General features: G+C 61.6%; 45 protein-coding genes (1 of these 45 running past the window's edge). 38 read left to right on the forward strand and 7 right to left on the reverse strand.

Annotated features, from left to right (window positions below; genetic code table 11):
• The 8 genes from cydC to KTAU_RS18220 all read left to right on the forward strand — a co-directional run.
• Nucleotides 1–87 carry the end of a thiol reductant ABC exporter subunit CydC gene (cydC, locus tag KTAU_RS18185; RefSeq protein ID WP_151729706.1) on the forward strand. 1680 nt of this gene lie to the left of the window's left edge, so the window shows 87 of its 1767 coding nt (coding positions 1681–1767); its start codon lies off the left edge, out of view; its stop codon occupies nt 85–87.
• Nucleotides 88–170: 83 nt separating this feature from the next.
• Complete coding sequence (locus KTAU_RS18190) at nt 171–1565, forward strand: cytochrome ubiquinol oxidase subunit I (RefSeq protein ID WP_151729707.1); 1395 nt, start codon at nt 171–173, stop codon at nt 1563–1565.
• A 24-nt stretch (nt 1566–1589) separates the two neighbouring features.
• Nucleotides 1590–2636 carry a cytochrome d ubiquinol oxidase subunit II gene (gene cydB / locus KTAU_RS18195; protein ID WP_151729708.1) on the forward strand — a complete coding sequence of 349 codons (1047 nt, stop codon included), beginning with the start codon at nt 1590–1592 and terminating at the stop codon, nt 2634–2636.
• A 252-nt stretch (nt 2637–2888) separates the two neighbouring features.
• Nucleotides 2889–5045 carry a sigma-54-dependent Fis family transcriptional regulator gene (locus KTAU_RS18200; RefSeq protein ID WP_151729709.1) on the forward strand — a complete coding sequence of 719 codons (2157 nt, stop codon included), beginning with the start codon at nt 2889–2891 and terminating at the stop codon, nt 5043–5045.
• A 410-nt stretch (nt 5046–5455) separates the two neighbouring features.
• The gene (dhaK, locus tag KTAU_RS18205) at nt 5456–6457 is read left to right on the forward strand and encodes a dihydroxyacetone kinase subunit DhaK (protein WP_151729710.1); all 1002 of its coding nucleotides are present in this window, start codon (nt 5456–5458) and stop codon (nt 6455–6457) included.
• Between the two features lie 337 nt (nt 6458–6794).
• Nucleotides 6795–7424 (forward strand): dihydroxyacetone kinase subunit DhaL, encoded by a 630-nt coding sequence (gene dhaL, locus KTAU_RS18210; RefSeq protein ID WP_112431473.1) that lies wholly within the window; start codon nt 6795–6797, stop codon nt 7422–7424.
• Nucleotides 7425–7726: 302 nt separating this feature from the next.
• Nucleotides 7727–8188 carry a dihydroxyacetone kinase phosphoryl donor subunit DhaM gene (dhaM, locus tag KTAU_RS18215; RefSeq protein ID WP_151729711.1) on the forward strand — a complete coding sequence of 154 codons (462 nt, stop codon included), beginning with the start codon at nt 7727–7729 and terminating at the stop codon, nt 8186–8188.
• A 153-nt stretch (nt 8189–8341) separates the two neighbouring features.
• Nucleotides 8342–8674 (forward strand): HPr family phosphocarrier protein, encoded by a 333-nt coding sequence (locus KTAU_RS18220; RefSeq protein WP_151729712.1) that lies wholly within the window; start codon nt 8342–8344, stop codon nt 8672–8674.
• On the opposite strand, the gene KTAU_RS18225 is transcribed toward KTAU_RS18220, so the two are convergent.
• Nucleotides 8671–9246, reverse strand: a complete 576-nt coding sequence (locus tag KTAU_RS18225; RefSeq protein WP_151729713.1) for a glycerol-3-phosphate responsive antiterminator — start codon at nt 9244–9246, stop codon at nt 8671–8673. The two genes, KTAU_RS18220 and KTAU_RS18225, sit on opposite strands and share 4 nt — an antisense overlap.
• A 282-nt stretch (nt 9247–9528) precedes the next feature.
• Between KTAU_RS18225 and KTAU_RS18230 the strand changes: the two genes are divergently transcribed.
• From KTAU_RS18230 to KTAU_RS18250, 6 genes are all read left to right on the forward strand, one after another.
• Complete coding sequence (locus KTAU_RS18230) at nt 9529–10143, forward strand: glycerol-3-phosphate responsive antiterminator (protein WP_170293416.1); 615 nt, start codon at nt 9529–9531, stop codon at nt 10141–10143.
• A 322-nt stretch (nt 10144–10465) separates the two neighbouring features.
• A complete protein-coding gene (locus KTAU_RS22205) occupies nt 10466–10600 on the forward strand; it encodes a hypothetical protein (RefSeq protein ID WP_265576353.1) in 135 nt (44 codons plus the stop codon).
• Nucleotides 10601–10733: 133 nt separating this feature from the next.
• Nucleotides 10734–12560: a glycerol-3-phosphate dehydrogenase/oxidase gene (locus tag KTAU_RS18235; protein ID WP_151729714.1), complete on the forward strand. Its 1827-nt coding sequence runs from the start codon at nt 10734–10736 to the stop codon at nt 12558–12560.
• A 407-nt stretch (nt 12561–12967) separates the two neighbouring features.
• The gene (gene menA, locus KTAU_RS18240; protein WP_170293417.1) at nt 12968–13885 is read left to right on the forward strand and encodes a 1,4-dihydroxy-2-naphthoate octaprenyltransferase; all 918 of its coding nucleotides are present in this window, start codon (nt 12968–12970) and stop codon (nt 13883–13885) included.
• A 64-nt stretch (nt 13886–13949) separates the two neighbouring features.
• Nucleotides 13950–14759, forward strand: a complete 810-nt coding sequence (locus KTAU_RS18245) for a class I SAM-dependent methyltransferase (protein ID WP_228026529.1) — start codon at nt 13950–13952, stop codon at nt 14757–14759.
• Between the two features lie 126 nt (nt 14760–14885).
• Entirely contained in the window at nt 14886–16019 is a 1134-nt protein-coding gene (locus KTAU_RS18250; RefSeq protein WP_170293418.1) for a sensor histidine kinase, read from the forward strand.
• A 21-nt stretch (nt 16020–16040) separates the two neighbouring features.
• Here KTAU_RS18250 and KTAU_RS18255 read toward each other — a convergent pair whose 3' ends face one another.
• Nucleotides 16041–16517: a TIGR03668 family PPOX class F420-dependent oxidoreductase gene (locus tag KTAU_RS18255; protein ID WP_151729717.1), complete on the reverse strand. Its 477-nt coding sequence runs from the start codon at nt 16515–16517 to the stop codon at nt 16041–16043.
• A 114-nt stretch (nt 16518–16631) separates the two neighbouring features.
• Entirely contained in the window at nt 16632–17540 is a 909-nt protein-coding gene (locus KTAU_RS18260; RefSeq protein ID WP_151729718.1) for an LLM class F420-dependent oxidoreductase, read from the reverse strand.
• A gap of 326 nt (nt 17541–17866) precedes the next feature.
• Between KTAU_RS18260 and KTAU_RS18265 the strand changes: the two genes are divergently transcribed.
• From KTAU_RS18265 to KTAU_RS18290, 6 genes are all read left to right on the forward strand, one after another.
• Complete coding sequence (locus tag KTAU_RS18265; protein WP_151729719.1) at nt 17867–18571, forward strand: GlcG/HbpS family heme-binding protein; 705 nt, start codon at nt 17867–17869, stop codon at nt 18569–18571.
• Nucleotides 18568–19473 carry a hypothetical protein gene (locus tag KTAU_RS18270; protein ID WP_151729720.1) on the forward strand — a complete coding sequence of 302 codons (906 nt, stop codon included), beginning with the start codon at nt 18568–18570 and terminating at the stop codon, nt 19471–19473. The genes KTAU_RS18265 and KTAU_RS18270 overlap by 4 nt, the downstream gene beginning before the upstream one ends.
• Before the next feature lie 563 nt (nt 19474–20036).
• Nucleotides 20037–21110 (forward strand): 3-deoxy-7-phosphoheptulonate synthase, encoded by a 1074-nt coding sequence (aroF, locus tag KTAU_RS18275; RefSeq protein WP_151729721.1) that lies wholly within the window; start codon nt 20037–20039, stop codon nt 21108–21110.
• 424 nt (nt 21111–21534) lie between these two features.
• The gene (locus KTAU_RS18280) at nt 21535–22116 is read left to right on the forward strand and encodes an ANTAR domain-containing response regulator (protein WP_151729722.1); all 582 of its coding nucleotides are present in this window, start codon (nt 21535–21537) and stop codon (nt 22114–22116) included.
• Nucleotides 22117–22526: 410 nt separating this feature from the next.
• The gene (locus tag KTAU_RS18285; protein WP_151729723.1) at nt 22527–23579 is read left to right on the forward strand and encodes a PSP1 domain-containing protein; all 1053 of its coding nucleotides are present in this window, start codon (nt 22527–22529) and stop codon (nt 23577–23579) included.
• 33 nt (nt 23580–23612) lie between these two features.
• On the forward strand, nt 23613–25133 hold the full coding sequence (locus KTAU_RS18290; protein WP_151729724.1) for an SPFH domain-containing protein: 1521 nt from the start codon (nt 23613–23615) through the stop codon (nt 25131–25133).
• 216 nt (nt 25134–25349) lie between these two features.
• On the opposite strand, the gene KTAU_RS18295 is transcribed toward KTAU_RS18290, so the two are convergent.
• Nucleotides 25350–26351, reverse strand: a complete 1002-nt coding sequence (locus KTAU_RS18295) for a DUF6612 family protein (RefSeq protein ID WP_308789053.1) — start codon at nt 26349–26351, stop codon at nt 25350–25352.
• 220 nt (nt 26352–26571) lie between these two features.
• The gene (locus tag KTAU_RS18300; RefSeq protein ID WP_151729726.1) at nt 26572–27522 is read right to left on the reverse strand and encodes a LolA-like protein; all 951 of its coding nucleotides are present in this window, start codon (nt 27520–27522) and stop codon (nt 26572–26574) included.
• A gap of 469 nt (nt 27523–27991) precedes the next feature.
• On the opposite strand from KTAU_RS18300, the gene KTAU_RS18305 reads away from it, so the two are divergent.
• The 7 genes from KTAU_RS18305 to KTAU_RS18335 all read left to right on the forward strand — a co-directional run bounded on the left by KTAU_RS18305 (nt 27992) and on the right by KTAU_RS18335 (nt 36151).
• Nucleotides 27992–31114, forward strand: coding sequence for an AAA family ATPase (locus KTAU_RS18305; RefSeq protein ID WP_151729727.1), 3123 nt, complete (start codon nt 27992–27994; stop codon nt 31112–31114).
• Nucleotides 31104–32375, forward strand: coding sequence for a DNA double-strand break repair nuclease NurA (locus KTAU_RS18310; RefSeq protein WP_151729728.1), 1272 nt, complete (start codon nt 31104–31106; stop codon nt 32373–32375). Before KTAU_RS18305 ends, KTAU_RS18310 begins: the two co-directional genes overlap by 11 nt.
• 171 nt (nt 32376–32546) lie before the next feature.
• Nucleotides 32547–33251 carry a CpXC domain-containing protein gene (locus KTAU_RS18315; RefSeq protein ID WP_170293419.1) on the forward strand — a complete coding sequence of 235 codons (705 nt, stop codon included), beginning with the start codon at nt 32547–32549 and terminating at the stop codon, nt 33249–33251.
• A gap of 9 nt (nt 33252–33260) precedes the next feature.
• On the forward strand, nt 33261–33746 hold the full coding sequence (gene mog, locus KTAU_RS18320) for a molybdopterin adenylyltransferase (protein WP_151729730.1): 486 nt from the start codon (nt 33261–33263) through the stop codon (nt 33744–33746).
• Between the two features lie 232 nt (nt 33747–33978).
• Nucleotides 33979–34911 carry a WD40 repeat domain-containing protein gene (locus KTAU_RS18325; protein WP_151729731.1) on the forward strand — a complete coding sequence of 311 codons (933 nt, stop codon included), beginning with the start codon at nt 33979–33981 and terminating at the stop codon, nt 34909–34911.
• A gap of 66 nt (nt 34912–34977) precedes the next feature.
• Nucleotides 34978–35289, forward strand: coding sequence for a hypothetical protein (locus KTAU_RS18330; protein ID WP_151729732.1), 312 nt, complete (start codon nt 34978–34980; stop codon nt 35287–35289).
• A 55-nt stretch (nt 35290–35344) separates the two neighbouring features.
• The gene (locus KTAU_RS18335) at nt 35345–36151 is read left to right on the forward strand and encodes a class I SAM-dependent methyltransferase (protein ID WP_151729733.1); all 807 of its coding nucleotides are present in this window, start codon (nt 35345–35347) and stop codon (nt 36149–36151) included.
• 149 nt (nt 36152–36300) lie between these two features.
• On the opposite strand, the gene KTAU_RS18340 is transcribed toward KTAU_RS18335, so the two are convergent.
• Nucleotides 36301–37404: an aminopeptidase gene (locus tag KTAU_RS18340; RefSeq protein ID WP_151729734.1), complete on the reverse strand. Its 1104-nt coding sequence runs from the start codon at nt 37402–37404 to the stop codon at nt 36301–36303.
• 447 nt (nt 37405–37851) lie between these two features.
• Between KTAU_RS18340 and KTAU_RS18345 the strand changes: the two genes are divergently transcribed.
• The 10 genes from KTAU_RS18345 to fusA all read left to right on the forward strand — a co-directional run bounded on the left by KTAU_RS18345 (nt 37852) and on the right by fusA (nt 56635).
• Nucleotides 37852–39522: a cytochrome c biogenesis ResB family protein gene (locus tag KTAU_RS18345; protein ID WP_151729735.1), complete on the forward strand. Its 1671-nt coding sequence runs from the start codon at nt 37852–37854 to the stop codon at nt 39520–39522.
• A 201-nt stretch (nt 39523–39723) separates the two neighbouring features.
• Entirely contained in the window at nt 39724–40164 is a 441-nt protein-coding gene (locus KTAU_RS18350) for an RrF2 family transcriptional regulator (protein ID WP_052890681.1), read from the forward strand.
• Nucleotides 40165–40324: 160 nt separating this feature from the next.
• On the forward strand, nt 40325–40735 hold the full coding sequence (locus KTAU_RS18355; protein ID WP_146747250.1) for a response regulator transcription factor: 411 nt from the start codon (nt 40325–40327) through the stop codon (nt 40733–40735).
• A gap of 35 nt (nt 40736–40770) precedes the next feature.
• Entirely contained in the window at nt 40771–41706 is a 936-nt protein-coding gene (gene cysK / locus KTAU_RS18360) for a cysteine synthase A (protein ID WP_151729752.1), read from the forward strand.
• 383 nt (nt 41707–42089) lie between these two features.
• On the forward strand, nt 42090–42944 hold the full coding sequence (locus tag KTAU_RS18365) for a hypothetical protein (RefSeq protein WP_151729736.1): 855 nt from the start codon (nt 42090–42092) through the stop codon (nt 42942–42944).
• Between the two features lie 711 nt (nt 42945–43655).
• On the forward strand, nt 43656–47153 hold the full coding sequence (gene rpoB, locus KTAU_RS18370; protein ID WP_112431535.1) for a DNA-directed RNA polymerase subunit beta: 3498 nt from the start codon (nt 43656–43658) through the stop codon (nt 47151–47153).
• Nucleotides 47154–47539: 386 nt separating this feature from the next.
• A complete protein-coding gene (gene rpoC, locus KTAU_RS18375; protein ID WP_151729737.1) occupies nt 47540–51886 on the forward strand; it encodes a DNA-directed RNA polymerase subunit beta' in 4347 nt (1448 codons plus the stop codon).
• An 82-nt stretch (nt 51887–51968) separates the two neighbouring features.
• A complete protein-coding gene (rpsL, locus tag KTAU_RS18380) occupies nt 51969–52427 on the forward strand; it encodes a 30S ribosomal protein S12 (protein WP_112431541.1) in 459 nt (152 codons plus the stop codon).
• A 1673-nt stretch (nt 52428–54100) separates the two neighbouring features.
• Nucleotides 54101–54550, forward strand: coding sequence for a 30S ribosomal protein S7 (rpsG, locus tag KTAU_RS18385; RefSeq protein WP_228026530.1), 450 nt, complete (start codon nt 54101–54103; stop codon nt 54548–54550).
• A 9-nt stretch (nt 54551–54559) separates the two neighbouring features.
• Nucleotides 54560–56635 carry an elongation factor G gene (gene fusA / locus KTAU_RS18390; protein ID WP_151729739.1) on the forward strand — a complete coding sequence of 692 codons (2076 nt, stop codon included), beginning with the start codon at nt 54560–54562 and terminating at the stop codon, nt 56633–56635.
• 133 nt (nt 56636–56768) lie between these two features.
• Here fusA and KTAU_RS18395 read toward each other — a convergent pair whose 3' ends face one another.
• Nucleotides 56769–57077: a hypothetical protein gene (locus KTAU_RS18395; protein WP_151729740.1), complete on the reverse strand. Its 309-nt coding sequence runs from the start codon at nt 57075–57077 to the stop codon at nt 56769–56771.
• Between the two features lie 132 nt (nt 57078–57209).
• Here KTAU_RS18395 and KTAU_RS18400 point away from each other — a divergent pair.
• Nucleotides 57210–57332, forward strand: a 123-nt coding sequence (locus KTAU_RS18400) for a GTP-binding protein (RefSeq protein WP_228026531.1), incomplete at its 3' end; no start/stop codon positions are given.

The following is a 57332-nucleotide window of genomic DNA, read 5'->3' on the forward strand; positions in this document are numbered from 1 at the left end:
CGGGGCAGACACGAGCAACTGCTGGCGCAAGGCGGCCTCTATCGACGTTTGTGGGAAGTGCAAAACGCTCTGCTGCCTGTGGCCTGAGTGAGCCGTACGCAATCCTGGCTGTGGGCCCCAGCGTCGCAGCAGTGGCGTTTCGGTTAGTTCGTGGGAGGTTTGGTCTGCATATGGACCTATCGACCATCTTATCGCGCGTACAATTCGCCTTCACCGTAGGCTATCACTATATCTTTCCCCAGATCACAATGGGGTTAGCCTTCTTGATCGTGCTCTTAAAGACGCTCTACCTGATCAAGAAGGACGAGCGCTACAACATCAGCGCCCGTTTCTGGGCCAAAATTTTCGCCACCAGCTTTGTGCTGGGCGTTGTCACCGGCATCCCGATGGAGTTCCAGTTTGGCACCAACTGGGCACGCTTCTCGGCCTACGCCGGAGACATCATCGCCCAGACCCTGGCGATGGAAGGAGCCTTTGCCTTCTTCCTGGAGTCGGCCTTTCTCGGCGTTTTTCTCTTCGGCGAGAAGGTTTTCGGGCAGAAAGTGCACTGGCTGGCAGCCGTCATGGTCTGGCTGGGCACCTGGGCCTCGGGGGCCTTTATTGTGGCCTCCAATGCCTGGATGCAGCACCCGGTTGGCTACACCATCGTTGGCAACCGCTTGCACATCTCCAACTACTGGGAGGTCTTGCTCAACCCCTGGATCTTCCCGCAGTACCTGCACACCATGAGTGGGGCGGTTGTCACAGGGGCCTTCATCATGGCCGGCCTGGGCGCCTACTACCTGCTGGCCAGGAGCCACGTTGACTACGGGCGCATCTTTGTGACCCTGGGCGTCATCGTCGGCCTCATTGCCAGCGTCATCCAGCTCTATCCTAGCGGCGACCTGGAGGGCCAGCAGGTGGCTAAATATCAGCCGGTCAAGCTGGCGGCCTTCGAGGGCCTCTTTCATACTGAGCAGGGAGCTGGAATTGTCATTCTCGGTCAGCCCAATACAGCGACCGGCCAGCTTGACAACCCGCTGATTGTACCCAAAGTGCTCAGCTTCCTGACTTATCGCCGTTGGGAGGCGGTAGTCAAGGGCCTGGACGCTTTCCCGCCGAATCAGCGCCCTGATTCGATCGAGCTACTCTACTATAGCTATCACATCATGGTCGGCCTGGGCACCTTCTTCATCCCGATCATGGGAGTAGCCTGTCTGCTCTGGCTCTGGAAGCGACGTCTCTTCACAACGCGCTGGATGCTGTGGATCTTGATGCTGGCGACGCCGTTCCCGGTCATTGCCAATACCGCGGGATGGTTCACGACCGAGTTGGGCCGCCAGCCGTGGATCATCTACGGGCTGTTACCGACGGCGCAAGGCTCGTCGGCCAACCTTTCGGCGGGCAATGTACTCTTTACCCTGCTCGGCTTTGCCGGCATGTACCTGTTGCTCGGTCTGCTCTATGTGGTGCTCTCGGTCACCGAAGCCCTCAAGGGGCCTGAGAGTGGCGAAGGCGAGGAGGCCGAGGTCGCCGAGGAGGGCGGTCTGCCTGGCCTGGCCACCGGTACGGTGGCGGAAGGTTGAGCTGAGCGAGGGAGGTCAAGGCTGATGGCAACACTCTGGTTTATTCTCGTCGCATTTATGTTGACTATGTATGTCCTGCTGGACGGCTTCGACCTGGGCGCCGGCATCATTCACTTGATGGCCGCCCGCAACGACCAGGAACGGCGCCTGATTCTGCGCGCCATTGGTCCAGTCTGGGACGGCAACGAGGTCTGGATTATCGCCGCTGGCGGTACCCTCTTCTTCACCTTCCCGGTGCTCTATGCCTCCAGCTTCAGCGGCTTCTATCTGCCGCTCTGTATTGTACTCTGGCTGCTGATGTGGCGTGGCGTCTCCATCGAGTTGCGCTCGCGCGTGCCCAGCCCCGTCTGGGCCTCTTTCTGGGACGGGATGTTCTTTCTCGGCAGCACGCTGCTGGCCATCTTCTATGGCGCCGCCCTGGCGAACGTGATCCGAGGCGTGCCCTTGGATGAACATGGCGTCTTCTTTGAGCCACTGTGGACCGATTTCAACCCCTTTAGCAAGACGCCCGGCATCCTGGACTGGTACACTATCCTGATCGGCCTGATGGCCGCCAGTACTCTGACCATGCACGGATCGGCCTACATCGCGCGCAAGACCGATGGCGTCCTCAACGCACGCGCGCGGCGTATCCTGCGTATCAGCTGGCCGATTACCATCCTGCTGACCGTGGTGAGCACGATCGCCACCTTCGTGATACAGCCACAAATCTACGCCAGCTTCAATGCCCGCCCCTGGGGGGCCATCTTCCCCCTGGTTGCCTTCATCGGTCTGCTGGGAGTAGGTCATTTCGCCTTCCGCAATCGAGATCTGGCGGCCTTCTTCTCGTCCTGCGCCTTCATTGCGGGCATGCTGGCCAGCTCTGCTTTCGGTCTCTATCCCGATGTGCTGCCCGCCGTTAATCCAGCTCATAGCCTGACCGTTGACAACGCCTCCGGCAGCCCCTACGGGCTGACGGTTGGCCTGGTCTGGTGGCTCATCGGCATTGTCCTGGCCGTGATTTACTTCGTCTTTACCTACCGGCTCTTCTGGGGGAAAGTGACGGCGAAAGGCGACTACGGCGGCTACTAGCCCCTGGCTGAGTCGAGTCGGTCGGGCGAGGCGAAGAGAGAAGAGCGCTTTGCTATCGCGCGGCTGAGTCTAAGACGCTGGCTCTGCTGGGGCAGAACCCTGGTGGGGCCAGCGCTGTGCTATACTGTACTATCCAGGCCAGCCGAAGTTGCAGACTGCCCTATCTGTCGCTCGCTCTGTTGCCAGCTGATCACGGGCTGGTGAAGGCGAGCAATACAGCGGCAGCGACAACTGCCCGGAGATGGAGGGAACATGCTCAGCAGCGCCCAAGACTACCGCGCGATCTGGGAGCAATTCGTTCTGCAGGGTCGTTTGCCTGAGGAACTCCTGCCGCCGGCTCTGGCGCAATCCTGGCGGCGCTGCGCGGCGTTGGGACTCGATCCCTATGGCCAGCCACCAGCACCCGACCCCGGTTCCACGGCCTCGCAGCCGCTCTCTCGCCGCCTGCTTGCTCTCATTCGGCCAGCGATGGAGGACCTCTATCAATTCATTGAAGGATCGGACTCGCTAGTCATCTTTGCCAACGCCGAAGCGCGCATCATCGAGTTGATTGGCGACCCTGAAGCGCGCACCCGGCTTGAGCCGTTAGGAATGCGTGTCGGGACGCTGTGGGACGAAGAGCAACAGGGAGCCAATGCCCTGGCCCTGGCCCTACAGGAGTCCTTTCCCATTCAGCTAGAGGGCGCCATGCACTACCGCGCCGCCCTGCACGCCCTCTACACCGCTGCTGCACCGGTGCATGATCCCCTTGGGCAAGCGGTTGGTGTTCTGGCGGTGGCTGGTCCCTGTGAGCGCAGCCATGCCCATACCCTCGGGATGGTGGCCGCCGCGGCCCAGGTCATTAGCGGTCAGCTTCAGATGCAGGTCTGGCTCGGCAACGCCAACGAGCTGCTCGCCGAGCTGAAAATTATCCTGCAAAGCCTGCCGGAAGGCATCCTGTTGCTACGGCGCGACGGCGTGATCTCCCAGATGAACGGACCTGCTGGCACCTTGCTGGGACTGGTGCCAGCGCGGGTGATGGGGCGACGCCTGCGCGACGTACTGCCGCTGCCTGCACTGCTCCAGCAAGCGCTTGCCTGTCAGCAGCCTTTGAACGAGGAAGAAATCGTCTTTGAGACAACGCGGGGCCGGGTGACCTGCCTCTGTTCGCTCAAGCCCATCGCGCTCACGGCGGGCGAACCTGAGCCGGCCCTTGGGCGTCTGACGGTAGGTGGCGCGTCTGGTGGGCCGCTGATCTCCGACGGCTTCGTGCTCATCCTGCGCAGCATCGAGCGCGTGCAGAAGCTGGTGAACAGAATGACCGGAGCGCGGGCGCGTCTGACCTTTGCCAACGTCGTAGGGCGCAGTGCCCCGCTGCAAGAAGCCCTGCGTCTGGCGCGCCTGGCCTCGCATAGCAATTCCACGGTTCTCTTGCATGGCGAGACCGGCGTCGGCAAAGAAATCTTCGCTCAGAGCATTCACAACAACAGCCCCCGGGCCGATGGCCCTTTCGTTGCCATCAACTGCGCCGCCATTCCACGCGAGCTGATTAACACCGAACTCTTCGGCTACGAAGGTGGCTCCTTTACCGGCGCCGACCGCCAGGGGCGCTCAGGCAAGTTTGAGCAGGCGCACGGCGGCACGCTCTTCCTCGATGAGATCGGCGACATGCCCCTGGACCTGCAGACCACCCTGCTGCGGGCCATTGAGACGCGGACCATCGTGCGCATCGGGGGACAACGCGTTATTCCCGTCGACGTGCGCATCATCGCAGCGACCCATAAGGACCTGCGTGAAGAAGTCCGGCGCGGAACCTTCCGTTCCGATCTCTACTATCGCCTCAATGTCCTCTCTATTCATATCCCGTCCCTGCGCGAGCGCCTGGAGGATCTGCCCCTGCTGGTTGAGCATTTTCTCCAGCGGCAGAGTCGGACCCTGGGCCGCTCCTTTGGCATCACGCCGGAGGCTTTGGCCCTGATGGAGCGCTATAGCTGGCCAGGCAATGTGCGTGAGCTAGAAAACCTCCTGGAGCGCCTCACCTACCTGGCGCGTTCCGATACTATTACCGTGCAGGATCTGCCGCCAGAGATCCGCCAGGCTGCCGAAACGGAGCCGGCAAGTACGGCCACCTCTTCGGTGGAGGAGCTGTCTCTTATAGAGCAGTCGAACCACGATCAGGCAGGCGGCAATGGCTGGCAAGCGGAGCCAGTCATGCCGGGGCTGCATCCGCTCAGGGAGCGCAATCGCTCGACCGAGGCGAGCGCCATTCTGCAAGCGCTGGAGCACTGTCATGGGCACCCGGGCGCAGCAGCGCGCCTGCTAGGCATTAGCCGTACAACCCTGTGGCGCAAGATGGTGCGCTACGGCCTGCGTCCCACTCCCCGCGCCTCCTCGTTCCTGGCCTCTGGCCCGAGCGAGGCGTTGCCATAATGAAACAAAGTATGTTTCAATAATGAAACCAAGTTGGAGAGATGTTGCAATGATGCAACGCCATCTGGGAAGCGGCGGGGGGAGGTGGGCGTGCGAGGGCCTGTTGGAAGCCCCTCCCGTTGCGCGAGGCGAGGCTGGCACGAATCTTGCATGTCATAGAGAGTAGACAGGCAAAGCCAGAGGCTCTCATCTGTAGCGAGCGGGGGGCAGGCGGGCGCGGGCGCCTGCCGGGCCGAGCGGATATGCTGAACGAGGCCATCGGAGGCGGAGGAAGATCTCCGTGGGCGATGGCGGGCCGGCGGGCGGCTCTGGAGCGAGAGGGAGTGCGAGCGGGGCAAGGGGCAGAGCCGCTGTTTGAGGTCAGAGGAGGGCAACGGAGCGGCCCTCGACTTCTGGGAAAAGGAGGCAGCATGAAGAAGCTCATCAACAGTCCAGAGACGGTCGTCAAAGAAGCGCTAGAAGGCATGGCTGCCATGCATCCCGAGCTGATCCGCGTTGATCTGGAGAATCAGATCATTGTGCGGGCAGACGCACCGGTGCGCGGCAAAGTAGGCGTTGTCTCGGGAGGGGGCAGCGGTCATGAGCCGATGCATGGGGGATTTGTGGGGAGAGGCATGCTTGATGCAGCCTGTCCTGGTGCCATCTTCACTTCGCCGGTTCCCGACCAGATTCTGGCGGCCATGCGGGCCGTCAATGGTGGAGCTGGCGTCTTCCAGATCATCAAGAACTACACTGGTGACGTCCTCAACTTTGAAATGGCGGCGGAGCTGGCCCAGGCTGAAGGCATCGAAGTCGCCAGCGTCATCACCAACGATGACGTTGCCGTCGAGGACAGCCTCTACACCGCTGGTCGGCGTGGCGTCGGAGTCACCGTACTTCTGGAGAAGATCGTGGGGGGGCTGGCCGAGAGCGGTGCCTCGCTGGAGCAGGTGGCGGCCCTGGCCAAGCGTGTCAACGAGCAGGGGCGCAGCATGGGCATGGCCCTGACCTCCTGCACAGTCCCCGCTAAGGGTACGCCCACCTTTGATCTGGGCGAGGATGAGATGGAGATCGGCATTGGCATCCACGGTGAGCCAGGGCGCCGCCGTGTCAAACTGGCCCCAGCTGCCGACATCGTCGAGATGCTGGCCAATCCTATCATTGAAGACCTCGGCCTGAAAGCCGGCGAGCGCGTGCTGGCCTTTGTCAATGGCATGGGGGGCACGCCTTTGATCGAGCTATACATCGTCGCTCGCGAACTGGCGCGTATCCTCAAGGGGCGCAACATCACCATTGCCCGCTCCCTGGTTGGCAGCTATATCACCTCGTTAGAGATGGCTGGCTGCTCCATTACGCTACTGCGCGTCGATGACGAGATGCTGCGCTATTGGGATGCCCCTGTGCTGACTCCAGCCCTGCGCTGGGGGATCTGAGCCGGGCCGAAGCTGACGGTCGCCCTGCCTGCGTGTCTTGACTTGCCTCACTTGTTCGGCCGTCCAGGCTGGCCTGGCGAAGCTGACAGGCAAGAGCAGGGCAAGGGTCACTTACCAGCGCCCACCCCTTGCCTTGCTCTGCGCCTCACTCTGTCGCTGCCACCAGCGGCTTTACCCCGTCGTTGGCCTGGCCAGGAATCTAAGCAGGGCAGGCAGAGGATCAGGCAAGGCAGCGCGTCCGTCACGCTCGTCATTCCATTACCCTATTTAGTGAATGACGCTCGCGCTGTCAGGGCGACCCGCACCCGCACCCCAACACTACGGAGGAGAGCAGGCTATGCCAATCACAACAGAGGATGTCTTACGCTGGATAACGCAAGCGGCCCAGGTTTTTCACGAGCAGCGTGATTATCTCACCCAGCTTGACGCTCCGATCGGCGACGCTGATCATGGCGTCAACATGGATCGCGGTTTCCGCGCCGTTCTCGATAAACTACCCTCACTGAGCGGCATGGATATCGGTTCCATCCTGAAGACCGTTGGGACAACGCTGGTCTCGACGGTCGGTGGCGCCAGTGGTCCGCTCTACGGAACGGCCTTTCTGCGTGCCGGGATGGTGACTGCTGGGAAACATGAGCTAGACGAAGCGGACGTGATCGAGATGCTGCAGGCGGCTCTGGATGGGATCAAAGCCCGTGGCAAGGCTCATACGGGCGAGAAGACGATGGTCGATGCGCTGGAGCCTGCACTGGCAGCGGCCCGCAAGGCTCAGGAGCAACATGAGAGCCTGGCCGTGTTGCTGCGCCGTGCCGCTGAAGCCGCTGAGGAAGGCATGAAGGCGACGATCCCCATGCTGGCTACCAAGGGCAGGGCCAGCTACCTGGGCGAGCGTAGCATCGGGCATCAGGACCCAGGCGCCACCTCTAGCTGGCTGCTACTGAAGACGCTTGCCGAGGTTGCTGACTGAGCCAGAGCCTCCACGTCTGCTTGAGCATCGCTATCTGTCTGTCTGCCTGCCACCTGTCTCTCTGCGCAAGAGGGACTGGAGCGGACTGGCGAGAGACAGGCGGGTGGTGAAGACGCGAGGAGTATGTGAGAGTGAGCCTCACTGGCACAAGGCGAGTGAGGAAGGGTCTTAGTCGGCCTTGAGGGTGGTGCCGACCCGCTCAGTGGCCAGGCCAGGTCAGGCTGGGCTGACGGCGCTTCAGAACTGTGGCAGGCGGCCCAGAGCTGGCCCTCCTCTGTTGCTCATGGCGAGGAGAGTATCCGATGACGGTTGGCTTAGTGATTGTCTCGCATAGTGCACGTCTGGCCGAGGGCGTAGCAGAGCTAGCGGGCCAGATGGCGCAGGGCAGGGTTGTGATTGCGCCAGCAGGAGGCACTACTGAGGGAGGACTCGGCACCTCGGTCGACAAAATCCTCCAGGCCCTGCGGCTGGCGGCCAGCTCCGAGGGGGTCCTGGTCTTGCTGGATCTCGGCAGCGCTGGTATGGCTGCCGAGATGGCTCTGGAACTCTTCAAGCAAGATCATGATTGCCCGGTCATGATTAGTAGCGCTCCACTAGTGGAAGGGGCGGTGGTGGCTGCCGTAGAAGCCTCGATCGGCAGCCCGTTGCAGGCTGTGGCCGAGGCGGCGGCGGCAGCCACCACCCTGCCGAAATTGCCTGCAACGGAAGGCCAGACAGCCGAGGAGACGGCCCCCGAAGATGGGACCACTGAGGACAGGACATGAAGGCCGGCTGATCTGATAGTGGAGAGTTCCACGATCAAAAGAGAAGAAAAGCAGTGTTGCTCTGAAAGAGCTGCGGCGCGGCCTGACGTACCAGGCCGCGCAGAGAAAAGCACTCACTGGGTAGAGGTGAGAGGAAGGGAGAAAGAGACGATTATGCCCGTTGTCGAACGCAATCTTGTCATTACCAACAAAGTTGGTCTGCATGCCCGTCCGGCTCGCTTGCTGGTGCAGACTGCAGCCCTCTTTCACTCGCAAATTGTGCTTCAGTATGGAGCGCAGACGGTCAATGCCAAGAGCATTGTGGGGGTACTCCGACTAGGAGCGCGTTGTGGGAGCACGATTCATTTGCGTGCGGAGGGAGAGGATGCTGAGGAGGCGGTGCGTTCTATCGAGGAGCTGGTCCAGCGCAACTTCGACGAGGAAGAAGAAGGGGACAGGCCCCAGGGCGAGAGCACAACTGGCATCTCGAGCGAGACACCGGCCTAGGCGGCAGCTTGCCAGAGCTGGCGGGCGCTGCTGCTGATTAGTACGCAGCCGGTCGCCAGCAGGCGGGCCACCTCCTGGGGGGTGCGGATGAAGCCGCCGGCGATGAAGGGGCCGGGGAGGAGCGCGCGCAGGGTACGGGCAAAGTCGGGGAAGATGATTCCCGGGAGCACCTCGATCAGGTCGGGCTGAGTCTGCACGATCTGGCGGATGCAGCTAGCCAGAGCCGACTCTTCGGTCAATAACAGGGGCTGGATAGTCAGCAGGCCCTCGGCTCTGGCAGCGCCCACCAGTGAGGCGCGGCTGGTAATCACCGCGTCAAGGCCGATCTGGCGCAAATAAGCGAGGCCGGCGCGATCCTTACCAATACCAGCCAGCAAGTCGAGATGCGCGACAACTCCCTTCCCTCGGGCATGGGCCTGCTCAACCAGCGGCTCCAGTGCGAAGGCATCGCCGTGCTGGGCAAAGAGCAGGCAGGCCCGGCTCTCCAGGGCCGGAGACCAGTCCTCCTCTGCCTTGATGGCCGCGGCCACCGGATGGACGCGGGCCAATCTGAGAAACTCCTCTCTGGTCATTTCGCTCTCATTGTAGCAAAGAAAGCGTGGCGCCTACCAGGGTACGGCTGCCACTTGACAGAAAGTACCTGGGACAGGTATGATTACTTCTGTAAAGGCTGTCCTAACCAGCAGGTACAGCGCAGCGGGGAGGAGGGTCCTTCTCCCCGGTGTGATTGATCATCGCGAATATCGTCCGGACAGAGACTTGAGAAGTCCTGGCGCTGCCACAGATGTGGCAGGCTCAGGACTTTATTGTTTTTCAGGCGTTTGTCTCAGGCACGTGCGAGATGGGTGATGCGTATGCAGTCCGGTGTATCACTGCTCAACCTACCGGCCTCCAGCGTGCTGGTGCCCGTTGTGGAAACCCGCCCGCGCTTTGTGCAAGCGCTGGAGACGCCGGCGGTGCGGGCTATTCTGCTCAGACACTGCAACCTGTTTGAATTCAAGGCACTGGTTGAGCGCGCCCATCGCAACGGCTATGCCCTCTATGTGAATATGGATCACATCGATGGTGTCAATGCCGATTACGCGGGCCTGCGCCACCTTGCGACTCACTTTCACATCCGGGGCGTCATTTCCAGTCACCCCAAAGTGATGGTGCTGGCCCATGAGCTGGGACTGGAGGCAATCCAGCGCATCTTCGCGGTCGATTCGACCGGGCTGGAGATGGCTCTGGAGTCGGTGGACCGTGCTGTGGTAGATATGCTGGACTTCACCCCGGCGCATGTGGTGCCTTACATTATGCCTGCGCTCAGACCAACCCTTGATCTGCCCTACATGGCATCGGGCTTGCTCTATGGGGCGAATCAGTTGCGCGCCGTGCTGGCCAGCGGGGTCCGGGCGGTGGCAGTGACTCGTCTCGATCAATGGTTACCCGTGCTCAGCGCCTGTAGCTCGTCGGCGGAAACGCACTGAGGTGGGTTGGTCGAGCGAGATAGTACGCTTGCTCGGCCCATCTCTTCCTCCTCGCTCGCTCGCTCGCTGATTCGCTTGCGCCACCTGCTGGCTGGATGCCTGACCCAAGACATAGATCGGATCGATCGGCTCGACTCAGCATTGAAGGGTGCTCGCTGCCGTTGCCGGAGCCAGGGAGATAGTACGCTTGCTCCACTCCGCTCCGCCGGCAATATACCGGCCAGAGAGGAGGGCTGCACGGCGTCCGCGATCGAAGGGGCTTCCTGCAAAGCAGGGCAGGGCTGGCGTAGCCTGGCCTGTCAGGTCAGCCCGGAATGGCATCATGATGAGCAGTCTACTCTACATCCTGATGACCCTGACAGCCGCTGGTCGGCTGAGCAAGCGGCTCGCTTGCCTGCTGGATGCGGGAGACAGCGGTCTCTCTCTGGTGGCGGGTGAGGGAGCCGAAGGGGCCTGACTCAGGGCAGTGTACCTGTCTCTTGGCAGCGAAGGCGACGGCAGGAATGGCCTAGAATGGAGTCGCCTGAAGTCGGTCGGCCCATCTTTGACGGCCCCCACTGGCTCGCCTGCAAGCGAGCTGGTGGGGCAATGTGCGTACGCTGGCTGGGCGCTGGGGGCTGATCCTGTTCAGGTGGCATGGTGGCCATCTGGGCAAGCGCCGCCAGCAGCGGACGTGGCTCGGCCCCAGGCCGGCGCTGGCCAGATCTCTACAGATGGGAGCCATGCAATTGCTATCAGCAACCACACGCCGTCAAAACCTCAACGCATTGCAGCAGGAGCGTTTCGACGTCCTGGTCATTGGGGGCGGAGTGACCGGTGCCGGTGTCGCTCTGGAGGCGGCAGTGCGCGGTTACCGCGTTGCCCTGGTCGAGAAGGCCGACTTTGCCGGCGGCACCAGCAGCAAATCGACCAAACTGGTTCACGGTGGAATACGCTATCTGCCCAATTTTGATTTCCCGCTGGTGCACGAAAGCCTGGTTGAGCGTGGCCTGCTGCTGCACAATGCCCCCTTTCTGGTGCAGCCGCTGGCCTTTGTGCTACCGCTCTATCGCGGAGACCGCCATCCGGTAGGGATTCCCTTCACCACACCTGGAGGGGTGGGTCTGAGCGCTGTGCTCGATGTCGGCCTGACGCTCTATGATCTGATGGCGGGTCGTTACGGTATCGCGCGTCATCGGCGCTTGAGCCGTCAGGAGGTGCTGCGCTATGCTCCTGACCTGGTGAGCGCCAGTCTCAAAGGCGGCTTCCTCTACTACGATGCCCAGACCAATGATGCCCGTCTGACCATGACCCTCATTCGTACCGCTGCCCGCTATGGTGCAGTCATTGCCAACTACTGTGAGGTAGTGGGCCTCCAGCTTGCGCAGGGGCGCGTCTGCGGGGCGTGTGTGCGCGATGTCTTGGAGGGGGACGAGATCACGGTTCAGGCGCGCCATGTGGTCAACGCCGCGGGTGTCTTCGCTGAGCGCGTCGAGGCCCTCTGTGGGCTGAGGCCGCAGGTCGGTATCGAGCCAAGCAAGGGCGTCCACCTGATCTTTTCGCGCGAGGATCTCCATGTGGGCGAGGCCGCCATCGTGCTGCCCGAGACTGAAGATCGCCGCATTCTCTTCGTTGTCCCCTGGCAGTCGCGCGTTATCGTCGGGACTACTGATACTGGCTCCGGCGACCTCGATCATCCCTTGCCTGACGCCTCTGATATCTCCTACCTGCTGAGGCATCTCAACCGCTACCTGTCGCTCCGGTTGACGCGAGAGCAGATCATCAGCAGCTATGCTGGCTATCGCCCGCTCTTCAAGCCGCGCGAGCAGGGCGGCAGCGACACGGCTCGCCTCTCACGGACGCATGCCGTGCTGGAAAACGAGGCTGGGCTGGTGACGATTGTGGGCGGGAAGCTGACAACCTATCGTCGTATGGCTCAGGATACGGTGGATCGCCTCGACGAGCGCGATGGGCGCCAGCCCCGCCATCCAACGCTCCATCTGCGCCTGGCTGGCAGCGAGGACTGGTCTCTGGCGCGGCCCGAGCTTAAACGGCAGGCGGCTGCCGCTGGCCTGGCGGACGATATCATCGCTCACCTGTTGCAGGGCTATGGCACCGAGACAGGCAAGATTCTGGAGCTGGTGGCAGATGAGCCGACGTTGGCCCAGCGCCTGGTGGCTGATCTGCCCTATATCCGCGCTGAGGTTGTCTACGCTTGCCGCTATGAGATGGCTATGACGCCTGCCGATGTGCTGGCCCGTCGCACCTCGCTGATCCTGGAGGACCGACAGCGTGGCCTGCAGGCCCTGGAGATGGTTGCCTCGCTGATGGCACGTGAGCATGGCTGGTCCTCTGACCAGGTGCAGCGCCTCAAAGAGGCCTATCGTCAGGAGGTCGAACGCCAGCTTGCCGCTGAAGAGACGCGCCTGAGTGCTTGAGGGGTCGCGGGGTCATGCTGGTGACAGCTCCCCCGCGACCATAATTACTGCCGCTCTTGGCCTTCGCTGTCTGCTCGAACCCGCCGATGCCCCTCTTCCCCTCCTCGCGCCTGGGCTGGGCAGCTCCTCCTGGCTCTCTCCCGCTTCTGCCTGGCTGAAAACTGTTTGACGTTTTCCGGCTGGCGCACTATCCTTAATTATGAGGATGAGGTGAAGAAAGCTGCCTGCCTCTGCCTCGCTCCGTCCGGCGCCTGCGGGTTCGGCTGCCCTGCCCTGCGCTGATCTGGTGACTATCTCTCTTCTTGCTCCGGCTGGGCTGGAACAGGGGAGAGTCAGCGAGAGAGGAGGACCAGGAGAGGGGGGACGGAGGTAACCAGGCAGAGAGCCATACAAGGGGGAAACACGACGTGCCAGCCTCCTGGAAAGACTGGAAGATCTGGGTAAAGAACGCTCGCCCTTTTTCGCTGACGGCTACCGTGAGTCCACTGCTGGTTGGTACTGCGGTGGCCGCCTATGAGGGTACCTTTCGCCCCGGGCCTTTCGTGCTGGCTCTGCTAGCAGGCCTGTTCCTGCAGATCGGCACAAACTACTTTAACGAATATTTTGACTATCGCTATGGCCTCGATAGCCCGCAATCGCTCGGCGCCAGTACCGTCATCTTTCGCGGCGAGATGACTGCAGGCCAGGTCTTGGGTGGTGGCATTGCCTGCTTTGTGCTGGCCGCCTTACTCGGTCTGGTGCTCGTTGTCCTCTGCGGGCCAGCTATCCTGCTCTTTGGCCTCATTGGGATGGTCATCGCCTATTTCTACAGCGCCAGACCATTTCAGCTGGCAGCGCGTGGCCTGGGCGATCCGCTTGTCTACATTGCAATGGGCTTTCTGATGACTTGGGGCGCCTACTACGTGCAAATCCCGCGCTGGTCGTGGGCGGCCTTTGCTGCGAGTGTGCCGGTGGGCTTTCTGGTCACAGCCATTCTCAATATGAACAACATCCGCGATTACGAAGAGGATCGGGCCGTGCGCAAGCTGACCCTACCTGTACGTCTGGGCCAGACCTTCGCTCGCCGCTATCACGCCGTGCTCGTAGTTGGCAGTTATCTGGCTGTGAGCCTCTTCGCTCTGGCTGGCCTGCTGCCGCTGCACACCCTGATCGTCTGGATCAGTTTCCCGCTGGCTTTTATCAATGTACGCTCCGTGCTCAGCGCGCGCGAACGCGCCGCCTTTATTGTCGGTTTCAAGCGCACCGCCGCTTTGCATCTGCAGTTTGGCCTGCTGCTGGCCCTGGGGATCACCGCCGCAGCGTTGCTGCGCCAGCTTGGTCTCTAAGATGAGGTCGGAGCGAAGGAAGACGGGGTAGCTGCTGCCGCCCTGGATTGGAGATGAGGAAGGCATGGAAAAACCTGTGATGGGGGATACCGTTCTGGAAGAGTCCTTTAGGCGCGCTGGCGGAAAACGCACCTATGTCCAGCGTCTCTTTGCGCGCATTGCGCGCGTCTACGATCTCCTCAATCGCCTCATGAGCCTGGGCCTCGACCGCCGCTGGCGAGCCTTTGCCGCTCGCTGTCTGGCGTTGGGGCCGGGCGAGATCGGGCTGGACCTGGGGGCAGGCACGGCGGATTTGGCCATTGCCGTCATCCGTCAGGCCGGGCCAGGGGCGCGCATGATCGGCATGGACATCACACCCGAAATGCTCGATCTGGGGCGGCGCAAGCTGGTGCGCCTGGGGTTGCAGGATCGCATCGAGCTGCGTGTGGGCGATGCCGAGCACATTGATCTGCCGGACAATAGTGTCGATGGCTGCTGCTCCGCCTTCATGATGCGTAACGTCACCGATCTACGCCAGGCCCTGCGTGAGATGCTGCGCGTCGTGCGACCTGGCGGGCGCATGGTCTGTCTGGAAATCAGCCATCCGCCTGGCAAGCTGCTCGGCGCACTCTTTCACTTATACTTTTATCGCATCGCGCCCCTCTTTGGTGCTATCATCGGCAAAGCTGCCGAAGAGTATCGCTATCTGCCCCGCTCGCTGACGCACTTCCCTGATGCGCCGGCCCTCAAGGCCATTATGGAAGAGGTGGGCTGGAGCGAGGTGCGCTTTCATCGCCTGAACGGCGGCATTGTAGCCGTACACGTTGCCACCAAGCCGGGCCCTGGGAGTAAGAGCGGGACGAGTGCGGACGAAGCAGACCAGCCTTTGGCGTAAGGCAGGCCAGAGCGCCAGGGTGCAGACGGGTGGGCAAGACGGCACGGCGCACGGCCAACGAGGCCCATAGCCAACCAGCCCTCGTGGTTGATTGGTTGGGTGATGCTGCGAAGCGAGGGGAGAGCCTTGACAGAGCACACAACAGCCGAGAAAGCAACAGGCGTCAACTATCGTCACTTCTTCCTGCAGCTGCTAGAGGCTGCACCCTGGCCGGTACTCGTCATTGATCGCGCGCTGACTATCCGCTATTACAACCGCCACGTCTGCAGTCTCTTTGGGGTCACGGGGCCGCTGCAGAAGATCAAGCTTGATCAGCTCATCACCAGTGCCGCCATGATCCAGCTGGTGCGTGAGAGCATAGCCAGTCAGCGGCCCCAGAGCGCTGAATTCAACGAAGGTCCCTCCGGCCCCTGCTGGAAAGTCTCGGTCACGCCCTTGGAGCATCACAAGCCTCCAGCAGGTCAGGAGCGGCTGCCTGAGTACCACTACTTTGCCGTGGCGATCGAGGACCTCACCGAGCTACGGCGCCTGGAGCGCGTCCGCCGCGACTTCGTCGCCAACATTTCGCACGAGCTGCGCACGCCGCTCGCCTCGGTGCGTCTGCTGGCTGAGACCCTGGAGGACACCATCGAGACCGACCCTGAGCAGGCCCAGGTCTTCGTCGAACGCATCGAAAAAGAGGTCCAGTATCTCACCTCGCTCGTTTCCGAGCTGCTAGAGTTATCGCGCATCGAGTCGGGCCAGCTGCCGATGGTCATCGAGCCGGTTGAGGCCCAGCAGCTGGTGCGCGAGGGCATGGCGCGTCTGTTACCTCAAGCCCAGCGCCATCGGGTCAGGCTGAGGACCGAGATTCGCGACGGGCAGGTGCTGGTGGCTGCCGACAGCAAGCAGATCGGGCGCGTGCTTGTCAACCTCATTCACAACGCCATCAAATTCACGCCCTCGGGCGGCGAGGTCGTCGTTGGGACCTTTGCCGAGCCGGATGGCTGCAGCCAGCGCTTCTTTGTACGCGATACGGGGGTGGGCATTCGACCCGAGGACCTGCCGCGTATCTTTGAGCGCTTCTACAAGGTCGATCGCTCGCGCTCCAAGTTCGACTATGTTGGCGCAGGCGGTGGCGGTAGCGGTCTGGGCCTGGCCATTGCCCGTCACATTGTCGAGGCTCACGGCGGACGCATCTTTGCCGAAAGCACAGTTGGCCAGGGCAGTACCTTCTTTTTCACCCTGCCGGTGGCTCATGCAGAACGCTCGACTTCCTGAGCGCCGCTAACCTGCCCCTGCTCAGGACTGCGCCGGCTCGGAAGAGCTGGCAGTCGGGGCTAGCCCTGACCCCCAGGAGGTCACCGCGCGCGGCGTCAGCATAATTACCGGCAACTGCTCCAGGGCCATCCGCTGGTACTGGGGATAGCGTGCGCGCAGGAGCGCCACAGCCTGCTGCTGCCGCTCATCGCCTGGCTGCAACAGCTGAGCCTCCCCTTCGACCAGCACATACCCAAGGCGTGACCAGTCCTCCTCATAGTGGTCGATCAGCAGCGCCGCCTCGGGACGTGCCTCGATATTGCGCACGCGACGCAGCGCCGTGGCTGCCACCCGCTTCGGTTTCTCATCGAGCGGCGTATAGAAACAGCGGCCATCGAAGGCGTAGCAGACCGGCACGAGATGAGGATGGCCAGCTGCATCTGCTGTGGCCAGGCGCGCCACTCGCTGCCCGAGCACAAAGCGTCGCTCCTCTTCCGTCAGCACAGCGCGTTTGCTCATAGAGCGCTTTCTCTCTCCTCTCGCCGTTTGCGATCTCCTCTATTATTATTCGCTCAGCATCGACGGCGGGCCCATCTGCCGAGGGCGTGAGCTGGGGCAGAAAGGTAGCCGCCGTCAGCGACCGGCCACCGCAATTTTCTCTACCTGGGGCACAATCTCGGTGGCCAGCAGCTCAAATGGCTCCAGCTCGTGGACATTGGGGAGGCTAAAGATTGCCTGATCGATACCCAGCTCGGCCAAGCCGCCGAAGAAGTCCACGGCAGCGGCGGGTGAGAGCGTGCCATTGCGCCCATCGCGGGACAGGCGCAGACTGCTCAGGGTTGTCTTCTCGATCTGCTCATAAGGGCGCCCAATAGTCTCGCAGTGCTCGCGCAGCACCTCTAGCTTATGCAGCAGCTGCTCTCTGCCGCCATAGGCGAACAGATTGCAGGCATCGGCGTAGCGAGCCACCAGGCGCAGTGTCTTGCGCTCACCGCCGCCGCCGATCAGGATTGGCGGGTGAGGCTGCTGGACTGGACGCGGCGAATTCAGGGGGCGTTCGAGCTGGTAGTGCTTCCCCCGAAATGGCCGCTCATCGCCAGTCCACATCTGTAGCGCGATCTGCAGCGTCTCCTCCAGGCGCTCGAAGCGCTCGGCCAGGGGCGGGAAAGGCACTCCCAGGCCGCGATGCTCCTCCTCATACCAGGCGGCGCCGATCCCGAAATAGCTGCGTCCGTGCGAGAGCACGTCAAGGGTGGTGGCTGTCTTCACCAGGAGACCGGGATGGCGGTAAGTCACTCCAGTGACCAGCGTCCCCAGGCGGATGCGGTTCGTCCGACCGGCGGCGAAAGCCAGGGCCGACCAGCCTTCCAGCATCTCATGCTCGGCTGGCCCTACCACCGGAATCTGGAAGAAATGGTCCATGACCCAGAGGCTATAGAGGCCAGCGCGCTCGGCTCGTTCGGCAATGAGAGCAAAAGTGTCGCCGAGAGCGCCTTCTTCTGTAGGCCAGGTAAAGTTCGGTACCTGGAGACCCAAACGCATATCTGTGTTGCTACCTCCTTAGCATTAGCAAGCGTGTGGGACAGACTTACTTTATTATAGTCAGTCTGGTCCAGACGGAGGGCGGCGTGCCGGGCAGGATGGCGGCGCCGGAGGCAGGGAGGCGGCGCGTCAAAGAAGCTGTAAATTTCTATCTATTGCACCGTCTAAACGAGTGCGATACAATGAGCGCAATGCAATGGAGACTGGGGATGGTCCCGGCTGAAGCAGCAGAATAGGCACCAGAGGATATACTGGGAGCAGAGGAGGCGGCTGGCGGGCGAAGAGGGCCGGCCTGCTGGTGTCAAGGAGGAGCAAACCGCGTGAGCATGTCAGTTGAGATTGCGCGCCGAATTGCAGAAGCGTGCAAGCAGCGCGCCAGAGAATTACGCAGTCCTGTCAGCATAGCAATCGTCGATGCTGGCGGACATTTAGTCCTGTTTGAGCGCATGATGGCGCCGTATGGCTGGGCTACAGCCAACATCAGCATAGCCAAAGCTACTACGGCAGTGATGTTCAATCAGCCGACAGACGCTGTAGCCCAGTGGGGATCGGCCATTCCGGGTTTTGCATCCAGCCTGGCGGCGATGACTCAGGGACGCTTTATCATGGCAGCTGGTGGCTGGCCGATTCGTCTTGGAGGAGCCACCATTGGAGGGATAGGGATCAGTGGGGGCAATGCGCCGGGGCGCGATGACGAAATTGCGCGTGCCGGTTTGGCGGCCCTGGAAGCTCTGGCTCCCGCGCTTGCGCCGCAGCCCCAGCCCCAGCCTCAGTTTCAGCCTGCTGGAGCCCCTCCCCCAGCTCAAGCCTTCCTGCAGCCTTCCCTGGCCTATCCAGCTAGCGCACCCAGCCCGACCAATGCTCTGCAGGAGCTGGCGGGGGTGGCCAACGCTGCCGACTACGCTCTCCAGGAGCAGCCTGCCACCCAGCGGGCAGCCGGCGAGAGCGAGCTGAGTGGGCAGCGCAGCGAGCAGATTCCCCAGAGCGATGATGCGACTTTGCGGAAACACCTTGCGGGAGGTCCCTCATGACCCGTGATGCCGACCAGCGCCCGGCTAATCCGCGGCGGCAGCGCCCGCTGCTGGTAATCTCCAGTAGCTCCAGTACCGCCGCTGACCGACAGTCCGGCCAGCCAGTCGATGGAGCGCCTCAACAGACACCAGCCCGGGCAGAGGAGCAGACTTCTTCTGCCGCGACCAGAACAGCAAGCGCGGCTAAAGCGACCAGCACCCGGCGCCAACCCGGCTTTTTCGCCTCGGTCACGCAAACTGCCAATGAGCAGGAGCAGTCGGAGCGCCAGCCCTCGTCGACTGATGCGGGCAAAATGCGCCTCTGGCGAGCTTTGCGTCTGCGCCAGGGACAGCGCTCTGAAGGCGAGTCTGGCGGCGCAGAGCGTGCCAGCAAGAAGACTGGCGAGACAGCAACCAAGGGGCAGCAGCAGAAGATCGTTCGAAATATGACAAAGACTCAGGCTTCGTCGGCGGCGGCCAGAAGCAGCGAGCAGGCAGCAGGCAGCTCGACTGCTCAGACAAATCGCCCGCTCCTGAAATCGCGTCACTTTCTGGGCCTGTTCATCTACGTCTTTGCTGCCACCTTGCTGCAGATACCGCTGGCTTATCTCTCGCCGGTTTTGCATCTCAATCAGGTGCTGTTCCAATTCTCAATCGGCAGCTTCCCAGTAGTCATTACTCATGCACTTGTAATTTATCTGGTCTTGCTCGTTGGTCTACTGCTTGTTTTGAACCACTTCGATCTCTTCCCCTCCTTTGGCCGGACAGCCGAGGAGCGCCGAAGGGGCGCGTCCCAGGGGAGCAGCAGCCGTAGCAAGGCCAGCGCTGGGAAGAAGGAGGCTGGCAAGGGCGAGCATGATCACCTCTACGAGGACTATCGTGATCTGCGGCGTTACCTGCGGCGACGAGCGCGCAAGCGCTAGTCTTCGACGCGTCGTGAAGAGGGGCCGTTGATCGCTGGCCTGGTCGGACCTTTGGGCGTGGGCCTTGACAGCCGGGCTAATTGTGCCTATACTTCTCCTACAGAAGACTATGCGAGTGGCGGAGGAAATCCGCCCTCGGCCTGATTCTCAGGAAGTGGCGCGAGAGTGCGCCGCAAAGAGCAGTTCTGCACGGCACGTGGGCGTCTCAAGAAGGCGCGCAGCGTGGCAGCAGAGCAAGAAGCAGAAGAAGGATAGATGATCTGATGCTCAGCAAGCCCTGGCAACCACAACTGCAGCTTCAGCAGTCTGCAGAGGCGCGCTTCTGGCAGAGCCAGCGTGCTGTGGTTGCCTGTGCTTTTTATTACTACTTTTACTTTAGCCCTCCAGCATGCTGGTGGGCCGCTTCAGGCTGAGCTGAGCAGAGCCACCTAATCCGTGCAGATCCCCAGCATGCTGGAGTAAGCAGAGGCGAAAAACCTCTGCTTTTTTATTTCCCTGGAATCTTGCCCTGTCTGTCTGGGAGCATGCAGTCAGGAGTTCAGGAGAAAGGAACGGACAGCTGTATGATCATCGTCATTGATGCACAGGCCAACCAGGATGAACGTGCCGCCTTATTGGCGCTTGTAGAGCGGGTAGCCGGTCATCGGCGACCTGTTGCTACCACCTGTATCGGGGAGAGCGAGGTCATTGCTATTGACCAGGCCGCCCTCGATACCCAGGCCCTGGAAGCCATCCGCCACCACCCCGCTGTCGCTCAGGTCCTTACCCCCACCACTCCCTACCAACTCGTCAGCCGTCACTTCAAAGCCAGCTCCAGCCGCATTGTCGTAGGAGATGCCCGCCATTGTGATCCCGTCGTTATCGGTGGGGAGCAAGCCATGCCGGTCATCATGGCCGGGCCCTGCGCCGTCGAGAGCCGCGAGCAGCTGCTGGAGACTGCGCGAGCCGTCAAAGAAGCCGGCGCGACGGTCCTGCGTGGCGGGGCCTTCAAACCGCGCACCTCGCCCTATCAGTTCCAGGGACTCGGCATCGAGGGCTTACGTCTGCTGGCCGAAGCCCGTCAGGAGACAGGTTTGCCAGTGATTACTGAGGTCATGGAGCCGGAGATGGTGGAGGTCGTGGCGGACTATGCCGACATCCTGCAGATCGGGGCCCGCAACATGCAGAACTTCCCCTTGTTGCAGGCCGTGGGCCGGCGAGGGCGAGGCAAGCCGGTGATGCTCAAGCGCGGCCTCTCCGCCACCATTGATGAATGGCTGCTAGCCGCCGAATACATTGTCGCTGCTGGCAATCCCAACGTCATCCTCTGCGAGCGCGGCGTGCGTAGCTTTGACCCGCAGACCCGCAACCTGCTCGATCTCGCCTGTGTCCCGTTGCTGCACGAGCTGACTCACCTGCCAGTGATCGTCGATCCCAGCCATGCCACCGGGAGGCGTGAACTGGTGCCCACAATGGCCAGGGCGGGCATCGCCGCCGGCGCTGAGGGCCTGATCCTGGAGGTCCACCCTGATCCGAACAGTGCCCTCTGCGACGGTCGCCAGTCCATCACGCCGACTGAGCTGCGTACCATCGTCCACGAGGCGCGTCTGATGGTCCAGATCATGCAGGACGCCGACAGGCTATCGCAGGTGGCCTGACAGCCAGCACGGGCTGCCGGGCACACGGCAGCCACCACCTCCAATGGCGACGCTGCCAGCGCGAGCAAGGAGGGCAGAAAGAGCAGGGCCGCCTCGGACGGCGGTCTGTGGCAGGAGCTGCAGAGCACAGGGGTGCGATGAGGCGCCCTTTTTTTATTAGGCGTGAGCCGGCGAGGCAGAGGGGGACAGATGCGGGTGAGCGGGAGAGGAAAAGTTGGCGGAAGACTGGGAGTGCAAAGAACTGGCAGAAAACTCTATCTCGACTCTCATCAAACACCTGTGGTATACTCTTTGTTACAAGCCAGAGAGCACAGAGCAAAGACCGGGGGACGGCTATTGCGTCTGTGCTAGCGGCCAGGTCGAATATGTCGTTTGAGAAGTTGCAAGTCTGGTTTGTTTGAAGTCATACGGACAGGATACGAGCATGCCAACACGTGTGATCATTGCCGATGATGAACCCATTCAACGCATGGACCTGAAGGATGTCCTCACCAAGCAGGGCTACCTGGTCATTGGTGAGGCCGGTGACGGGCAGAGCGCTGTGAACCTGGCTCGCGAATTGCGCCCGGACCTGGTGATCATGGATATTCGCATGCCCGATATGGACGGCATTGCCGCCGCCGAGATTCTAACGCAGGAACGCATCGCGCCGGTGCTGCTGCTGACCGCCTTTGGCGATCAACCGCTGGTCGAGCGTGCGAAGCAGGCTGGTGTCGTGAATTATATAGTCAAGCCGCTCCGCGAGAGCGAGGTGGCCCCGGCCATCGAGGTGGCACTCGCCCGCTACAACGAGTTCCGCGCGATGGAAGGGAAGGCGAAGGAGCTGAGCGAGCAGCTGGAGACACGCAAAGTAGTGGAGCGGGCCAAGGGACTCCTGATGCAGCGTTATGGCCTGTCTGAGCAGGAAGCTTTCCGTAAGATCCAGAAGGCCAGCATGAACAACCGCAAGTCGATGCGCGAGGTTGCGGAGGCCATCCTGCTGACGAACGAGATCAACGAGATGTAGCCTGGCCTGCCGGTCGAGCCACTTGCTGCTGGCTGGCCTGATCTGCAAGCTGACGCCACCCGTGCCGTGCTGGCGGTAGCCTGCGGCTGGCTTTGTGCTGCCTGCAGGGAGAGGGAGCAGCAAGCGAGCGAGCTGGCAGAAGAAGTATGAGAGCAGAGCGAACAGAGAAGGCTCTAGTCGGGGGCGGCACTGCCGCCGTCCCCTTTCCCTCTGGGTTGTCCTCGTTGCGCGTCCCGTGAGGTCGCGTCGGTGTAGGGAGAGCCAGCTGTTTGTCCCGTCCGCCTTCTCCCTCCGGGGCCAGGGCGCCGGGCGAGGCGCGCCGCGTCGGCAAGGCGAGAGCGAGAGGGAGAGAGAGAGAAGCAGAGGCAGCCGAGATAAAGGAAAGAGAAGAAGGGCATCAGACGGGAGCGATGCAGCCGACAGTTTCTGCTACTGAGAACGTTGTGACGGTTGTCGGTATCCGGTTCCGTCCCGCCGGGCGCATTTATTATTTCGATCCCCAGGGACAAACCTATCGCACAGGCCAATATGTGATTGTCGAGACGGTACGTGGGGTGGAGGCGGGCCGCGTAGTGATCCCCGCAAAAAAGGTGGCAGAAAGCGAGCTGAGCGACCCCCTGAAACCTGTGCTCCGCCTGGCAACCGAGGAAGAGCTGCGCATGATGCTCTCCTACAAGAGTAAGGAGAAGGAGGCGCTGGTCCGCTGTGCGCAGCGTATTGCTCAGCACAAGCTTCCTATGAAATTGGTGGAGGCGGAGTATACTTTTGATGGGAGCCGTTTGACGTTCTATTTCACCTCGGATGAGCGCGTCGACTTTCGGGCCCTGGTACGCGATCTGGCAGCTACCTTTCGCACGCGCATCGAGCTGCGTCAGATCGGTGCGCGCGATCAGGCCAAGCTTCAGGGCGGCGTCGGTCCCTGCGGCAAGACGCTCTGCTGCAGCTCCTGGATCAGTGATTTCGGCATCATCTCGATCAAGATGGCCAAGGAGCAGGGGCTGCCCCTTAATCCGGCCAAGATTTCAGGAGTCTGTGGCCGTTTGCTCTGTTGCCTGTCCTACGAGAATGAGAACTATATTCAGGCCAAGAAGCGTATGCCGCAGCTTGGGACAATCCTGGAGACGCCCAGTGGCCCCGGCAAGGTGGTTTCAATCAATGTGCCCAAGGAGACGGTCGAGGTCATGCTGGAAAGCGGGGCGACAATCCAGATTCCTGTCCCCCAGCAGCAAGAGCCAGACCCTGGCCCTGGTTCAGGGCGTGCCTCATCCGTAGGTGGCGGTTGTTGCCAGACCTGCCGACTGAATCCTCACCGTCAGGAGGAGCCTGCGACTTCCAACGCTAGTGCCGGTTGTAGCTGTGGTAGCTCGGGCGCTGGCCCTTGTCCGCGCTGTGGCTCCCAGGGTGGGTGCAGGTCGGGCTGCAGCACCAGCAATGCAACTAGCAATCAGCAACGGGCGGATTAACTTCTTCAGGTGCTGAGAGAGGGAGGCGCGTCTATGTCTTCACAATGGATGGACTCGGGCCAGGCTGATGATCCCGTGGTCAGCGCGATTTGGACAGCCCCGGCCCAGGAACCGCAGGCGCAGGCGGCTTCCGCCGCCCGCCAGGGTCCACTGGCCCCTGATGTCTCAACGTCCGTTTCCGCTCTGTCTGAGACAGAGGCAGACACCGAAGGGCTAGCCGATGATGGCTATCCTTCCTCGCGCTTTGAAAGGCTGTGGCTAGTACTCAAGCAGTTTTCCCCCCTGTTCCTTCCCCTGTTATTTGGCTCTGTGACTTTCTTGCTGCTGACGCCAGCGGCTCTTCATGGAAAAGCCTACCTGTCACATGCTGGCCTGTTACCGGCGGCGCTGATCTTGCTGGCGATTGCCATTCTGCATGGCGTCATGTTGTATTATGCCGCCGATAACGTGGTGCTATGGTCGCTGGCGCTGGCTTGCGGCGTAGGGTTATTCCTCGTGGCTGGCTCCTTTGCGCTCTTCGGTCCCTTGGTCAGTCTGATCCTCTTGGTGCTGATGGTCATGGGCGGGGTCCTCCTGCTGCGCTATCTGCTCCATCCCGTCCCCGAGGGCTATGTCGACCTGGTTTTCGCCTTTGGGCAATATCGGCGCACCCTCTTCCCGGGGCCGAATGTGCTCCTGCCCTGGGAGCGGGTGGCTCAGCGCCTGAATACGCGGCGCACGCAATGGACCTGTCCGTCCCAGGTGGTCCATCTGACCCCCGATGAGGATGTCTATCTCTCGGCGACGATCTGCTACCAGCTGCTGCCAGAAGATGCCTATCTGGCGGTGACCGAGGTCAATGATTGGGAGGCCAGTCTCCAGCAGCTCTTGCTGACGACGATCCAGGCGGTGGTTTCGACCTTCAGTGTGGCTTATTTCCTGGCGCGTCGCTCGCCGGTCTATGGGGCCTCGCCTTATGAGGAGGGGGCTAACAGCTGGGAGGTGATCAACAGCGAGCTGGCTGAGCGTATGCAGGATCAGGTGGCGATCTGGGGGGTGCAGATCCACTGGGTGCATATTCATGATGTGGCGGTGGTGCCGCGTGGCTCGCTGCCGCCCGATACAGACGCGATGGAGACGGTGAAGGCCAGCAAAGCTGAAGCGGCGGACGGCTCGGGTTCATCCCGGGCCGGGGACGACGCTGGTGCGAGCCCGGCAGCTACCGCTCGCGCGGCTGATCCCAGCCCCAGTCTGGGCAAAGCTTCTGAGTCGGGCAATGCTACGGCAGCCCCGCTCTCTCCCAAGACGTTGAAAGAGGAGATCCTGGTCAACACCTATAATGCTGTCCGCGAAGGGCGCATTACCGATCCTGAGACGATTGCCTCGATTGCAGTGCGCTTTGAGACAGTGGCGAACGATCCTGAGCTGAGCCGCCTGGTCAGCTTTGATGCCGCGCGGGCGGCGCGGGCGCTGCGCCAGCGGGCCGAGCTGATTCGCGAGCAGCGGCAGCGAATGCGGGCCTATGCGCCGCAGTATGCCGATCAGACTGAGTTGGAGCGTCCAGGTCGCGAGTAACCGTGTCAGTCGGGGCCTCGCTCTCTCCATGCTGCGGCAGCAAGGAGGGATGATGAAGGGCCAGGCGCGGAAGCGACCGGAAGCGACCGGAAGCGACGGCTGTGCCAGACAGTGCGAGGGCAGAGCTGGTCTTAACCAGCTCTGCCCTCGTTTTCTTCAAGAAGGGCCGCCTCGCTGTCGGTGGCGACTGATGCTGGCTCCCTGGCCTGGCCGTGCCTACTGCTGGAAGATGGTCAAGGGATTGTCAGTAGGCGTGGCGTTGGCTGGCGCGTTAATGGTGACGGGCTGGTTGAACTTGCTGTAGTCCACGGTGGCCGCGGTCTGGGTCGAGAAGACGCCGCTGAGGCTGGGGCTGCTGGTGGTCGGTGTGGTCTGCAGCAGCTTGTTCAGGTCGATGTCCATCTTCAGCGTGATCCCCAGTTCGTGGACGTAGAAGCTCTGTTCATCGATCCAGAGTTCCAGGTCGGCCTGTTGCAAAGTTGTGACCTGCTCAATCTGCTGCAGGTCGCTCTGGCTGAGGCCGCTGGGCAGCTGCTCAAAGGAGTTGAGCAGGTCTTTGAGGGCATCCTTGCCGAAGCTAACGCTGATGTGACGCAGGCTCTGACCGTGGAGAGGCTGATCTCCGTGGTCGGTCAGCTGAGCTTTCTGCGCGAGTGTGAGCAGACGGCTGTACTGATCGCTGTTGGCCGCTTCCAGAAAGCTGCTCGTGCCGGTCAGGCTGCTTTGCTCCAAAACGTACCACTGGCCCTGCTTGTTCTGGATATAGACCTTCCCATCTTTGACGATCTCGTTCAGCTGCAGGTCCGTGCCGAGGCCAGGTATGCTTAGCTTCATCTGGGCCGAAGCCTGACCTGGAAAGATCTCGTCGCCACTGCCTTGCAGTGACAGAGCCAGGTTACTGGGCAGGACACTACTCTGGCTGGTTGGCGTGGCTGTTCCCTGACTCTGCATCTGGAGGTTTTCCGTCACGGAAAAGTCCATATGCGCTGTCTTCAACTTTTGCATGCTTGCAATAGCCTTCTGCAGAACCTGTCCAGCTGTAATTTTACTGCTGTTGCTGCTAACGCTGGCACCTCCGCAGGCACTGAGCAGAAGTGTCAGGCCGAGCAAACCAGCGAGAAGCGAGCTGGTCGATAGCCGGCGGATGAGCATGGCAAGCTCCTTTCGTTGAGGATCAGGTGTTCCGTGGAAAAATAAACGTGCAATAGGGTCTTCCATAAAATTGGAAACTTTTCCCTGCTCTGTTTGCTCATAAGCTTGCAATGCTCTCACGCGCTGACCTGTCCTGGAGCATATTGCGTCTCAAGCAGGCGCAGACGATGAGCGGCACGGACAGGAGCGCAGCAGCGACCTGTCCGTGCCGCTCCGCTCACCATCTACGTATGATGGCTTTGCTGATTCCGCCTTTAGCCGGGGCAAGGCGCTGGCGACCTTGGGGTTAGCTGCTCTGGAAAATGGCGCGGGGGTCGTCGGTTGGCGTGGCGTTCGCCGGGGCCGTGATCGTCACGGGCTGGTTGAACTTACTGAGATCGGCGCTGCTGTTGAAATTTACCACGAGGGTCGGGGGCAGCAGCGCGGTCGCCACGCCGGCGATGGGCGTCTGCAGACCGCTGGTGTCGGCGTTCATAGCGAGTTTGAGCTGCACGCGGTGCAGGTAGAACTGCGTTTCGTCGATCCAGAGATCGAGTGTGGCCTGGAAGCTGCGCGTATGGTCGATCAGGCTGTTGAGGTTTTGGCTGCCCAGCAGATTGCTGAGCTGCGTGTTGCTCGTGAGCAGTTGGCGCAGGCCCTCTCTGTCAAGGACGGCGCTGATATGGCGCAGGCTTTGACCATTGAGGGTCTCGTCGCCGTGATCGGTAATGCTGCTGTGCAGTGCCAGGGCCAGGAGAGCGTTGGTATCTGGCTTCCAGCCGGCGAGAAGGTTGCCTCCGGCTGCCTCCAGTCGGGAGGCGTCGATGACATACCACTGACCGTTTGGGTTCTGCAGGTAGACCTGCTGGCCGATAGTAATCTCCGCCAGGCTGGTGGTCTGGTTGAGCGTTAGATGAAGAGCCTGGCGACCGTCGGTCAACGATTGCTGCCCATTGCCTGCCAGATTGAAGCTCAAGCTGATCAGGGGGGTGGCGCTGGCCGTGGCTGACGGGGTGGCGGTAGCTGGCGCTGGCGTCGTACCGCCGGCAGCGCTGGCCGTGGCCTGAGTGGTACCCTGCAGCGTGCCACTGGCTGTGAGGCTAAAGGCCAGGCTCTTCAGCTTCTGCATGGCCTGGCTGCTCTTCTGCAAGACCTGGCCGACAGGCAGTTGACTGCCCTGCTGCACCGGTGTCAGGCTCACCTGGCAGGCGCTGAGGGCGAAGACCAGACTCATCCCCAGGAGCAGCAGGCTCAACACTGCTCGGTGACCTCGTCTCAATCTGCCCCTATATAGAAAGGATGGAATGTGTCGCATGAAAGACCCCTCCGTCTGTGCTGTCCTGTTCCTCTATTAGGAGAGCGCGGAGCTGGTGCTTCCCGCGAGCGTCCTGGCGAAGCTGCCTGCTGCCTCGTCGGGAGCAGAAGCCCGCTGTGCATCTTCTCTCGCCTTCCTTCCTCTGACACGCTGTGAGGCGATGCTGTGTTTCAGACGCGGGCATGGTATAATGCGCCTGGGAGCTACCGCTTTCGGCCTCGCAAGGGAGAAACAACAACCATAAACTTGTTCCTGAGCAGGGTTTTTATTCCTTCGTTGGACATCCTTCGCCTCTCTCCGCAGTTCTCTAGTGAGGGGAAGGAAGGACGCACCTCGCCGGCAGGAGAGGGAGAGCGGGAGAGAAGACGGCTGCAAACTTGTTGGAAGAAGAGCAGAGCAGAAGGCTAGCGGCATGTTGATTACTCGTCTTGAGCTGGAGAATATCAAGAGCTATCGTCGCCTGGCCGTCGAGTTCCGACGTGGGACGACGGCTATTCAGGGAGCGAATGGGGCTGGTAAGACCACGCTGGTCGAGGCCATTGGCTTTGCCCTCTTTGATGCCTTGCCCTATAAGCATAGCCAGTTTGTGCGCGAGGGCGAAAAATATGGCCTGATTCGCGTCCACCTGCTGGGCAATGACGAACGACGCTATATTGTCGAGCGCCGCTGTGGCGCCAGCGCCTACTGGCAGCTCTACGATTGCGAGGCCGACTATCGCCTGGAGCAACGCACCGATGTGCTCGATAAGCTACATGAGCTGTTCGGCATTGAGCGCGAGCGTCCCCTGCCGACGCTCTTTCAGGATGCCCTCGGCGTGCCGCAGGGCACCTTCACGGCGATCTTTCTGGAGGCGCCGGCCAAGCGCAAGAAGACCTTCGATGAGCTGCTGCAGATCGAGGACTACCGCCTCGCCTCCGATTATTTGCGCGAGGTCCAGAATTACTATAAGGATCAGATGCAGCAGCAGCAGCGGGAGATTCAGCGCCTCAGCTTTGAGACACGCGACCTGGATCAATGGCGGCAGGAGCTGGCCCAGGCCCGCCAGGAGGAGCAGCGCCAGACGGAGCTGATTGCCACTGGCACGCGCCGGTTGGAAGAGGCGGAGAACCACTACGCCCTCTTGCAGCGTCAGCGCGACGAGCTGCTCGACCTGCGCCACCGCTTCGAGCAGGCCCAGCTGAGGCGCGAGGCCGCTCGTCAGCGCTTGCGCCAGTGCGAGCAGGAGCTGGCCCTGGCTCGTCAGGCCCAGGCTCAGGTCGAGGCCAACCGTACGGCCTATCTGACCTATCAGGAAGCGGAGGCCGCCCTCCAGGAGCTGCGCCAGGCCGAGCGCCAGCGTAACACCCTACGCCAGCAGCAGGCGGCCCTGCAGCGTCGCCAGGCTGGCCTGAGCGCCAACAAGGCTCACGTGGAGGCCGCCCTCAAGGAGATCGAGCAGGCGCGCCAGCGTGTAATCGAGCTGTCACCCCTGGCGGACCGGCAGCGCGAGCTGGAGCGCCGACGCGAGGAGCTGCGCCAGCAGGTTCAGCGCTATGATGAGCTGGTGGAGGAGGGGCGCAGCCTGCGCCGTCAACAGGAACAGCAGCTGAAGCGATTGCAAGACGTGCAGCATCAGCTGAGCGAGATTGAGCCGTTGCAAGAGCTGGCTGGCCGGCTCCCTGAACGCATCACTCTCCTGACCCGGCTTCAGGCTCGCCTTTCGGAGCGCAGCCAGAAGCAGCATCTGCTCCAAGAGAAGCTGGAGACCTTGCGTCAGAAGGAAGAGGAGCGCGCCAAAACCGCTGAGCGCCTGCGAAGCCTGGAGGAGACGATCGCCGCGGTCGAAGCCCATCGCGAGGAGGTGGCGACTCTGCCCGCCTTGCGCGAAGAGCAGGCCCAGCTGACGGCCCGGCGCTATCGTCTGGAGGGCAACATCGATGGCTATCGTGAGTCGTACAGCCGTTCGCGCGGTGGCCTCTGTCCTCTGCTCCATGAGCCATGCCTCAATATTCGCCAGAAGGGTCTGGCTAGCCTGGAATCCTATTTCGAGCAGCTTATCGCCGGCGACGAGGCCCAGCTTGTCGACCTGCGCCAGCAACAGCAGGAGCTGGAGGAGCAGATCGCCAGGCTCACTGTCTATGCTCAAGAATATGAGCGCCTGGGCCACTATCGGGCGCAGCAGAGCGAATGTGCGGAGCGCCTGCGCCAACTGGCCGGTGAACTGTTGCGCTTACAGCGCGATGTCGACGATCTCCGACAGGACCTCGCTGAGCTGCAAAACCTGGGCCAGGAGATCGCTCAGGCCGAGCAGGCGCGGCGCGAAAGTGAACTGGCAGATCAGCGCGTGCGGGCTTTGCCGGCCCTACGGACGAAAGTGGAACAGCTTGAGGAGCAGCTAAAGCTGCTTGAGGAGCAGCTGGTGGAGCGCCGGCAGCAGGTGCAGCAGCTGCAGGGTGTCCGCGAGCGCCTCAAAGAAGTTGAGGCCCAACTGACAGAGCTAGATGATCCCGCTGGCCAGATTCGCGGCCTCTTGACCGCCATTGAACGTGAGCCGCACCTGCGCGAGCAGCTTGCTGAGCTAGTCCAGCAGGAGACCAATCTGGAGCGAGAGCTAGAGGCGCTGACTGAGCGCCTGGCGGCATATCAGGACCTCGACGAGCGCCTTGCTGAGCAGGAGAGCCGGCGTCAGCGTGCTCAAACTGGCTATCAAGCCTATCTGGCCCATGAGCAGGGAGCGCGTCAGTTGCCGCAGCGTCAGCAAGCCTACGAGCGAGCCACCGTCGACTATCAGGAGGCCGAACAGGAGTTGCAGCAGGCCGAGCGTGCCTATCGCCAGGCCCAGATCGCCTTTGATGAAGCCGAGTTCCAGCGTACTGACGAAGAGATCAAGAAGCTCAGAGCGGATCTCAAAGGCTATACCACCGCCCTCCAGCATACGCGCAGTCGTATCGCCGAACTGGAAGTGCGCATCCGCCAGGCTGAGGCGCTGCTCACCGCTCTGGAGGCTGCGCAGCAAGAATATCGCACCCTCGAAGAGCTGACCAGCATGACTGACCTCTTCCGCCAGCTGCTCAAAGAGGCCGCTCCGCAGATTCTGCGGGCCCGTCTGGCCGAGATCTCCGCCGAAGCCAATCGCATCTTTGGGGAGATCATGGGCGATCGCAGCGCGCAACTGAGCTGGCAGGACGACTACGAGATTGTCGTCCGCAATCGCAGCGCCACGCGCACCTTTGCTCAGCTCAGCGGTGGTGAGCAGATGAGTGCTGCCCTGGCCGTGCGCCTGGCTCTGCTCAAAAAGCTCTCCAACCTGACCATCGCCTTCTTCGATGAACCGACTCAGAATATGGACAGCACCCGCCGCACCAATCTCGCCGAGCAGATTCGGCGCGTCCGCGGCTTTGACCAGCTCATCGTCATCAGCCATGACGATACTTTTGAGCAGGGTCTGGACAGCCTGATTCGCCTGCGCAAAGAAAACGGCGAGACACGCCTGGTCAGTGACGAAGAGTGGCAGGCAGCCTTTGAGCAGGAGGAGGAACACGCTCATGCTCCATAAGGGCAAGCTCCTGGCCGCTCTGGCCAGCAAACGAGACCAGTTCATGCTCTATGGTGGAACCTACAGCGATCAGTTGGGGGCCTATCGTCATGTACTAGAGACACTTTATCGCCGCTACCGCTCAAGTGCTCATCTAGAGCAGCACCTGCCACCTGATGGGCAAGATCTGCCACCGGCGGGTGCGCGTCCGACGATCGAATTCGATCGCTGGCTGGTCCAGGCCACCCAGGAGGACTATCACGGTCCCGTCTTTCGCTTCGCCGAACGCTTCGCCAACCACGAGCAGGCGCGGCAGTGGGCGGAGTGCATCGAAGGGATTACAACGCTAGCCGTTGACGGCAGTCAGCTTCAGCCCTGGCGCGATGCCTCGATCCCCGTCGCCCTGGTCCAGATTGGCCTGTTTGTCAATCCTCACCAGCGCGGACGTCCCTACGTCAAAGACGTGCGCCTCGAGGTGCTGACACCCGATGAGATCCTGGAAGAGGCGCCTAGCGAAAGCGCCGATCCCAGTGGCTACCCCTACTCGGAACTGCAGGTCTCGCTGCGTCGCTTCCAGCTCGAAGTCGAGACTCTCTGTAGCCAGATGGAGCAGCTGGCCCGTCAGCGTCGGCCTGACGAACCCGCTCACAGTCCGGTCGTCTTCTTCGATGGTTCCCTGGTTGTTTCCTTCGCCCTGACCATGCCCAGTCCCTACCGCGAGCGCTACATCGCCGGCGCTGTTTCCCTGCTGCAGGCTTCCGAGCGCTTCCGCGTACCCTTGATTGGCTACGTCGACACCAGCTACGCGCGCGATATCATCACCATGCTCTTGCGCCTCGACGCTATGCAGCCCCAGCCGCTGCTGCGCGAGACCAAGCGCATTCACGATGCCCTGCTCTGGCAAGGGCGCCTGCGTTGGGGCGATCGCACGCCGGCCATGATCTGTGCCCGTGGGGATGTCCTCGACCACTATGGACCCTATCGCGAGCGCATCGCCTTTTGCTATCTGCAGGCAGTGAGCCAGCGCCCGCCAGCCCGTCTGGAATTCCCGCGCTGGATTGTCGACGAGGGCCTGCTTGATCCCGTCATCGATGTCGTGCGAGCCGAGATCATCGCCGGCGGCCAGGGCTATCCCTATGCCATCGAGACTGCCGACGCTGTCGCCGTCATCACTCTCCAGGACCGCAACGAGTTCTATGCGCATTTCCAGCAATTTATCGAGAGTCAGGGCCTGAGCTTCACCTTCTCCTCCAAGGCCCTGAGCAAGAGCCGCCGGCGCTGAGTGGCGCTGTCACTCTGAGGAGAAAGCGGGGCTTATGGCGAACCTGCTGTGTGGCCTGCTCACTCGATCCTGGCCCCAGCGGGCCGGCATCGATGTGATATGATAAAGATGTTTAGTGCTTGTGTGGTTCATTTCGCTGGAGAGGATGTCATTTTCGAAGCGCTATCATCTATGTCGCAACTAGCATCGCGGACAGCCAGCTATAAGCTGACCTGTCGCTGTGGCCATAGCTTTGAGTGCCAGATCTATGAATATGTCAACGTCGCGCGTGATCCCCAGCTGCGCTATGCCGTCCTGGCGGGTCGTCTCAACGTAGTCACCTGCCCTGCCTGTGGGCGGCGAGCTCAGGCGCGGCGACCGTTCGTCTACTCCGATCCGCCCAATCACCTGCTTGCCTATGTCCATCCTCGCGACAACGTGCCGCGAGAAGGGCGCGAGCTGATCGAGGCCAAATTGCGCGACGTCTACGAGCGCGTGGCTCAGCGGCCAGGAGAGGCGGGAGAAGGGCCGGGCTCAGCTGTGGAACAAGGAGCGGAGACGCCAGATGAGGGAGAGATGGCCGCCTCCCTCGCCGCCGCTGTGCGAGGGGCGAGCGGGGAGATCCCGCCCCTGCAGGTGATTTTTGGCCTGGACCAGCTGGCTCTCCTGATCAACGCCGGCCTGAGCCAGGATGAGCGCCTTGGCAAAATTGCCCTGCGCACTCAAAGCCGCAGCACCGCTCAACGCGGCCAGATGTTTGACATTGCCCGACGCCTGGCACGTGAGATGCAGTGTATTGTGGAAGAGGAGGAGCAGGGAGAAACCTACACGGTTTGGCTCTATGGGCCACGCCGCCAGATCGGAGCCATTATGCGCGCGTTGGCCCCCAGGGGGTGACGAAGGACGATGATTACAGTTGGTGTCCTGACGATCAGCGATGGTGCCGCCCACGGGACGCGCCAGGATACAAGCGGTCAGACCATTCGCTCTCTCGTGGCGCAACTGCCCGAGGCAGTGGTGAGCGCGACCGCTATTGTCCCCGATGAGCGGGAGCAGATCGAGGCCGTGCTGCGCTCCTGGTGCGACGAGCAACGGCTGAACTTAATTCTGACAACAGGCGGCACCGGCCTGGCTCCACGTGATGTGACCCCCGAGGCCACCAAGGCCGTTATAGAGCGTGAGGCTCCGGGCCTGGCCGAGGCCATGCGTGCCGCCAGCCTGCAACATACACCCTTTGGTATGCTCTCACGGGGAATCGCCGGTACGCGTGGGCAGACGCTCATCGTGAACCTGCCAGGTAGCCCCAAGGCCGTTAAAGAATGCCTGGAAACAATCCTGCCTGTTCTGCCGCATGCGATCAATCTATTGACCGGCGGCCCCAGCGAACACTAACCGTGGCAGCGAGCGCGCCCGCCGGGTAATCTGTTGATCAAGGCTGCTCGCTCCAGCTGCTGTCTGCCCTGGGTAGGGAGCGAGCGAGACTCAGGGCTGTTGGAGGTCGCCCCGGCTGGTAGTGAGGGGCCGACGGCGCTGCTGAGCGCTCGCCCTCGGAGCGCCTGCCCAGGGAGAGGATGGAAAAAGCCGCAGCTTGGCAGCCACCAGGAAAAAAATAGAGACCTCAGTCATGCGGGCAAGAGCCAGACACTACCCTGGTCACAGCGATGCCATCTTTGCCCTGGCCTGGTCACCGGATGGCCGGCTCCTTGCCTCGGCTGGACGCGACGGAAGCGTGCGCCTCTGGCAGTCGTCCCAAGATGGCATATTTGAACCCATTGCCGCCTACACAGGCCACAGACAGTGTATTCTCTCCCTGGCCTGGTCCCCCGATGGCCGCCTGCTTGCTTCGGGGGACACTGCCGGAGCCGTCCACCTATGGGAAGTCGCCTCGCCTCACCGTTGCCTGCTCATCTACCGTGGGCATCGTCGCTTTGTGCGCTCCCTGGCCTGGTCTCCCAACGGCGACTATCTCATCTCGGGCGGCGACTACGGCGACAGCAGCCTCCAGCTCTGGGAGAGCCGCAGCGGACGCTGCCTGTTCTGCGATCGTCAACAATACCGGCTCTTTGCCGTCGGCTGGTCCCCTTGTGGGGAGCGGCTGCTCAGCGCCAGCTTTGACGGCTACGTAGACATCTGGACCGTCGACGCCGACGGTTCCACCTCCTCACTCCGAGCCGAGCGCTCCCTGCGCTTCAGCGAGCATGGCCGGCCCATCTACTGCGCCGCCTGGTCGCCGGATGGTCAGCTAATCGCCTCGGGCGGAGCCGACAACCGGGTGCTGGTCTGGCGACCGCAGACGCCCGATCCCCAACTCATCACCAGCTACCGTGGCCACCGTCGTCCCCTGAAAGCGCTGGCCTGGTCGCCGGATGGCCAGCTCCTCGCCTCCGCTGGCGACGACTGCTCTCTCCTACTCTGGCAAGCCAGCAGCGGCGCCACTCTGCTCAGCTACAGCGAGCACCGGCGTTGGATTCGCTGTCTGGCCTGGTCCCCCCAGGGTAGGCAGATTGCTTCTGCCAGTGATACACTGATACATATCATAGACATAGATGTAGATTAGCTCAACAGTAGCAACAACGGGACCTGAGTCACAGTCATTCCGGACACGAGCGTGCGAGAATCAACGATGTTCAGTGAAGATGCCAGCAGGGGGCAGGAGCGCATCATGCGCCGCCGTGAAAGCAATCTCGACCTCTTCCGAGAGGCCGAGGAGGTCAACGAGCTCAGCGATGGCTACGCCTTTCGCTTCAGCGACACGCGAGAGCAGCTCACGGCCATTCTGGCGCTTATCAGCATTGAGCGCGAGTGTGCTCCCCTGCTTACCTTTGAGTTGCAGTTTGCACCGCAGCGCGGGCCGCTCTGGCTGCGCATTCGCGGGCCGGAAGGGGTTAAAGCCTACATCAAGAATGGACTAAGCTCCCCCCGGCGTCTCACCTGAGCGTCGAGCGGTGCGCGTCGAGGCGGTGTGCGTCAGACAGGAAGGAGCGGGAACAATGGCGACCCGAGTCTACCCAGAGAAAAGAGGGCTGCTGCAAACCAGCGACCGCCCTGATCCCGCCTGGCTGGAGGTGGTCACCACCCTCATCCCGCCCGGCGGCAAGCTTGTGCTCGATCTTGGTTGCGGCAATGGTCTCTACACCCAGGCCCTGGCCGATCTGGGGGCCGCCTATGTCATCGGCCTCGACAGCGCTGAAGAGCAGCTAGAACAGGCGCGTCAGCGCTGCGCGAGTTATCGCAACATCGAATTTCTGCGCGGGAACGCCCTGGCCACCGGCCTGCTGGCCGAGCGCTACGACATCGTCTTTATGCGCGCTCTGTTGCGCGATCTGCGCCCGACAGAGCTGCGCCCCTGCTTCATCGAAGCCTATCGCCTGCTCAAGCCTGGTGGTAGCCTGCTCATCCAGGACCAGACCCCCGAGGATCTCCTGGAGCCGGGCAGCAAAACCCATATCTGGGGCTATCTCTTTGCCCGCTATCCACGTCTCGTCGACCAACGTGTCCTGGCCCGCTGCCAGCGCGAAGAGGTGCGCCAGATCATGCAAGACGTCGGCTTTCGCGACATTCAGCAGCGCGCGCTTTGGGAGACGCGCGGTGTCTATCCCAACAGCAGCGCCCTGGCCGAAGAGCTGGTGAGCTACGTGCTGAACGCCCCCCTTTACGAAATGAGTGAAGAGGAGGTCAACGAGTTGCTCGCCTACATCGCCTTTCTTGAAGAGCACCTGGCCCGGCACGAGCAGGCCGGCGGCGAGATTATCGCTCAGGAGTGCTGGACCCTCTGGCTCGGGCGCAAAGGCGAGTAGCATCAGGCCTGGCCTGGCCAGGCCAGGCCAGGACCCCTATCTCAACCTCCAGAGGCGAGTCAGGCCAGCAGCAAGCCGATAATGGGCAGCAACCCTGGTCCGGGGCGGGGCCGGCTCACTCCCCTCCTGGCTCGCCTCTCTGCTCTGGCTCAGATCAAGAAGCGTCCATTTTCATAGCAAAGCTGGCCGTCGGCATACACGCGGCCCTCGCGCAGATCGTTCACCATATCCCAATGGATCGTCGACTGATTCCGTCCGCCGCTCTCTGGCAACGAGGCCCCAAGGGCCAGGTGCATCGTCCCCCCAATCTTCTCATCAAATAGCGTATTACAGGTAAAACGCTGAATATTGTAATTCAATCCGAAAGCCACCTCACCGACGGTGCGGGCGCCTGGATCGACATCGAGCATGGCCTCCAGAAAAGCCTGGTTCGTGCGGGCCGTAGCCTTCACCACCCGCCCCTCTTCGAAGGTCAGGCTTAGTCCCTCAACCGCGTGGCCTTGATAGAAGGCCGGATAGCTAAAACGAATGGTACCCGAGACCGAATCCTCAATCGGGCCGGTGAAAACCTCGCCGTCGGGGAAATTCACCTTGCCGGCACAGTTAATCCACTGGCGGCCCCCCACGCGCAGCCGTAGATCGGTTCCAGGGGCCACAATGTGCAACTCATCGTGCTGTCTCAGAAAAGCCGCGATGCGCTGTTGCTCCTCGTAGACCCGGCGCCAGGCCCCGATCGGATCAGGCGCATCCAACATGCCAGCCGTAAAGACAAATTCCTCATAGGAGCTCAGAGACATGCCGGCGTCCTGCGCATAAGCGTGCGTTGGAAAGAGCGTACCGCACCAGCGGGCCTCGCCGTTGGCCTCACGCTCCAGCCTGCGACTCACTAACGCCTGACGCGCTCGCTGGTAGAGAGCCAGGCGCTTGGGATCAACCGAAGACAATGCGCGCGTATTCTCTTCGCCCCAAACGTAGAGGCGGGCCGTATATTGCTCGACGCGCAAGCGATCCAGCTCGGAGACATAGGTCAGCTGCTCGTCGCTGCCCTCGCGTAGCAGCAGCTCGATCAACTCCGGCTGCAGAGTCTCCACCGCCACCACATAGGCGCCAGTGCGGATCGCCTCGCGAAAAACCTCGCGGGTCAGCGGAAAGGCTGCGATAGGAGCCTGGATCAGCAATCGATCGCCGGGTTTCAGCTCCAGCGAGTAGTGGACAAGCACCTGAGCCAGCTTCTGATGACGTTCGTCGGCCATGAAAAGAACTCCTCTCTGTTCTGTTCTACAAGCAAGAATCAGCATGCCTCAAGCCGGAAAACTGGCAACGGTGAGGGGCGGGCGCAGCAGTGCTCAAGCATAGCTCTCCCCAAAATATATGATGACGTGCATGCCCCTCGGCGCGCAGCGAGGGGTCGTGTAGATGCGGTTGCCAGCTTGCCCTGTCTCATCTGCTCAACAACAAGTAGTATAGAATTTCTGCACCAGCGCGGCGTCCGTTGAGGTTCCTGCTTATGGGGACGGAGTGCTGCAGGGCCGTGCGTGGATGCTCTCTTTAGGAGCGATACAGTGGGCGGACGCTTGCCAGAATACCGCCCTTGCTCTATCATACTACAAGAACACGAGACGCAACCGGTGGCACTCTGCAAACGAGCAAGGACCGTTCCATTTCAGCCAGCAGGCAGGAAGGAAAGACCATAGATTCTCATGGCGACACTGCTCAAGCAATCACAGCGTGGCGCCGCGTCCCGTCGAGCGCGGCCCTCCTCGAACAAGAAACGGCCTGCCGCGCCCCGGCTCAGCCCTGGCCAGCGCCTCAAGAAGCGTCTGACCTACGCGATGAAGCATCCTCTTGACGCTCTCTGGGGCTGGCTCAGCTCGGTGCGCACAGCTATTTTTTTGATCGTCTGTATCATCGTCGTCTGCATCCTGGGCATCTACTTTCCGCAGGCGCCGGGCGAAGTGCTCAATGACCCGACGGCCTATCAGGCCTGGCTGCAGCAGAACGCCCTGCCGCAGTACGGTTCGCTGACGCCCATCTACGACTGGCTCCATTTCTTCACCATCTTCTCAAGCTGGTACTTTATGCTTCTGCTGGGCGTACTGGCGCTCAGCATCGTTGTCTGTACCCTCAATCGCGCCCCGGCCATCTGGCAAAACTTTGCCCATCCGCTCATCCGGCGCAGCGACCGCTTTTATCAAAACGCCCTGGAGCGAGCCAGCTTCAGCCATCCCGAGGCTGTGGCCTGGACCAGCGCCGCCCTGCGGCGTCGCGGCTATCGTGTGCGCAGCGAGAGCGACAGCGTAGACAACTGCGAAGTCACCTATCTCTACGCCAACAAGAACACCTGGGCCACCCTTTCCACCTTCGTCTTCCACGCCTCGCTCGTGGCGCTCTTGCTGGCGGGCATGATCAGCCAGTGGCACGGCTTCCCACTCAACAGCCCGGCGCGGCGCATTTTGCCGGCTCCCATCATCAGCCTCAGCGATGCCCTGGCAGGCTTCAGCTTCGACCAGGCTTTGCCGACCGGTGAGAGCGCCGTCGTCTACCCGCGCGGCACCCCTCACAACATCAGCTTTCGCGTCAACCATTTCACCGCGCGCTTTGATCCTCAGACTGGCCAGCCTGTCGATTACGTGACCGACCTGAGCGTCTACCGTGATGGCGAGCTGGTGGCCCATAGCGACCATCTGCGTGTCAACGACCCGCTGACCTACGACGGCATCACCTTCCATCAATCCTCACTGGTAGCCTCAGCGGTCATCACCATCACCGATGCCCAGGGCAACGTCCTCTATCACGATGCCGTCATCCTCGATAGCAGCAGCACCCTGCCCTCGGGCAACGGCGTCGTCGACTATGCACGCGGTATCCCCATCGGTGGCACCAACTACACGATGGGGGTCTTCTTCATTCATGCAGAAGGGCAGCATTTGTCCCAGATTGCCCATCCCGTGCTGCTCATCGCCATTGGCACCCCGGGCACCAGCAATAACGAAGACAAAGCCCTGCTGCGTCTCTCGCCCGGACAGAGCGGCAAGAGCGTCGACGGTCAGTGGACCATCAGGCTCGACGCCGCTAGCGACGCCACCGTCTTGCTGGTCACTCGCGACGCCGGGTCTCCGCTCGTCTGGCCGATTGCCGTTGTCCTGGTGCTCAGCCTGTGTATCACCTTCTACTTCCCGCAGCGACGCATCTGGCTGCGCATCCGCGGCGACCAGGTTGAAATGGCAGCCCTGCGCGAACACTTCACCAACATCCGTACCGATCTCCTGGGCATCGCGCGCGAGGCCCGGGCCTCAGCAGCTCGCCGGGAGCAGCGTGAGCGAGCGCCCGAGGAGGCTCGCCCCTCCCATGCCTTATCAAGCAAGCAGTAAATGCCAGGGCTTGGGGACGGCGTTCAGGAGGACAGCGCTGATAGAAGCGGCCATTGACAGTGATTCACAATTGATATATCCTAGCGTTAGAAACACGTCCTTGTCCTGCAACACAGAGGCAAGAGCAAGCAGCAGGGGTCACAAGGTTCGTAGCCCTGTCCATCCGCAAGAGGATGCTGCAAGCAAGAAAGGAACAAGCGTATGAAGCTCACAATGAAAGGCGACTACGGACTACGGGCCATGCTTGACATGGCGGCCTACTATGGACAGGGACCGGTTGAAAGTGCGGATATTGCCAGTCGGCAGTATATTCCTGAGCATTACCTTGATCAGATCCTGATGGCGCTCCGCAAGGAAGGGCTGGTCAAGAGTGTGCGCGGTCCCAAGGGTGGGCATATGCTGGCAAGGCCGCCCTCTCAGATTACCATGGCCGAGGTCGTGCGGGCCCTGGAGGGCTACGTGCCGCCGATGAAATGTTTGCCTTCGCCTGGTGTCTGTGAGCTGTCACCAGGCTGTGCTTTGCGCGAGGTCTGGCAGAAAATCGACGAGATGACCTGGCAAATTCTGCTCTCGACGACCATCGAGGAGCTGGCGCAGCGCCATCGCACTGGCGCCGCTGCAGAGACCATGTACTATATCTAGCCAGTCCGGGCGGGGCGAGCTGTCGCTTCTGGGAGTGGCAGGCTGATGGGTGGTGGGTGGGGGAGCAGGTTGGTGGCCTGGGCTGGGCATGTGCAGCAGCAGGCGGGCGGCAGTTGTCCGCTGGCCTGAAGGGGAAGGGTAGTAAGACGTGGTTGTTCCCGTGCAAAAAGCGAAGAAGACGAAGGTAATCGCTCTGGTAGAGGACGATCCGCGCCTCATCGAGATGGTTCAGGCGGTCATCACGACCGTTAGTTCCTGGCAGCTGCACGTCTTCCCCGATGGGCAGGAGGCTCGTGAGCATTTGCCCAACATTGGGGCCGATTTGATCCTACTCGATGTAGGTTTGCCCAACCTCGACGGCGTCTCCCTCTACAGGATCTTGCGCGGCCATAGTCAAACCAGGCATATCCCAATTATTGTCATCACCGGTAGCTACGAGTGGGAGCTGCATCGCATGGGCTTGCATACGGGTTTAATGCTGCGCAAACCCTTCAGCGTGCAAGAACTCCTCTTTCTCATGCGCGCCCTGCTCGCCGAGGAGCCGGAGCAAGCCGAGCCAGCAGAAGACTAGGTGAAACAGGCAAGCAAGCAGGTAGGTAGGTGAACATGGCGCGCTGGCCCAAGGATGCAACAGAGCTGGTCGGTCGCACCCCGCTGGTTGAGCTAAAGCGTTTTGCTGCTTCCTGCGGTGCTACTGTATTGGCCAAGCTAGAGATGTTCAGTCCTGGTGGCAGCCTCAAGGATCGTCCAGCTCTCAAGATGATCTGCGAGGCGGAGACGCAGGGTCTCTTGCGTCCTGGGGGGATCATCACCGAGCCAACGAGCGGGAATATGGGCATCTCCCTGGCCTGGATCGCCGCCGCCCGTGGCTATCGCTGCATCCTGACCATGCCCGACACCATCAGCCTGGAGCGTCGTCTGCTCCTGCGTCGCCTTGGGGCCCAGGTGATTCTCACGCCAGGCAACCAGGGGATGCGTGGCGCCATCAACAAAGTGATCGAGCTGCGTACCTCCCTGTCAAACGCCTGGTATCCCCAGCAGTTTTATAATCAAGCCAACCCTCGTGCTCACCGCGAGGGCACTGCCGTTGAGATCTGGGAAGACACCGGCGGGGCCGTTGATATGGTAGTGATTGGCGTCGGCACTGGTGGCACCCTGACCGGGGTCGCCGAAGGTCTGCGTGCTCGCAAGCCAACGGTAGAGGTAGTAGCCGTCGAGCCAGCGGCCTGCGCCATCCTCTCGGGTGGGCGTCCCGGGCCGCATCGCATTGAGGGCCTTGGAGCGGGTTTCATCCCCGACACCCTGCGCGTCGATCTGATCGATCGCGTCATCCCCGTCAGCGATCATGATGCCGTAGCCACCGCGCGCACCATCATGGAGCAAGAAGGCCTCTCTGTCGGCATCAGCAGTGGGGCTGTAGCCTGGGCTGCCCTCCAGGAGGCGCGCAAGCAAGAGAACGAGGGCAAGGTCATCGTGACCATCTTCCCCAGCGCCGCCGAGCGCTATCTGCATACGATCCTCTTCGACGATCTGCGCGTCTAACAGCGCCGCTTGCCGGCTTCGGCAGGAGCACTGGATAGGAAGGCCCCTGATGAACGATGCTGGCGGCGCGTGACACAGAGTGAGGCAGCCTCAGCAAAGCGGATGCACTAAGATCGCTCCCGATCAGCTCTGTCAACTGCCTGCTCATGAGACCGAAGTCCCGCCTGATTCGTCTTAAACCATAGCGGCTGTGACCAGCCTCCAGGCGATTGCCAGGAAGTGCCAGGTCGACTCAGCGCGACTCGTCGGAAAAGCCCTGGCGGGCCGCGGCGCCTTGTCTGGTCTCCCGACCTGAAGCAGGCGCGGCGCCGACCTGACGGCAGATCTGCAACGCTGGCCAGCCGAGATGTTTTTGCTGCACATGGGGAGGGATGGTACGCGCGATGTCAACAATTGCTCAACATCAAAGCGGGACAGAGGTCCAACGCTTTCATCTCAAGCGCTCTGCCTATGTGCGCAACAGCCTGCTCGCTCTCTTGACGGCGGTGACCTTCCTACTGGTGGCGGCGGGGTTGGTAGGGGGGGGACGCTGGCTTTGGGGAAGCTACGGGCATACCTTCACGCCCTATCTGAAGTGGCAGGATGCCCTCCTGGCGTTGGTGGTCTACCTTACCCTGAGCGCCCTGGCCGGCTGCCTCATGAGCCTGCGCTATCTCTATGCTCTGCAGATGGGCTACCGCCGGGAAATGCTGCTCATTGACGAGCAGAGCCTGACGGTGCGCGATTTATCGCATAAGAACCTGGGCAGCATCTTCTGGATGATCGGTACAACCCTGCTCTGCTTTCTGGTGGTTCTGGGGGGCCTGATCCCGCTGATCCTACTGGGCTGGGTGCAGACCTGGGCCGACCCCGTCCTGACAACGCTGGGCACCGCTCTGCTCCTGCTACTCACGCTACCCGGGCTAGCGCTGACTGTAGGAATGCTGGTGCTGCTGGCGTGCATCTTGGTCAGCTGCTTCTCGCTCTGTCGTCAGATGGGGGCGCCGCGGACCTACCGGCTCGATAGCCATACCTCGCTCTGGATTCATGACTTTATGCTCTCTATTCTCTCACCTGGCGAGCCGGAGTCCCTGCTAGAGCTGCAACTGCTCTCAAGCGCTGAGCAGCAGCGCCTGCTGGCCCTGTTGCGCAAACGCTGGATTGATGCGGATCGGCCCTGGAATCCAGCGCTGGGCGAGGAAATCGAGGCTGCCCTCGCCGAAGTTCAGCATCAAAAACAGCTGGCTCTTTCCGCCTGAGCCTCATCGCTGCCTCACTCAGCTGCGCTGCGGCCTATCTGCCTGTTTGCCTGTCTGCTTAAGCCAGGGGCCAGAGGAGGAGCACCTGCTAAGCCTGGTCGGGGGGGAGGGAGGGAGAGGGAAAAATGGATAGTCCAGAAATTCCCCCCTTGAGGGACTTGACAAAGTCGTCGGTAGGGGATATACTTTGAAATTGCCAATTGACAAGGAGTGACTGGGTGCAACCCTGAGAGAAAAGGGTTGGCACGCAGCATGTTTTTTTCTCTGAGTCAGTGTGTAGGGCCGTGCATGTGGGTGATTCAGCGACCAACTAAACGAAGGCGACAAAGCAATTCCGAGTAACCGCTTGTGGGAGCACGAAGCGGTTACTTTTCTTGTCATGCAATGCTCCCGACACTGGAATTATCAGCAACCGTAGACAACAGCAACAATCATCGATTTCACGATCCTCCGGAGAGGTGCGCCGAGGCGCCTCTCGGGATAACTTTCCCTTCACGACAGCAGACGCAGATGTGACCTGGCGGGCAGATAGGCCCTCCCTGGTGACTGCCTTTCCCTTTGTAGCCTGACTAACCAACAGCAGCAACCGCCTGACCTGGTTTGGTCTATCTGCATGGGCAAGACAGGGAGCTGGGCCATGTAAGGTGAGGCCGTCTGTCGCGCAAGGAAGGTTTTCCTCCGTGAAGCTCTAGTGAGAGGAGAATATCACACATGACAGTGAGCAGCAAGGCCGTGGCGCTCCCGGAGCGTGTTTCTTTCGCGCGTATTCCGGATATACGGCCAATGCCGGGCCTGATCCAGATCCAGCTCGACTCCTTTGAGTGGTTCAAGCGAGAGGGCCTGCGCGAGGTTTTTGAAGAGATTTCTCCTATTGAAGATTTCACTGGAAAAAATCTCAGCCTGGAGTTTATTGTCCCGCCCGAGCCGTTCGGCAAGCCCAAGTATAGCGAGGATGAGTGTCGTGACCGCGATGCCACCTATGCCGCCCCGCTGACGGTCAAGGCCCGCCTGATCAATAAGGAGACGGGCGAGGTCATCGAGAAAGATATCTTCATGGGGGACTTCCCCCTGATGACCAAGCAGGGCACCTTTATCATCAACGGCGTCGAGCGCGTCGTGGTCAGTCAGCTTGTGCGCTCGCCGGGGGTCTACTTTACCGCCGAAGAGGATGCCAGCACCGGGCGCAGGCTCTTCGCTGCCAAGTTGATCCCGAACCGTGGCGCCTGGCTGGAGTTTGAAACAAGCAATAAGAATCTCCTCTCCGTCAAGATTGATCGCAAGCGCAAGCTGCCTGTCACTACCCTGCTGCGCGCTGTCGCCAGCATTGCCCGCGAGCAGTGGCACACCGAGGACGTCGATCTGACGACGGATCAGGGCATGATTCAAGCCTTCAGCGAGGCCGATGATGATCCCAACGTACGCTACATCCAGACGACGCTGGATCGTGATCCGGTCAAGCGCGAGGAGGAGGCCCTGCTCGAACTCTACAAGAAGCTGCGCCCTGGCGATCCTGCCACCCTTGATAACGCGCGCTCGCTGGTGCGCAACCTCTTCTTCAACCCACGGCGCTATGACCTGGGCAATGTGGGTCGCTACAAGCTCAACCGCAAGCTGGAGCTGGCGGTGCCGCAGCATATCCGTGTCTTGACGCTGGACGATCTGGTCCATATTATCCGCCGTTTGATCCGCCTGAACAACGGTCACGGGCGCAAGGATGACATCGACCATCTGGGCAACCGTCGCGTGCGCTGCGTGGGCGAGCTGATTCAGTCGCAGTTTCGCGTTGGCCTGCTGCGCATGGAGCGCGTGGTCAAGGAGCGCATGAGCATCCAGGAGCCGGGCCAGGCCACGCCCAATGCTCTGATCAATATTCGCCCGGTGGTGGCGGCCATGCGCGAGTTCTTCAGTGGCAGCCAGCTCTCGCAGTTTATGGAGCAGACCAATGCTCTGGCGGAGATTGGCCACAAGCGCCGCCTCTCGGCCCTCGGTCCTGGCGGTCTCTCACGCGAGCGCGCTGGTCTGGACGTGCGCGACGTCCATCGCTCGCACTACGGGCGTATCTGCCCCATCGAGACGCCGGAAGGTCCCAATATCGGCCTGATTGGCTACCTGGCCACCTACGGGCAGGTCAATCCCTACGGCTTCATCGAAACCCCCTATCGCAAGGTCTACCGCCGCCTGCGGGCCAATGACCCGCGCCTGATCGGGCGTGAGTTCCGTGGCGTAGTTGGGCACGAGCGGGAAGATGTTCTCGACGAGAACGGCCAGGTGCTGGTCAAGGCGCACGAGCGCGTGCGCGTCGATGAAGACCTCTTCTTGAAACTGTCAAAGCTGCTCGGCGACGCCTGGGTGCATGTCCGCGCCTTTGTCACCGATGAGGTCCAGTATCTGACCGCCGACGACGAGGAGAATTACAAGATCGCCCAGGTGAACGCCCCGCTGTTGGAGAATGGTGAGTTCGCCGAAGAGCGCACGCTGGCTCGCTACCAGGGTGAGTTTATCATGGACAGCACGGACAACATGGACTTCATGGACGTCTCGCCGCGTCAGGCGGTGAGCGTCGCGACCGCGCTGATCCCCTTCCTGGAGCACGACGACGTCAACCGCGCGCTGATGGGCGCCAACATGCAGCGTCAGGCGGTACCTTTGCTGCGACCGCAGGCGCCGGTCTGTGGCACCGGCATCGAGCGTCAGGTGGCCATTGACTCCGGTCAGGTAATCGTCAGTGAGGTCGATGGCGAGGTCGTCAAATCGACGGCGCGCGTCATCGAGATCATGGACAACCAGGGCGAGATCCATACCTATCGCCTGCGCAAGTTCATGCGCTCCAACGCCGGCACCTGCATCAACCAGCGGCCTATCGTGCGCAAGCGTGACCGCGTGCGCGCCGGGCAGGTCATCGCTGACAGCTCTTCGACCCAGGATGGCGAGCTGGCCCTCGGGCAGAATATTCTGGTGGCCTTCATGAGCTGGGAGGGTGGCAACTTCGAGGACGCCATTCTGATCAGCGAGCGCATTGTGCGCGAGGACCTCTTCACCTCGATCCATATCGAGAAGTACGAGGTGGATGCGCGCGATACCAAGCTCGGCCCTGAAGAGATCACCCGTGATATCCCGAACGTTGGTGAGGAGGGCCTGCGTAACCTCGACGAGCGCGGCATCATCTACGTCGGCGCCGAAGTCGGGCCGCAGGATATCCTGGTAGGCAAGATCACACCCAAGGGCGAGACCGAGCTGACCGCTGAGGAGAAGCTACTGCGCGCCATCTTCGGTGAGAAGGCGCGCGAGGTCAAGGATACCTCGCTGCGCGTCCCGCATGGCGAGCGCGGCAAGGTGGTCGAGGTCAAGGTCTTCTCGCGCGAGAACGGCGACGAGCTGCCGCCCGGGGTCAATCAGCTGGTGCGTGTCAGCATTGCCCAGAAGCGCAAAATCGGCGCCGGTGATAAGATGGCTGGGCGCCATGGCAACAAGGGCGTCATCTCTCGTGTCCTGCCCATTGAAGATATGCCATTCCTGCCTGATGGTACGCCGGTCGACATTATCCTCAACCCGTTGGGTGTGCCGCACCGTATGAACCTGGGGCAGATCCTGGAAACGCATCTGGGCTGGGCTGCCACGGCGCTGGGCATCAAGATCGCAACCCCTGTCTTCGATGGCGCCACCGAGGCCGACGTCACCGAGCTGCTGCGTCGTGCTAATCTGCCGGAGAGCGGCAAGATCCAGCTCTTCGATGGGCGCACCGGCGAGCCGTTCGACCAGCCGATCACCGTGGGCTACACCTATATGCTCAAGCTGGCCCACCTGGTCGAAGACAAGGTCCATGCGCGCTCGACCGGCCCCTACAGCCTGATCACGCAGCAGCCGCTGGGTGGTAAAGCGCAGTTTGGCGGCCAGCGCTTCGGTGAAATGGAGGTCTGGGCGCTCGAAGCCTACGGCGCGGCCTATATCCTGCAGGAGATCCTCACCGTCAAGTCTGATGACGTGGTGGGCCGTGTCAAGACCTACGAGGCCATCGTCAAAGGCGAAAACATCATCGAGCCGGGCGTGCCCGAGTCCTTCAAGGTCCTGGTCAAAGAACTGCAGAGCCTGGGGATCAACGTAGAGGTTCTCAACGAGGACGATCAGAAGATCCAGTTCGTTGAGGACAGCTCGAATGACGTCATGCCCGAGCTAGGCATCAATCTGTCCGGTTTCGAGGGAGATCAGTAAGGGAACCGGCGGAGGCGTCCCGCGCCATCAGCCTGCGATCGGTCGCTGTTCCCCGGCTCCCCTACCGTCTTGGGTTGTGCCGTCGCCCGTCGTCCGCCTGCTCTCTGGTCGACAAGCCTGCTATGTTGATCGTCGTACATGGCTGGCTTGCCGCCTGCCTGCCTGCCGTTCTGCCTGTCATCAGCGCCCACGTCCAGGCCAGAGAGCAGCAGACCGGCTGCGCTGGGATGAGCTGGGGTAAAGTGAGCTGGAGAGAGCGCCCAGCGTAGCCGAGAGCGGGGCAGCCCACAATAAGGCAAGGCCGGCACTAGAGTGGTAGAAGAAGAGAAAACAAGAGAGCGTCGAGGAGATGGCCGGGGCCTTCCCCTTTCCCATCAGGAGGCAGCATGCTCGAAGTCAACGATTTCAACGCAATTCGCATCAGTCTCGCCAGCCCCGAGCAGATTCGCAGCTGGAGCTACGGCGAGGTCACGAAACCGGAGACCATCAACTACCGCACTCTCAGACCAGAGAAGGACGGTCTCTTCTGTGAGCGTATCTTCGGCCCCACCAAGGACTGGGAGTGCTATTGTGGTAAATACAAGCGCGTCCGTTTCAAGGGCATCGTCTGTGACAAATGTGGCGTCGAGGTCGCGCGCTCAAAGGTGCGCCGCGAACGCATGGGCCATATCGAGCTGGCTTCGCCGGTCAGCCATATCTGGTACTTTAAGGGCATTCCCAGTCGCATCGGCCTCTTGCTCGATCTGTCGCCGCGCAACCTGGAGCGTATCCTCTACTTCGCGCTCTACGTGGTCACCCACATCGACGAAGAGGCGCGTCAGAAGGCCCTGATGGAGCTGGATCGCGAACTGGCCAATCTTCAGCAGACGACCGAAGAGGAGGTTGTTGAGCGTGTCGACAGCCTCAAGGAGCAGCGCGACAGCGAGATTCAGGACGAGCGCGCCCGCCTGGCGGCCCGCATCCGCCAGATTCAAGAGGAGCGTGAGCGCGATCTGGAGCGGGCCCGCCAGGCTGAGAGCGAGACCCTGGCTGAACTGCGCGCCCAGCGCGGCAAGCCGGCGGAGGACGACATTGTCTATGAGCCGACCGGCCAGATCATTGTCCCGCGCGGCGAGGTCGTCACGCTCAAGCACATCGAGCTGCTGGAGCAAGTGGCCGAGACCTGCCGCAACGATATCGCCGAGCAGGCTCGCCATGCCCTGGAGGCCGTACGCGCCGAGAGCGAGCGCGAGGCCGAGCGCCTCAACCTGGACTACCAGGGCCAGATTGACCTGCTGCAGTCGCAGCTGGAGTCGCAGCGCACCGATCGGCGCCATCGTCTGGAGCAGCTGCGTCGCGACCTGGTCAACCTCAAGAAGATGGACCTGCTCCAGGAGAATCGCTATCGCGAGCTGAAGGAAGCCTTCGGCAACGTCTTCCGCGCCGGCATGGGCGCTGAGGCCGTACGCGAGCTGATCGCCGATATCGATCTTGACAAACTGGCAATGGAGCTGCGCCAGGAGATCAGCTCGACCGTGGGCCAGCGGCGCAAGAAGGCCACCAAGCGCCTCAAGGTCGTTGAGGCTTTCCGCAAGTCGGGCAATCGTCCCGAGTGGATGATCCTGACAGTGCTGCCTGTCTTGCCGCCTGAGCTGCGTCCGATGGTCCAGCTGGATGGTGGGCGCTTCGCCACCTCGGACCTCAACGATCTCTATCGCCGCGTCATCAACCGCAATAACCGTCTCAAGAGATTGCTGGAGCTGAGCGCGCCGGAGATCATCATTCGCAACGAGAAGCGCATGCTGCAGGAGGCGTGCGACGCCCTCATCGACAACGGACGCCGTGGGCGAGCAGTAGCTGGCTCGGGCAACCACAAGCTCAAGAGCCTCTCCGACATGCTCAAAGGAAAGCAGGGCCGTTTCCGCCAGAACCTGCTTGGTAAGCGCGTCGACTACTCTGGCCGCTCGGTGATCGTCGTCGGCCCTGAGCTGAAGCTGCACCAGTGCGGTCTGCCCAAGCGCATGGCCCTGGAGCTGTTCAAACCCTTCGTCATGCGTAAGCTCGTTGAGCGCGGCGACGCCCACAACATCAAGAGCGCCAAGCGCTTCGTCGAGCGCGTCCGGCCCGAGGTCTGGGATGTCCTAGAGGAAGTCATCAAGGACCATCCCGTTCTGCTCAACCGTGCGCCGACCCTGCACCGTCTGGGCTTGCAAGCCTTCGAGGCTGTGCTGGTCGAAGGCAGTGCCATCCAGCTCCATCCGCTGGTCTGCTCAGCCTTCAACGCCGACTTCGATGGCGACCAGATGGCCGTTCACGTCCCGCTGTCCGAGAAAGCCCAGGATGAGGCGCGGCAGTACATGATGTCCACCCGCAACCTGCTGCTGCCAGCCACCGGCGAGCCGTCGATCGGCGCCACCGGCGACATGGTCCTTGGCTGCTTCTACCTGACGCAGGATCGCCCGGGCAAGAAGGGAGAGGGGCGTGTCTTCTCCGATCCGACCGAAGCCCTGCTAGCCTACCATCACGGCGTCATCGACCTGCAGGCCCTCATCAAGGTGCGCATGGATGGCATCCAGATTTTCGATGAGCCACCGCCGGCGGGGCCAACCATGTATGCGCAGCGCCAGCTGATCACCACCACCGTCGGGCGCATCATCTTCAACGAATCGCTGCCCGAGCGCATGCGCTTCAAGAACTATCCGATGAGGAAGGACGACCTGCGCGCTCTCATCTCCGAGTGCTACAAGGAGTACGGGCGCGTCAAGACCTGCGAGCTGGCTGACGAAATCAAACGCCTGGGCTTCTCGTATGCCACCAAGGCTGGCGCCACCATTGCCGTCAGTGACATCAAGGTGCCCGAGGGCAAAGCCGAGGAGCTGGCCAAGGCCGACGCCAAGATTGCCGCCCTGGAAGAGCAGTACCGTGAGGGTCTCATCACCGACTTCGAGAAATACCAGCAGACCATCGACATCTGGAACGAAGTCACCGAGAATATCACCAAGATGGTCGAGCAGACGCTGGACCCCTACGGCGCCATCTTCACCATTGCCAAGTCTGGCGCGACCAAGGCCCGCTTCCAGCAGATCCGTCAGCTCTCTGGTATGCGCGGTCTGATGGCCAGCCCGTCCGGTAAGATCATCGACGTACCCATTCGAGGCAACTTCCGCGAAGGGCTAAGCGTGCTGGAGTACTTTATCAGCAGCCACGGAGCGCGCAAAGGACTGGCCGACACCGCTCTGCGTACCGCTGAGTCGGGCTATCTGACGCGGCGCCTGATCGACGTTGCCCAGGACGTCATCGTCACCGAAGAGGATTGTCAGACCACCGAGGGCATCCTCATTACCGATGAGGACAGCAAAGAGATGATGCTGCCTGACATCCGCCAGCGCATCATCGGGCGCATCCTGTTGGAGCCAATCCCCGGCTTCGAGCATCTCATCGAAGTCGGCGACGAGATCACCGAAGACATCGCCGATGCCCTGGTGGCGGCGGGCGTCAAGCAGGTGCGCGTCCGCTCCGTGCTGGGCTGCCAGACCCGCCGCGGCGTCTGCCGCAAGTGCTATGGCCGCGACCTGGCGGAGAACAGCCTGGTGCGCCTGGGCCAGGCCGTCGGCATCATCGCTGCCCAGTCCATCGGTGAGCCAGGCACGCAGCTGACCATGCGTACCTTCCACACCGGCGGTATCGCTGGCGCCCAGGGCGACATCACCCAGGGTCTGCCGCGCATCGAAGAGCTGTTCGAGGCGCGTGTGCCCAAGGATAAGGCGGAGATCAGCGAGATCGATGGCGTCGTCGAGATCATCAAAGACGAGAACACGGGCAGCCGCACCGTGCGCGTCGTCTCGACGAACACCATCTTCGACGAGTACCGCCTGCCGCCCGGGGCTGAAATCCTCGTCAACGAGCATGACCAGGTGCAGAAGGACCAGCTGCTGGCCCTGGAGCCGCCGCAGAACGGCAGCGAGCCGCGCGAAGTGCGCGCCCGCACCAGCGGTGAAGTGCTCTTCAACCCGAACGGCGTGTTGACCATCCGTTCCGAGGAGCGCGATGAGCGCAGCTACCCGGTGCCAGCCGCCCGCAGCCTGGCCGTCGCCCAGGGGCAGTACATCAAAGCCGGGACACCTATCACCAGCGGCCATCTCGACCCGCAGGATGTCCTGCGCATCCTCGGACGCGAAGCGGTCCAGATGTACCTCGTCAAGGAGGTCCAGCGCATCTACCGCAACACTGGTGTGCGCATCAACGACAAGCACATCGAAATCATCATCCGGCAGATGCTGCGCCGCGTGCGTGTCGAGGAGCCGGGCGACACCGACATGCTGCCCAACGACCTGGTCGACCGCTTCGCCTTCGCCGAGACCAACGCGCGCGTCCTGGCCGAGGGCGGCGAGCCGGCTCGCGCCCAGACTGTGCTGCTGGGCGTCACCAAAGCTTCGCTCAACACCGACAGCTTCCTGGCAGCGGCCTCGTTCCAGGAGACCACGCGCGTGCTGACCGAGGCGGCCATCCAGGGCCAGACCGACCATCTGGTGGGCCTCAAGGAGAACGTCATCATCGGCAAGCTCATTCCCGCTGGCTCCGGCTTCTTGCAGCGACGCCGTGAACAGCTGGCGCGCCAGCAGCAGGCGCAGCAGCGCCTGACAGGCGCCCCCAGCGTGGCCGGCGTGGGGGCGAGCCTGGGGGGGAACTCTGGCAGCAACGGCCACAATAGCGGTACCCCCGGCGTGGCTCTTGACAGCCTGAGTGATGAGTGATACCATATACAACCGCGCATAGATTGAGAAGGGGCGCGCACCAGCGCGCCCCTTTAGAGGACAGTTAGGGGAGGATTGCTCGTTGCCAACGATCAATCAGCTGGTCCGAAAGGGCCGTTCCAAGAAGGTCAGACGCTCGAAGGCTCCGGCGCTGTTGTATTCCTACAACGCGCTGAAGAACCGTGTCATGCGCATGCAGGGTGCGCCGCAGAAGCGCGGCGTGTGCACACAGATCCGTACGATGACCCCCAAAAAGCCGAACTCGGCCATGCGCAAGATCGCGCGTGTGCGCTTGAGTAACTTGATGGAGGTCACGGCCTATATCCCTGGCGAGGGCCATAACCTCCAGGAGCACTCGGTGGTATTGATCCGCGGTGGGCGCGTTAAGGATCTGCCCAGTGTGCGCTACCATATCATCCGCGGTACGCTCGATAGCGATGGGGTCGCTAAGCGTCGTCGCGGTCGCTCAAAGTACGGAGCCAAACGGCCCAAGCCTGGGCAGGCGGCGGCCACTCCAGCCGCCAGGGGTGGTAAGAAGTAGCGCGTGGGCGGCTGCTGCAGCGCAGAAGCATGCAAAAAGCATAGCCATCCGACCCGCCACATTCCCCGCTTCCCTGCCCGATACCGCCTGAGAGCGTTCAGGTAGGTCGGTTTACAGGTCGTGCATCACTTTCGATCACGCACCCATCGGCGTTCTTCACGCTCGATGAGTGTCGGGTGTCCTCCACGTCTGTCCCTCTGCCAGGCAGGCAACAACTAAAGAATGCGCTCGCTCTGGCGTGTCACGTGGAAAGAGACGCTCGTTTGTTTGCCTGTTCGCTTGCCCGCGCCGCGCGCTATCGTCGCCGCAGGGTAAGCGGGTCAGGGCTAAGACGGCAGGCAGGCAGTGCCGTAGTCGCCATCGTCTGGCTGACTGGCTTGACTGGCTGGCTACCACCCCTGGCCTCATATCTCAAGCCAGCAAACAAGCAAACAAACCTAACCCTCGCTGCAGCCTGCGGTGAAGTGAAGGTTGTCAAGGAGAACTGCTAGCGCCTCACCCCGGGCGGGTCGGCAGATGGAAGCTGGGCCAGAGCGCTCAACAGCAAAATACCTGCACAAGGGCGCGCAAGCGCTCGCAGAGGTAGATCGCTCCAGAAGCCAGGCTGGAGCAGCACGAGACAGCCTGTTACTTTACTGGCTGCTGTTCTGGCGAGTGGGACCGGGCCGCGGAGACTGCCACGGTCAAGGCCAGCTCAGCTACCCGAGCCAGCGAGGTAACCGCAGGTCTGTCTGTCACTGTGTCTGCTGGGAGGAAAAGGTAATAGGTACTCCCTCAGTAGGGCCGGGCTAGCCAGCCCGCCTTTCGCTCGCCTCCGGCCAGCTGGGTAGCGAGCAAGGAAGAAAACGCTCACCGTATCAGCAAGAGTGCTAGCTGAGAAAAACCAGTAAGCAAGCAAACAAAGAAGTAGAGAGGTCTGACGGACTGCTCGTAGTGGTTGGGGTAAAGGAGGGGAAAGGAAGAGCGGCCAGCGAGGAAGACAGCGACGTTCGCGGCAGCAGATCCGCTGCCCTGCCCGAACATGTGGGAAGGGACCCGCGCCGGTCCGCTGATGAGAAGAGGCCTCCGCCGCTGGACCTGCGCCAGCGTTCACTCGATTACAGTATGGATTCAGTCATACATAGGCGCGTGAGGCAGCCCGCGATTGGTGCGGTGACCATCGTTGCTGATGCTGTAGGCGTCCGTATCCGATTGTAGCTTCCGTTCTCATCGACGAGCAGCAGAAGCAGAAGCGCATTCCTCTAACGCGATGGGTGGGTGCCCTGCCCCCGGGGCGGCAGCCTCGGCAGGCCCGCCAGGCGGCCCGGCGTTTGCCCTCCTGGCCCGCTGAGCCTAGCGGGTGCGGTAGGGGAGAACGTGGGGGCAGGACGACCAGAAATGCAAGCAAGCACAGGTGTCAGCTACAATCGAAGCGACGCCTTTTCTGGTGCTTTGCACAAGGCAGGTATCATACGTACGTACGTAGCGTAGCGTAGATGCTCGTCTGCGCGCGTAAGCGGACTGCGGCCACGCTTGTCGGCCCAGGCCGGCAGCAGGAGCGGCGGCGAGCATGTGTGTTGACCGCGAAGCGAAAGGGAGGAGAAGAGACCTTGCCAAGACGCAAACGTGTTAGCCGTCGGTCAGAGTCGGACAAGCATAGCAAGGAAACCAAGAAGTACGAGTATCGGCGTGGAGTGCGTCGGCTCGAAGTCGTGGACCCCAAGTACCAGAGCCGCAACGTCGCGAGCTTCATCGGCAAGCTGATGGTCGATGGCAAGAAGAGCCTGGCCGAGCGCATTCTCTATCAGGCTTTCGCCTTAATTGAGCAGCGGCAGAAGCGCCCGGCGCTGGAGGTCTTCGAGCAGGCCATCAGGAACGCCACGCCAACGGTCGAGGTCAAGCCCCGCCGTGTCGGTGGCTCGACCTACCAGGTGCCCGTCGATGTCCGCAAAGAGCGCGGCCTCTCCCTCGCCATGCGCTGGCTCATCCGCTCTGCTCGCGCTCGTACCGGCAAGAGCATGGTGGAGAAGCTGGCAAGCGAGATCATGGACGCTGCCGCCGGACAGGGTGCGACCATCAAGAAACGGGAGGAAACCCACAGGATGGCAGAGTCCAACAAGGCTTTCATCCATTATCGCTGGTAATACTTAATCATGTCTAGAGAATACTCACTCGAAAGAACGCGGAATATCGGTATCATCGCCCATATTGACGCGGGAAAAACGACGACGACCGAGCGCATCCTCTTCTACACGAAGAAGATTCACCGCATGGGTGAGGTACACGAGGGGGCTGCGACGATGGACTGGATGGTGCAGGAGCAGGAGCGTGGCATTACTATCACCGCAGCAGCCACCACCTGCTTCTGGCTCGACCATCGCATCAACATCATCGATACGCCCGGTCACGTCGACTTTACTGCCGAGGTCGAGCGCTCGCTGCGCGTCCTCGATGGGGGTATTGTCATCTTCGATGCCGTCGCCGGCGTCGAACCCCAGTCTGAGACCGTCTGGCGCCAGGCCAACAAGTACAATGTCCCGCGTATCTGCTTTGTCAACAAGATGGATCGCGTCGGAGCTGATTTCTGGCGCACCATCCAGATGATCCGTGACCGTCTGGGGGCCAATCCTCTTCCGATCCAGTTACCGATCGGTGCGGAGAGCGACTTTAAGGGCTTCATCGATCTTATCGAACAGCATGCTGTCATTTTCCTCGATGAGCTGGGCACGCGGCCCGAGCCAACGCCCATCCCTGCTGAACTGGAGGAAGAGGCCAAGCGTCATCGCGACGCACTCATTGAGCGCGTCGCCGAGACCGACGAGGAGTTGACCCTGAAATACCTTGAGGGCGAGGAAATTACCAAGGACGAAATCCGCGCCGCCCTCCGCAAAGCAACAATTGCCGGCACTCTGGTGCCGGTACTTTGTGGCTCTTCCCTGCGCAATAAGGGCGTACAGGCTTTGCTGGATGCGGTGGTTGCCTATCTTCCTTCCCCTCTCGATATCCCTCCTCCCGTCGGCATCAATCCCAATACTGGTGAGCAGGTCACGCTGACGGTTGCAGACGATGCCCCGTTCAGCGCCCTGGCCTTCAAAATTGTCTCCGACCCCTTCGTGGGTCGCCTGGCCTATCTGCGCGTCTATTCCGGCACTCTGACGAAAGGCTCTGCGGTCGAAAATACCACCAAGGGCAAAACAGAGCGCATCGGTCGCTTGCTGCGCATGCACGCTAACCATCGTGAGGATATCGACGAGATCCGCGCCGGCGATATTTGTGCCGCCGTCGGGCTGCGTAATACCTTCACCGGCGACACCCTGTGTGATCCGCAGCACCCGGTGATCCTCGAATCAATCTCCTTCCCGGAGCCGGTGATCGAGATCGCCATCGAGCCGAAGACGCGCGGCGATCAGGACAAAATGACGATCGCCCTCAGCAAGCTTGCTGAGGAAGACCCCACCTTCCAGGTGCGCACCGATCCTGAAAGCGGCCAGACGATCATCCGCGGCATGGGTGAGCTGCATCTGGAGGTGATCGTCGACCGCCTCTTCCGCGAGTTTAAGGTCGAGGCCAATATCGGGCGCCCCCAGGTGGCCTATCGCGAGACCATTACACGCGAAGCGACCGCCCAGGGCCGCTATGTTCGCCAGACCGGTGGTCGTGGCCAGTACGGCGATGTCTGGATTCGCGTTGAACCCAATCCCGGCAAGGGCTTCGAGTTTGTCAACGCCATTGTCGGCGGCGTCATCCCCAAGGAATATATCAAGCCGGTCGAGGTTGGTATCCGGGAGACGCTCGAGAACGGCATCATCGCTGGCTATCCGATGATCGATGTCAAGGTCACCCTCTTCGACGGCTCCTATCACGAGGTCGATTCGAGTGAGATGGCCTTTAAGACCGCCGGATCGCTGGCGATCAAAGAGGCAGCGCGCAAAGCCGGCCCCATCTTGCTGGAGCCGGTGATGCTGGTCGAGGTGACCACGTCCGAGGAGTTCTACGGCGACATCATTGGCGATCTCAACCGTCGCCGTGGCGTGATCCTGGGCATGGAGAGCCGCGGCACCGTCTATGTGGTGCGGGCCCATGTCCCTCTAGCCGAGATGTTCGGCTATGTCAATGATCTCCGCTCCTTGACCAGTGGACGCGCCAGCTATTCAATGCAGTTTGACCACTACGAACCAGTGCCGCGCAATATCGCGGACGAAATTATCGCTAAGGCGGCTGCCAGCTAGAAAGATCGCCTGTTGCTACTGGCAGCGCCTCCTTTCCCGCTATGGGATGGGCGTGCCTGGAGGTCCGGTGCCCTGCCCTCTCCCCTGCACAGATAGCCGGGGAGAAGAAGAAGCCGCGTCTGCGCCGCACCTCTCACTCACGCCAGTGGCTGGGCAGGATCACTCCGCTCCACAAGAGCAGAGTTGTGCCGGTCCAGCTCTCGATCACCAGCCCTGGAGCCGATGCCAGGGGACGGCCTCCCAGGGCACTGTTCTGAGCGAGCGCTGTGCTCAGACCGCAAATGGGGTTTGCTGAACCGCACCCATCTGCTACAAGGCTGGCCCAGCCCTCGCCCGGTCCCTCCTCTGGCAAGGAACGGACCGCTGACTCTATCTCTCGTCGCGTCGTGCGGCGCTCGCTTCCCAAAAGCGCCCGCACCGCACGCAGCTTGACTCGCACCAAGCGAGGGCGTGCTGCTCTACCCTATGTTGGCTGGTAATCGTGAGACAAGGCCGTTGCAAGGTGCACCCCCTGGGCACGTTATCGTATCTCTGTTGCACTGAGCATGTGAGCACTAAGAAGTGAGGATGAACAATGGCGAAGCAGAAGTTTGAGCGGACGAAGCCGCATGTGAATGTGGGCACGATTGGGCACATTGACCACGGGAAGACGACCCTGACGGCGGCGATCACGCGGGTGCTCTCGCGAGTGCTGCCC

The sequence above is a fragment of the Thermogemmatispora aurantia genome, assembly GCF_008974285.1.
Lineage (GTDB): Bacteria > Chloroflexota > Ktedonobacteria > Ktedonobacterales > Ktedonobacteraceae > Thermogemmatispora > Thermogemmatispora aurantia.

Bases quoted from the DNA above. Each gene is read 5' to 3' on its own strand.
- KTAU_RS18190 (WP_151729707.1), top strand. From the start codon at position 171: ATGGACCTATCGACCATCTTATCGCGCGTACAATTCGCCTTCACCGTA.
- KTAU_RS18350 (WP_052890681.1), top strand. From the start codon at position 39,724: ATGAAGCTCACAATGAAAGGCGACTACGGACTACGGGCCATGCTTGAC.
- KTAU_RS18340 (WP_151729734.1), bottom strand. From the start codon at position 37,404: ATGGCCGACGAACGTCATCAGAAGCTGGCTCAGGTGCTTGTCCACTAC.
- KTAU_RS18330 (WP_151729732.1), top strand. From the start codon at position 34,978: ATGTTCAGTGAAGATGCCAGCAGGGGGCAGGAGCGCATCATGCGCCGC.
- aroF (WP_151729721.1), top strand. From the start codon at position 20,037: ATGATCATCGTCATTGATGCACAGGCCAACCAGGATGAACGTGCCGCC.
- rpoC (WP_151729737.1), top strand. From the start codon at position 47,540: ATGCTCGAAGTCAACGATTTCAACGCAATTCGCATCAGTCTCGCCAGC.
- fusA (WP_151729739.1), top strand. From the start codon at position 54,560: ATGTCTAGAGAATACTCACTCGAAAGAACGCGGAATATCGGTATCATC.
- KTAU_RS18220 (WP_151729712.1), top strand. From the start codon at position 8,342: ATGCCCGTTGTCGAACGCAATCTTGTCATTACCAACAAAGTTGGTCTG.
- KTAU_RS18265 (WP_151729719.1), top strand. From the start codon at position 17,867: ATGTCAGTTGAGATTGCGCGCCGAATTGCAGAAGCGTGCAAGCAGCGC.
- KTAU_RS18230 (WP_170293416.1), top strand. From the start codon at position 9,529: ATGCAGTCCGGTGTATCACTGCTCAACCTACCGGCCTCCAGCGTGCTG.
- KTAU_RS18310 (WP_151729728.1), top strand. From the start codon at position 31,104: ATGCTCCATAAGGGCAAGCTCCTGGCCGCTCTGGCCAGCAAACGAGAC.
- KTAU_RS18315 (WP_170293419.1), top strand. From the start codon at position 32,547: ATGTCGCAACTAGCATCGCGGACAGCCAGCTATAAGCTGACCTGTCGC.
- KTAU_RS18335 (WP_151729733.1), top strand. From the start codon at position 35,345: ATGGCGACCCGAGTCTACCCAGAGAAAAGAGGGCTGCTGCAAACCAGC.
- dhaL (WP_112431473.1), top strand. From the start codon at position 6,795: ATGCCAATCACAACAGAGGATGTCTTACGCTGGATAACGCAAGCGGCC.
- KTAU_RS18255 (WP_151729717.1), bottom strand. From the start codon at position 16,517: ATGAGCAAACGCGCTGTGCTGACGGAAGAGGAGCGACGCTTTGTGCTC.
- KTAU_RS18295 (WP_308789053.1), bottom strand. From the start codon at position 26,351: ATGGAAGACCCTATTGCACGTTTATTTTTCCACGGAACACCTGATCCT.
- KTAU_RS18290 (WP_151729724.1), top strand. From the start codon at position 23,613: ATGTCTTCACAATGGATGGACTCGGGCCAGGCTGATGATCCCGTGGTC.
- cydB (WP_151729708.1), top strand. From the start codon at position 1,590: ATGGCAACACTCTGGTTTATTCTCGTCGCATTTATGTTGACTATGTAT.
- KTAU_RS18345 (WP_151729735.1), top strand. From the start codon at position 37,852: ATGGCGACACTGCTCAAGCAATCACAGCGTGGCGCCGCGTCCCGTCGA.
- mog (WP_151729730.1), top strand. From the start codon at position 33,261: ATGATTACAGTTGGTGTCCTGACGATCAGCGATGGTGCCGCCCACGGG.
- KTAU_RS18365 (WP_151729736.1), top strand. From the start codon at position 42,090: ATGTCAACAATTGCTCAACATCAAAGCGGGACAGAGGTCCAACGCTTT.
- KTAU_RS18325 (WP_151729731.1), top strand. From the start codon at position 33,979: ATGCGGGCAAGAGCCAGACACTACCCTGGTCACAGCGATGCCATCTTT.
- dhaK (WP_151729710.1), top strand. From the start codon at position 5,456: ATGAAGAAGCTCATCAACAGTCCAGAGACGGTCGTCAAAGAAGCGCTA.
- KTAU_RS18225 (WP_151729713.1), bottom strand. From the start codon at position 9,246: ATGACCAGAGAGGAGTTTCTCAGATTGGCCCGCGTCCATCCGGTGGCC.
- cysK (WP_151729752.1), top strand. From the start codon at position 40,771: ATGGCGCGCTGGCCCAAGGATGCAACAGAGCTGGTCGGTCGCACCCCG.
- KTAU_RS18270 (WP_151729720.1), top strand. From the start codon at position 18,568: ATGACCCGTGATGCCGACCAGCGCCCGGCTAATCCGCGGCGGCAGCGC.
- KTAU_RS18280 (WP_151729722.1), top strand. From the start codon at position 21,535: ATGCCAACACGTGTGATCATTGCCGATGATGAACCCATTCAACGCATG.
- dhaM (WP_151729711.1), top strand. From the start codon at position 7,727: ATGACGGTTGGCTTAGTGATTGTCTCGCATAGTGCACGTCTGGCCGAG.
- KTAU_RS18305 (WP_151729727.1), top strand. From the start codon at position 27,992: ATGTTGATTACTCGTCTTGAGCTGGAGAATATCAAGAGCTATCGTCGC.
- rpoB (WP_112431535.1), top strand. From the start codon at position 43,656: ATGACAGTGAGCAGCAAGGCCGTGGCGCTCCCGGAGCGTGTTTCTTTC.
- KTAU_RS22205 (WP_265576353.1), top strand. From the start codon at position 10,466: ATGATGAGCAGTCTACTCTACATCCTGATGACCCTGACAGCCGCTGGT.
- KTAU_RS18200 (WP_151729709.1), top strand. From the start codon at position 2,889: ATGCTCAGCAGCGCCCAAGACTACCGCGCGATCTGGGAGCAATTCGTT.
- KTAU_RS18260 (WP_151729718.1), bottom strand. From the start codon at position 17,540: ATGCGTTTGGGTCTCCAGGTACCGAACTTTACCTGGCCTACAGAAGAA.
- KTAU_RS18245 (WP_228026529.1), top strand. From the start codon at position 13,950: ATGGAAAAACCTGTGATGGGGGATACCGTTCTGGAAGAGTCCTTTAGG.
- KTAU_RS18285 (WP_151729723.1), top strand. From the start codon at position 22,527: ATGCAGCCGACAGTTTCTGCTACTGAGAACGTTGTGACGGTTGTCGGT.